Source organism: Streptomyces sp. NPDC058221 (genome assembly GCF_042882365.1).
Taxonomy (GTDB): Bacteria; Actinomycetota; Actinomycetes; order Streptomycetales; family Streptomycetaceae; genus Streptomyces.
This window is the reverse complement of record NZ_JBHVWF010000044.1, coordinates 1-48,532: the sequence shown is the minus strand read 5'-3', so window position 1 is coordinate 48,532 and position 48,532 is coordinate 1. Positions and strand designations below refer to the sequence as shown.

General features: G+C 70.9%; 28 protein-coding genes and 1 pseudogene. 10 read left to right on the top strand and 19 right to left on the bottom strand.

Annotation, left to right across the window (positions count from 1 at the left end; all coding sequences use genetic code 11):
* Nucleotides 1-183 precede the first annotated feature (183 nt).
* From ACFVW8_RS16655 to ligD, 3 genes are all read left to right on the top strand, one after another.
* On the top strand, nucleotides 184-1,089 hold the full coding sequence (locus ACFVW8_RS16655; protein WP_389690484.1) for an NAD-dependent protein deacetylase: 906 nt from the start codon (nucleotides 184-186) through the stop codon (nucleotides 1,087-1,089).
* A gap of 67 nt (nucleotides 1,090-1,156) precedes the next feature.
* Nucleotides 1,157-1,540 carry a hypothetical protein gene (locus ACFVW8_RS16650; protein WP_389690482.1) on the top strand — a complete coding sequence of 128 codons (384 nt, stop codon included), beginning with the start codon at nucleotides 1,157-1,159 and terminating at the stop codon, nucleotides 1,538-1,540.
* Nucleotides 1,541-1,702: 162 nt separating this feature from the next.
* Nucleotides 1,703-2,680: a non-homologous end-joining DNA ligase gene (ligD, locus tag ACFVW8_RS16645; RefSeq protein WP_389690480.1), complete on the top strand. Its 978-nt coding sequence runs from the start codon at nucleotides 1,703-1,705 to the stop codon at nucleotides 2,678-2,680.
* Nucleotides 2,681-2,827: 147 nt separating this feature from the next.
* On the opposite strand, the gene ACFVW8_RS16640 is transcribed toward ligD, so the two are convergent.
* From ACFVW8_RS16640 to ACFVW8_RS16610, 7 genes are all read right to left on the bottom strand, one after another.
* Complete coding sequence (locus tag ACFVW8_RS16640; RefSeq protein ID WP_389690478.1) at nucleotides 2,828-3,832, bottom strand: HEAT repeat domain-containing protein; 1,005 nt, start codon at nucleotides 3,830-3,832, stop codon at nucleotides 2,828-2,830.
* A 6-nt stretch (nucleotides 3,833-3,838) separates the two neighbouring features.
* Nucleotides 3,839-4,507, bottom strand: coding sequence for a HEAT repeat domain-containing protein (locus tag ACFVW8_RS16635; protein ID WP_389690476.1), 669 nt, complete (start codon nucleotides 4,505-4,507; stop codon nucleotides 3,839-3,841).
* A 117-nt stretch (nucleotides 4,508-4,624) separates the two neighbouring features.
* Nucleotides 4,625-5,758, bottom strand: a complete 1,134-nt coding sequence (locus ACFVW8_RS16630) for an FAD-dependent oxidoreductase (RefSeq protein ID WP_389690474.1) — start codon at nucleotides 5,756-5,758, stop codon at nucleotides 4,625-4,627.
* A gap of 248 nt (nucleotides 5,759-6,006) precedes the next feature.
* A complete protein-coding gene (locus tag ACFVW8_RS16625; protein WP_389690472.1) occupies nucleotides 6,007-7,155 on the bottom strand; it encodes a serine hydrolase domain-containing protein in 1,149 nt (382 codons plus the stop codon).
* Nucleotides 7,156-7,708: 553 nt separating this feature from the next.
* Entirely contained in the window at nucleotides 7,709-8,884 is a 1,176-nt protein-coding gene (locus tag ACFVW8_RS16620) for an epoxide hydrolase family protein (protein WP_389690470.1), read from the bottom strand.
* A 191-nt stretch (nucleotides 8,885-9,075) separates the two neighbouring features.
* Entirely contained in the window at nucleotides 9,076-10,101 is a 1,026-nt protein-coding gene (locus ACFVW8_RS16615; RefSeq protein ID WP_389690468.1) for a hypothetical protein, read from the bottom strand.
* Between the two features lie 554 nt (nucleotides 10,102-10,655).
* Nucleotides 10,656-11,300, bottom strand: a complete 645-nt coding sequence (locus tag ACFVW8_RS16610) for a dihydrofolate reductase family protein (protein WP_389690465.1) — start codon at nucleotides 11,298-11,300, stop codon at nucleotides 10,656-10,658.
* Nucleotides 11,301-11,456: 156 nt separating this feature from the next.
* Between ACFVW8_RS16610 and ACFVW8_RS16605 the strand changes: the two genes are divergently transcribed.
* Together ACFVW8_RS16605 and ACFVW8_RS16600 are read left to right on the top strand one after the other, a co-directional pair.
* Nucleotides 11,457-12,113, top strand: coding sequence for a helix-turn-helix transcriptional regulator (locus ACFVW8_RS16605; protein WP_389690463.1), 657 nt, complete (start codon nucleotides 11,457-11,459; stop codon nucleotides 12,111-12,113).
* Between the two features lie 48 nt (nucleotides 12,114-12,161).
* Nucleotides 12,162-12,632, top strand: coding sequence for a DUF3291 domain-containing protein (locus ACFVW8_RS16600; RefSeq protein ID WP_389690461.1), 471 nt, complete (start codon nucleotides 12,162-12,164; stop codon nucleotides 12,630-12,632).
* Nucleotides 12,633-12,870: 238 nt separating this feature from the next.
* On the opposite strand, the gene ACFVW8_RS16595 is transcribed toward ACFVW8_RS16600, so the two are convergent.
* Both ACFVW8_RS16595 and ACFVW8_RS16590 read right to left on the bottom strand, forming a co-directional pair.
* A complete protein-coding gene (locus ACFVW8_RS16595; RefSeq protein WP_389690459.1) occupies nucleotides 12,871-13,320 on the bottom strand; it encodes a spore-associated protein in 450 nt (149 codons plus the stop codon).
* A gap of 309 nt (nucleotides 13,321-13,629) precedes the next feature.
* Complete coding sequence (locus ACFVW8_RS16590; protein ID WP_389690457.1) at nucleotides 13,630-15,153, bottom strand: catalase; 1,524 nt, start codon at nucleotides 15,151-15,153, stop codon at nucleotides 13,630-13,632.
* Between the two features lie 508 nt (nucleotides 15,154-15,661).
* On the opposite strand from ACFVW8_RS16590, the gene ACFVW8_RS16585 reads away from it, so the two are divergent.
* Together ACFVW8_RS16585 and ACFVW8_RS16580 are read left to right on the top strand one after the other, a co-directional pair.
* Entirely contained in the window at nucleotides 15,662-16,150 is a 489-nt protein-coding gene (locus ACFVW8_RS16585; protein ID WP_389690455.1) for a flavin reductase family protein, read from the top strand.
* 256 nt (nucleotides 16,151-16,406) lie between these two features.
* Nucleotides 16,407-18,281 carry a transketolase gene (locus ACFVW8_RS16580; RefSeq protein WP_389690453.1) on the top strand — a complete coding sequence of 625 codons (1,875 nt, stop codon included), beginning with the start codon at nucleotides 16,407-16,409 and terminating at the stop codon, nucleotides 18,279-18,281.
* Nucleotides 18,282-18,377: 96 nt separating this feature from the next.
* Here the strand turns inward: ACFVW8_RS16580 and ACFVW8_RS16575 are convergent, their stop codons facing one another.
* From ACFVW8_RS16575 to ACFVW8_RS16550, 6 genes are all read right to left on the bottom strand, one after another.
* Complete coding sequence (locus ACFVW8_RS16575) at nucleotides 18,378-25,955, bottom strand: amino acid adenylation domain-containing protein (RefSeq protein WP_389690451.1); 7,578 nt, start codon at nucleotides 25,953-25,955, stop codon at nucleotides 18,378-18,380.
* Complete coding sequence (locus ACFVW8_RS16570) at nucleotides 25,952-40,534, bottom strand: amino acid adenylation domain-containing protein (protein ID WP_389690449.1); 14,583 nt, start codon at nucleotides 40,532-40,534, stop codon at nucleotides 25,952-25,954. Before ACFVW8_RS16570 ends, ACFVW8_RS16575 begins: the two co-directional genes overlap by 4 nt.
* A gap of 399 nt (nucleotides 40,535-40,933) precedes the next feature.
* Nucleotides 40,934-41,152, bottom strand: a complete 219-nt coding sequence (locus tag ACFVW8_RS16565; RefSeq protein WP_389690494.1) for an MbtH family protein — start codon at nucleotides 41,150-41,152, stop codon at nucleotides 40,934-40,936.
* A gap of 725 nt (nucleotides 41,153-41,877) precedes the next feature.
* Nucleotides 41,878-42,042, bottom strand: a complete 165-nt coding sequence (locus ACFVW8_RS16560; protein ID WP_389690492.1) for a DUF1737 domain-containing protein — start codon at nucleotides 42,040-42,042, stop codon at nucleotides 41,878-41,880.
* Nucleotides 42,043-42,561: 519 nt separating this feature from the next.
* Complete coding sequence (locus ACFVW8_RS16555; RefSeq protein WP_389690447.1) at nucleotides 42,562-43,011, bottom strand: hypothetical protein; 450 nt, start codon at nucleotides 43,009-43,011, stop codon at nucleotides 42,562-42,564.
* A 361-nt stretch (nucleotides 43,012-43,372) separates the two neighbouring features.
* Nucleotides 43,373-43,951 carry a hypothetical protein gene (locus ACFVW8_RS16550; protein WP_389690445.1) on the bottom strand — a complete coding sequence of 193 codons (579 nt, stop codon included), beginning with the start codon at nucleotides 43,949-43,951 and terminating at the stop codon, nucleotides 43,373-43,375.
* A gap of 154 nt (nucleotides 43,952-44,105) precedes the next feature.
* Here ACFVW8_RS16550 and ACFVW8_RS16545 point away from each other — a divergent pair.
* Nucleotides 44,106-44,407 (top strand): annotated as a pseudogene (locus ACFVW8_RS16545) (hypothetical protein); the annotation flags it as partial.
* A gap of 21 nt (nucleotides 44,408-44,428) precedes the next feature.
* Here ACFVW8_RS16545 and ACFVW8_RS16540 read toward each other — a convergent pair.
* From ACFVW8_RS16540 to ACFVW8_RS16530, 3 genes are read right to left on the bottom strand one after another with little or no spacing between them, the layout of a single operon-like run.
* Nucleotides 44,429-44,827, bottom strand: coding sequence for a VOC family protein (locus ACFVW8_RS16540; RefSeq protein ID WP_389690443.1), 399 nt, complete (start codon nucleotides 44,825-44,827; stop codon nucleotides 44,429-44,431).
* Between the two features lie 51 nt (nucleotides 44,828-44,878).
* Nucleotides 44,879-45,382, bottom strand: coding sequence for a GNAT family N-acetyltransferase (locus ACFVW8_RS16535; RefSeq protein ID WP_389690441.1), 504 nt, complete (start codon nucleotides 45,380-45,382; stop codon nucleotides 44,879-44,881).
* A 10-nt stretch (nucleotides 45,383-45,392) separates the two neighbouring features.
* On the bottom strand, nucleotides 45,393-45,929 hold the full coding sequence (locus ACFVW8_RS16530; RefSeq protein ID WP_389690439.1) for a DUF5709 domain-containing protein: 537 nt from the start codon (nucleotides 45,927-45,929) through the stop codon (nucleotides 45,393-45,395).
* Between the two features lie 315 nt (nucleotides 45,930-46,244).
* On the opposite strand from ACFVW8_RS16530, the gene ACFVW8_RS16525 reads away from it, so the two are divergent.
* Complete coding sequence (locus tag ACFVW8_RS16525) at nucleotides 46,245-46,613, top strand: VOC family protein (RefSeq protein ID WP_389690437.1); 369 nt, start codon at nucleotides 46,245-46,247, stop codon at nucleotides 46,611-46,613.
* Between the two features lie 33 nt (nucleotides 46,614-46,646).
* Here ACFVW8_RS16525 and ACFVW8_RS16520 read toward each other — a convergent pair whose 3' ends face one another.
* Nucleotides 46,647-47,228 carry a TetR/AcrR family transcriptional regulator gene (locus ACFVW8_RS16520; RefSeq protein ID WP_389690435.1) on the bottom strand — a complete coding sequence of 194 codons (582 nt, stop codon included), beginning with the start codon at nucleotides 47,226-47,228 and terminating at the stop codon, nucleotides 46,647-46,649.
* 150 nt (nucleotides 47,229-47,378) lie between these two features.
* On the opposite strand from ACFVW8_RS16520, the gene ACFVW8_RS16515 reads away from it, so the two are divergent.
* A complete protein-coding gene (locus ACFVW8_RS16515) occupies nucleotides 47,379-48,449 on the top strand; it encodes a saccharopine dehydrogenase NADP-binding domain-containing protein (protein WP_389690433.1) in 1,071 nt (356 codons plus the stop codon).
* Nucleotides 48,450-48,532: the final 83 nt, after the last annotated feature.

Below are 48,532 nucleotides of genomic sequence, written 5' to 3'. Positions count from 1 at the left end.
CCGGGAGCGCTGTCGTCGGGGAGTGCCGGCTGGGACGGGCGCGCCAGACCAGGTGAAGGGACCGGTGACCCCTGCATGACGGCAACCGGCCGAGGCGACCGTTGCCCGGCGCACCCCTGCCCGCAGAGCGGCACTGTCAACTCCGCAGGCGGGTCGGAGCACCCAGTTCCGTACTCTGGACCCATGCGTATGCGTCCTACTCTGAGCTGGGCCCCCACCGAGGACCTGCCGTCGGCCACCACGGATCCGGAGCCGATCGCCGGTGCTCTGAGGGCCGGCGGTGTGCTGGTGCTCAGCGGGGCGGGTATCTCCACCGAGTCCGGCATCCCCGACTACCGGGGCGAGGGCGGGAGCCTGAGCCGGCACACCCCGATGACGTATCAGGACTTCACCGCGAGCGCCCGGGCCCGGCGCCGGTACTGGGCACGCAGCCACCTCGGCTGGCGCACCTTCGGCCGCGCCCGCCCCAACGCCGGGCACCGGGCCGTGGCCTCGTTCGAACGGCATGGCCTGCTCTCAGGTGTGATCACCCAGAACGTCGACGGCCTGCACCAGGCTGCCGGCAGCGACGGCGTCGTGGAACTTCACGGAGGTCTGGACCGGGTCATCTGTCTTTCCTGCGGCGACCTCACCTTGCGCCGCGAGCTCGCCCGGCGGCTGGAGGAGGCCAATCCGAGATTCCGGCCGGTGGCCGCCGCGATCAATCCTGACGGCGACGCCGATCTCACAGACGAGCAGGTCGGGGACTTCCACGTGGTGCCCTGCACGGTCTGCGGCGGCGTCCTCAAGCCGGACGTGGTGTTCTTCGGCGAATCCGTTCCCCCGCAGCGGGTCGAGCAGTGCCGTGAACTGGTCCGTGAGGCGACCTCGCTCCTGGTGCTGGGCTCTTCGCTGACGGTGATGTCCGGACTCCGGTTCGTCCGTCAGGCGGCCGACGGCGGAAAGCCGGTACTGATCGTCAACCGGGACGCGACCCGGGGCGACCGGCACGCCGTCACCCGCATCGCGCTCCCACTGGGAACGGCCCTGTCCACCGTGGCCGGTCAACTGGGCATCCCCGTCAGGGACGAGACAGCGGGTTCCGCATAACCCCGCGCACGGCTCCCGCCGGCACCGACAATGGCAGCCTGCCGCGAACCCGCCTCGAAGGAGATCCATGTCCCGGGCCACGTACTCCCCCTTCCTCCTCGCCGGGCTGATGGCCGGAGCCGGGGTTCTCCACTTCACGGTTCCCAAGGCCTTCGACGGGACCGTACCGAGGGTGCTGCCCGGCGCCCCGCGTGCGTGGACGTACGCGAGCGGCGTGGCCGAATGCGCGCTTGCCGCCGGGCTCGCCCACCCTCGCACTCGGCGCACCGCAGCCCGCGCGACGGCCTGCTTCTTCGTCGGTGTCTTTCCCGCCAATGTCCAGATGGCAATCGACTGGCGACGCCGCCCCGCCCTGCCGAGGGCTGCGGCCTTCGGCAGGCTCCCCCTGCAGATTCCCTTGGTTCTGTGGGCCCGCAAGGTCGCCCGCGCCGAGGGCGCATCGCGCACGTGATGCGCCGGAGAGTCTCCGACAGCCCGCGATTCGCGAACCACTGACCAGACACCGACGCGGTGACGCGATGACGCGGTGACGCGGTGACGCGGTGACGCGGCCGAACGGTGGAAGCCCTGCCTCGGACTGCGCTCATCCGCCGGCTGTTCGATCATCGAGGTTATGGCCCAGCATCCACCCGCCACCCCTTGGGCGCTTCCGTCGATCACCCCCATGCTGGCCGTGCCGGGCCCGCTGCCCGTGCCCGACACCGACTGGGCATTCGAGACCAAGTGGGACGGGGCGCGCTGCATCGTGAGCACGTCGGGCGACGGGACGGTGCGATTGACCTCGCGTGCGGGCAACGACGTCACCGCGACCTACCCGGAGCTGAAGGCGTTGGGCGGGGTCCTGCGCGGACACGGTGCGGTCCTGGATGCCGAGGTCGTGGTCCTGGACGCGTCCGGGCGGTCCGACTTCGGCCGGCTCCAGAACCGGATGGGCGTGGCCGACCCACGCCGCGCGTCTCGCCTGTCACTGGACTTCCCCGCCCGTCTGATGATCTTCGATGTGATGTTCCTCGACGGACGCACACTGCTCGGCTCGCCCTACACCGAGCGTCGCGAGGCCCTCTCCGCGCTGCGGCTGGACGGTTCGCACTGGTCGGCCCCGGCGTACGTGCAGGGAAACGGGGCTCGGGTATGGGCCGCGGTGGTGCGTGAGGGGCTGGAGGGTGTGGTCGCCAAGAGGCTCTCCTCCGCCTACACGCCGGGGGCCCGGTCGGCGCACTGGCGCAAGACCAAACGGGTGGACACCTTGGACGTGGTGATCGGCGGCTGGACACAGAGACGGGGCGCCGCCACGGGGGTGCCTGGGGCGGTTCTGGCCGGCGTGGACGGGCCGGCAGGGCTGCGGTACGCGGGATCGGTGGGATCGGGAATGTCCGAGCGTGAACTCGGCGAGCTCGCCGGCTATCTGGCGGTCCTCGCGCGCTCGACATCGCCGTTCGCCGACCGCGTCGACGTGGCTGACGTGCACTGGGTCGAGCCCCGGCTGGTGGCGGAGGTCACCGCGTCGGAGTGGACCAGGTCCGGCCGGCTGCGTCACCCGGTCTGGCAGCGGCTACGGCCGGATCTCACCCGGCTGGACCGACTCCCGTGAGCCCGGCCCTCCGGGACCGCACCGCTCCTGCGAGTGTCGCCCGCCCCGGGCCCAACCCTCGACATGCAGTTCAGGTTGAGGTCCGGGCCGGCTCGACGTCCGGTTCAACTTGACCGTGGCTCCGAGGCCGCACCCCGGGGAGACCCGTCACTCCGCGTCACGGATCCCGAGAATGTACGTCGCGGTAAGCACGACGGCACGGTCTTCGTCACGCGACAGATCCTCGAGGGCGCGTGATGCTGTGGTTCCCGGGATATCGGCGAGCGCCTGTGCCAGCCGTCGGCGTGCGGACGGTTCGGCCGCGCCCCGGGTGAGGCGCTCGACGAGTCCGGTGGCGATCCGGTCCGCGAGTGCCGGACGGTTCGCCAGCGCACTCAGCACATCGGCCGCATCGACGTCGTTCGTCTCCTCGGCGACCATGTCGATGAGCGTCGGGACCGCGTCGGCTCCCCCACGTGTCCCGAGCCCCAGAGCCGCATACCTGCGGACCACGATGTCGGAATGCGTGAGGGCAGACTGCAGCAGTGCGGTCGCCTCACCGTTCGGGATCTCGGCGATGGACTGGACAGCACGTCTCCGTACCTCGGTCTCGGGTGATCCGAGGCCCTCCGCCAGGAGTGCCGGCCCCCTGCCCCCCGATTGCGCCAGAGCCCATCGCAGGGCTCCGGCGACATTCGGATCGCTCTCGCTCAGTACCGCCTCGACGAGTGCTTCGACCGGCACGGGAACCTCTTCGACCGAGGACATGGCCGCCCGCTGCCGCGTTCCGGCGTTCTTTGACCCCAGCGCCTGCAGGAGCTCGACAATCTGGAGGACACCCTCCCAGGCGGCGGGTTCCGCGGCACCGATCCGACGCAGCCGCGTGAGCAGCGCCGCCTCGTCCGCCAGACGTTCCCGTGTCTGGCGGACGAGGTCGTCGACGAGCTCCGAGGGCTTGAAGCCGGGGTCCTCCAGCGCGCGTCCCACTTCGCGTAGCGACAGCCCCAGCGACCGCAGGCTCTCGATGTGGAAGATCCGCCGGATGTCCGCACCGGAATACTCTCGGTAGCCGCCCTCGGTACGCTCCGTGGGCCGCACCAGGCCCAGCGACTCGTAGTGCCTGAGCATCCGGGCGCTGACCCCGGACCGTCGCGCCACATCGCCGATCAACACTGTCTGTCACTCCTCCTGGCCGGTCCTGCCGAGGACCACGATGCGCTTCGCCTCCTCGACCGCGAACTCGAATCCGGCATCCGGGTCGCGGAACAGCCGTTCCGTGGCAATCGCGTGCCGGCGCACACGGGGTTCGAGAGCCGTCATGGCAGTGTGCAGAAGTGGCAGCATCCCCTCACCGAGGGCGATCAGTGCCCGGCTGAGGCTCAGCTGCGTCTCGCGTTCGCCGCGCCCCAGCTGTGTCGACAGCACTGCGGCCAGCTCGGGCTCCGCGTCTTCGGGCACAAGCACGACCGCTGCCCGCCAGGCGCTCCGCGCCACCTCGTCGTCGGCGTCGGTCAGCAGCTCCGGCGTGATGACGGGCCATGCCTGCCGATCTCCGATCTTGGACAGCGTGTGCAGCGCCTGACTTCGCGCCTGCGCACGTCCGGAACGGACTTGATCGAGAAGCTGCGGAACGGTCAGCGACGAAGCGTGGCGGGTGATGGCCCACGTGAGCATTTCACGCACGGAGAACTCGGGCTCGATCGCACATCGTTCGATGAGCTTGTCGACGAACTGCGGGCCAGGGGTCGTGCCGAGTGCCAGGGCCGCCCGGAGCCGTGCCGAAGAGCTGCTGCTCTCCAGCCCCTGAAGAGCTCGCATCGTGTCCGCGTCCTGCTTTCTCATGGTCATCGGGATCACCTCCAAGGCCACAGTCAAGACCCTGCCACTGTGACAAGGTCAAGCGTGCATCCCGGACGACCACCAGGTTCCCTCCTCTGTCCGACGAGGACGCCACCGGGCGACGGGTCACGGCGTCCGGTCGTCGTCGACGAACGCAGTGATCAGGCTGCGGGGTGCGCTGTCGCTGAAGAGCAACTCGTTGAGCCGGATTCCTTCGGCGGCGGCTTCGGCACCTCGGGGGAACATGTGCTGCTCGTACTCCGTGAGGGCGGTCTCGACGTCGTCGGGGTGCGCAGCGATGGCCTTGCCGAGTTCGGAGCCGTCGTACATGGCAAGGTTGGCGCCTTCGCCGTTCGGGACCGAGAGGTGGGCTGCATCTCCGAGCAGGGTCACTCCCGGCACCCGGTCCCACCGGTGCCCGGTCGGCAGAGCGTTGAGGGGGCGCAGGACCGGCGCCGTGTCGGAGTCGGTGATCAACACAAGGAGCTCCGGCGCCCAGCCGTCGAACTCGTGCGCAATTCGTGCGGTGGCGGTGGCGGCATGGCCGAAATCAATGGTGTTGAACCACTCCTGCGGCGCGGTGAGCGCCACATAGGTGTGCAGGGTGCCGCCCTTCTCCCGGTGAGCCTGAATCCCCTTGCCCGGCGCCAGAGCGAGCATCGAGCCGCCACCGACGACCTTCGCAGCGACGGGATGCCGGTTGTCGCCGTCGACCAGATACGTCTCCACGAACGACCGGCCCGAGTACTCGGGTGTGGCGGTGGAGAGCAGCGGCCGGACCCGCGACCACGCGCCGTCCGCGCCGACCAACAGGTTGGTGACAACGGTGCTGCCGTCGTCGAACGTCACCTCGTGGCGGCCCCCACCGAGGGTCCGGGTACTGCCCGCCTTCCGGCCCCACCGGACAGTGCCTGCCGGAAGCGAGTCGAGCAGGATCTGCCGCAGCTCACCGCGCTGCACCTCAGGGCGTCCGCCCGTCCCGTCGTCGGACTGCTCGAACAGGACAACCCCGTCCTGGTCGAGTATCCGCATCGCCTGGCGGCCCTCCAGGACGAGGCTGCGGAACTCGTCGGTCAGACCTGCCGCCTCAAGCGCCAACTGGCCGTTGTGGGCGTGGATGTCGAGCATCCCGCCCTGCGCGCGGGCCCCGGATGACGCCTCCGCCTCGTAGACCGCGGCCCGGATGCCGTGGACGTGCAGAACACGGGCGAGTGTGAGCCCGCCGAGGCCGGCACCGATGATCGTGACTTCAGTGGTCATGCTGGTTCCTCACGTGTCGCTCGGCCGCCGGACGGGCGCCGGCAGCGTCTCTCGAAGGTCCCAGACCCCGCCGATATCGGACCGACAGCGCCGACAGGTGACCGATACCGCAGCTCCCTCCCTCGATCACCGCAGGCCAAAGCCCTGCCGCACTGGGGACCGGCCGCTCCGCCCCCCTGCGCGGCGCCTCGCGCCGCCACGACCTCAGGTGGCCCATCGCCACATCGCTGCACCGCCACGGCCGGGGATCAGGGACGGTCTCGGCACAGTTCCTGGTCCACGAGTGCGGTCATGGCCTCCTGGGTGCGCTTCCCGCCGTCGCCCGTGGCGTACACCACGGCGGTCCGGCTCCCCTCCCGGGTGACGCCGCCCCAGGCGCGGTAGCCGAGCAGTTCGCCCGGGTGACCGAAGTAGCTGCCGCCACAGGACAGCGGGATCTCCCCCAGGCCCAGTCCGTACCTCACCCCCAGCTCGGGCGCGGGCACGGTGGTCGTCATCTCGTCGAGTTGCTCCGGAGCGAGCAGCCGGCCGCCGAGCAGGGCGGCGTAGAACCGGTTCAGATCGTGCGCGGTACTGATGATCGAACCGGAGCCGATGGCCATACTCGGATTGAGCTTTGTGACATCGGTGCTGGTGGCGGAGCCGAAGGTGGCGTAGCCCTGGGCATGCGGGCCCGGGATGAGCGGGAAGGTTCTGGGTGTGCTGGTGTCGCTCAGTCCGAGTGGGCGGATGATCCGGTCCCGCACGCCTGTTTCCCAGCTCCGGCCGGTGACCTTGTGGATGATCATCGCTGCGAGTACGTAGTTGGTGTTGGAGTACGACCAGTCGGTGCCGGGGGCGAACTCCGGAGAGTGACGCATCGCCAGCCCGACCACCTCCTCGGGGGTGTAGGTGCGCAACCGCTCGGCCTCATAGCCGGTCGCACCGTTCAGTGCGGGTATCGCGGGCAACACCTCAGGCACACCGCTGGTGTGCTGCAGCAACTGCCGCACCGTGATCCGGCTGCCGTCGTTGCCGTTGCCCTGAACCACTCCTGGCAACCAGTGCTCGACGCTGTCCTCCAGGGAAAGGCGTCCCTCACCGACGAGTTGCAGCACGACCGCGGCTGTGAAGGTCTTGGTGGCGCTGCCGATTCGGAACCTGCCGTTCCAGGGCATGGGCATCCCGGTCCCCGACTTCGCCGTCCCGGCTCGAGCGACATCATGTGTGTCCGGTGAACTCACCTCTGCGAGCGCTCCGACGACCCCGGTGTCGTGGATCGCGTCCACTTGCTGCTGGAGCGGATCGGTGGGCTGTGGCTTCGCTGCGGCCGTCAGCCCGGTCGACGTCGCGAGCAGGGCCGCGATCAGGCTGGTCAGAACGAGCAGCCGTGGCGGGCGCGTTCCGGACGTATGCATGATGGTCCCCCTCTGTTCCGGTGGCCCGTGCGCACAGGGCCGCCCGACCCGCGACCTATTGGCCCGGATCCCTGGTGGTGGCGACCATCCCACCAACAAGGAAGGGAACGGCCCATCCGGCTGTCCCCCTGACGTTCCGAGGCACTGTCTGCAGTGCGGGACATGGGGTTACCCCCCGCCCCGCAGGGACGCTCGGACCACCGCTGCCGAGCACTTGGACAGACGTCGGCGGCTGCCCCGCTTCATCGGCGGCTCGTCGCCCACCGGGATGCCGACGTGTTCGGAACGGACGGCGTACCGACCGGTCAGGACCCGCGGCCTGTGCCAGGAGGAGGTGGACCGACTTGCGGCCATTTCCGCCACGTACTACACCTGGGCCCCGCAACCTTCTCCGGTGGACGTTCGCCGATCCCGCCGCCCGTCACGTGATGGCCGACTGGCCGGCCGAAGCATCCGCGCCCGGCCACCGAGCAGGTCGATGAGCGGGCCTTGTCCTACCCGCGCAGCACCATCGCCGCCGACGAGACAAGTCCCGCTCTGCGCAGTCGCGTTCTCAGCCCGTCGTCGCCGCACGGTACGGACGGAAGAAGGCGCGCAGTTCCTCCGCGTAGAGCTCGGGCTCCTCGAACGGTGCGAAGTGCCCACCGTGCTCCGGTTCGTTCATGCTCACGAGATTCGCCGTGCGTTCGAGCCAGGCCCGTGGCGGGCGGACGATGTCGCCGCGGAAGAGAGAGAAGCCGGACGGCACCTCGACCCGGCGCTGAAGCTGCTCGGGAGGGATCGCGGCGTTGGCGTGGTACATGCGCATCGACGAGCCGATCGTCCGCGTCAGCCAGTAGAGCATGACGTTCGTCAGGATCTCGTCCTTCGTGAAACTCCGCTCGATGTCGCCGTCACAGTCGCTCCATCCGCGGAGCTTCTCGACGATCCACGCGGCGAGACCGGCCGGCGAGTCGGTGAGCCCGACAGCGGCGGTCTGGGGCTTCGTTCGATGGATGGCGCCGTAGGCACCCTCGCTCGCGCCCCAGGCCGCGGTCTCATCGAACCAGGCGCACTCCTCGGGAGTGAGGTCCGCAGGATCGCCGGTGAAGACGGGCAGTCCCCCGTCCATACGGTGAACAGCCACGATCCGCCCCGGGTGGTCCAGCGCAAGGTATCGGCTCACGTGGCTGCCGACGTCCCCGCCGGCCGCACCGAATCGCGAATAGCCCAGGACATCCATGAGCTCGGCCCACAGGCCTGCTACCGCGATGGAGTCGAGCGGCGCACCTGTGGGGCGATCGGAGTACCCGAAGCCGGGCATGTCCGGCACGACCACGTCGAACGCGTCGGCCGGATCCGCGCCGTGGGCGCCCGGGTCGGTCAGGAGCGGGATCACTTTGGAATACCGCCAGAACGAGTCCGGCCAGCCGTGGCTGAGGACGAGCGGCAGAACAGGGCCGGCCGGGGCGACAGCCCGGGCATGTACGAAATGGATACCCAGGCCCTGGAGCCGAACGCGGAACCGCGGCAGCCGGGCAAGCGCCGCCTCCTGCGCCGGCCAGTCGAACCCGTCCGCCCAGTAGGCGACGAGTTCACGCAGGTACTCGATGTCGGTCCCGAGCGACCATCCGGCCTCGTCGGGCGCATCCGGCCAGCGTGTCGCGCGCAGCCGCGCACGGAGATCCTCAAGCGCAGCCGGATCGGTCTGTGAGGTGAACGGTTCCAGGTCAAGCGGTGCTTCCGGCATGGTCCGCATGCTAGCGCGACGCAGTGCCGAACGCCGGAGCGCGAACCGCGCGCCGGGCAGTCCGAGCCACTGCCGGCGGGCGGGAACACGCCGTCGTGAACAGCGATGCCGCCCGGCCCGGGCGCAGAAGCGGTGCCGCGGACAGCAGCTGTGCCCGAGCTGGGGAAGCGGCCGCGCCACGGCCCGACAGGCTACTGAATGCTCCAGCGGTGCGGATGCTCCGGATCGGTGGGGCAGGCAAAGATGTTGAGCTCGCCCCAGCGGCCCACGGTGACCTGGGTGGGATCGGCGGACCGGTACCGGCTCCGGTCCTCCAGCGGTTTCCAACTGCCGCTGCCGCCGTCCCACTCCGAACTGTCGACCGTCAGCAAGAGGTGCATCGGCGTCGTGCAGGTCAGGCAGTCCATGGGGGACGGGTCGGTCGAGTGCCAGGAGGCGAAGCCGCCCACACGCCAGCCCGGCGGTATGGACAAGTCGTACTGGTAGCAGAGCGGCTCTGCGGTGTCCGCGTCCGCCGACTGCTCGGCTTCCTCCTCAAGGGCTTCCTCCCAGGCGTCGATGCGAGTGCACAGCTCTTCGGGCAGAAGGCCGGCGAACGGGTAGGTGACCACTTGCTCCGGGTGCAGCACGCAGGGCTCCGGCACATATCCGTCGGACCCGACGACCGGAGGCTGCGGCGGCGCGGTCAACGCCTCGCCGGTTTCCCACGAGCGCCGCCAGCGAAGGTGCAGTGCCATGCCGTACCCGCCGTGCCCGTGCGCATCGAAGGGGCACCAGAACACCTGGAGCAGGTCGTGGTCGCCCGGCCCCCGTGAAAGGTCGGGGACATCCCGCCGGTAGAGCTGCGCGAGGCCGATCATCGGCACCGGATCGGTCTCGGACGCCCCGGGAATCCGGTGTTTCCTGCCCAGCTCCTGCAGGAGCTCACGTTCCTCGTCCGTAGGACCGGAATCCGGATCACGGGCCCATGCGGCTTCCAGAACCTGCCGATAGCGGCGAATGTCGGCAGGCCGCCGCCCGTGCCCACGTCCATGGGCCTCACGGCACACCGGCCACGGCTCGTCCGTCGGCCACAGCATGGGGCCGCCCACAGAACTGGCCGACGGGTCCGGGCTTCCAGGCCTCGGATGGAGCCGTGTGGTTGTGCCTCGGAAGGCGGCCAATTCCGGGAAGAGCGCCTCGACATCGAGAGGGCGCGGGGGCGTGGTCCTCGTCATGGACGCGACCTTAGACGCCTGACAGCCCCGGTCATCGAGCACCCCGGCAGCAACTGCCCGGCCGGTGCGGTCGTCACACACCCTGGTTCAGCCGGCCTCCGTGCCGCCCGAAGCGGCCGGAAGCCTGAAGCTTCCGATGTCGGCCACCTGCGCAAGCCCGCGGACCAGGGGTTCATCGAGCCGTACCTGCCGGCAGGCTGCGCGCAGCAGGTCACGGTCCCTTACGGCAAGCCCGTCGGGACCGAGGCCGGCACCGACCACACCGGCAGCCTGCCCACTGTCACCGACCCCGCCTCGGGAAGTTGCCTCAGCAGCACTTCGGCCGAGACGAGTACCGGCCGGAGGGTCACCGTCACGGGCGACCAGTACCAGCCGGCGGGCTGAGGACCCGGGCGCGGCCCCACCCGGTTCCAGGTGTGACCGGGGCGGCTTCGCGATGGGCACGGGTAGCGGTGGAGTCCACGCCGACCGGGATCGCTCCCCCCGAACTGCACCGCAGCCGCTCGGGGTACGGGCCGTATTCGCCGATCGGCGGGTCTGGCCCGATTCACGCCCTATCCCTCGCTGAGCCGATTCCAGAAGTGGTGGGTGAGGCCGCTTGCCGAGGTCGCCGACTCGACAGTGAACCGGTCCTGGACTTCGGCAAGCCCGTCCCACATCGATACCCCGGTGCCGAGGGTGATGGGCACGGTGACCAGGTGCATGAAGTCGACGAGGTCGGCCGCCAGAAACTGCCGGACGGTGGAAGGCCCACCCCCGATCCGAACGTCCCCGCCGTCGGCTAGGTCCTGGGCGTATGCGAGGGCGTCCTCGGGTGCGGCGTCGAGAAAGTGGAAGCTCGTGCCGTTGTCGAACGAGATGGGGTCACGTCGGTGGTGGGTGAGCACCACCACGGGCGTACGAAAGGGGGGTGCATCGCCCCACCAGCCTCGCCAGTCGTCGTCGGTCCACTCCCCGGTCTGCGGACCGAACTTGCCCCGGCCCATGATCTCGGCCCCGATGCCCTGTCCCCAGGTGCTCGTGAGAGCGCGATCAAGGGTGATCGGGTCATCCACGGCGTCGACGCCGTGGATGAAGCGCCCGTCGAAGCGCGCGAACAGCCTCTCGGCACCCCCGATGGGCGCGTCGAGCGTGATCGTCTCACCTGCGCTGTAGCCGTCTAGGGAGACGGAGAAGTTGTGCACCCGGACTCTGGCCATGCGCTCCGCCTTCGTAACTGAATGCGATCTGCAACTGGATGAGGGGAGCCTACGATGCAGCAGTTGCCTGTCGCAATCACCCGGCGGGCCGCGTTGCACCGGGAACCGCGTTCGGTTGCATCCTGCACCAATGGCCGCTGGTTATAGAATTGCGCCGTGATCAGTGAGGATGCCGCCCTGGAGGCGTTGGCCGTACTGGGCGACCCGGTGCGTCGTGGACTGTATCGACATGTCACCGGAACACCGGGCGAGGTGGGACGCGATGCCGCGGCCGCGGCGGTCGGGGTATCCCGCTCGCTGGCGGCGTTCCACCTCGACAAGCTGGTCGAGGCCGGACTGTTGGAAGTGTGCTTCCGGCGGCTTTCGGGGCGAAGCGGCCCCGGGGCCGGGCGGCCGTCGAAGCTGTACCGGCGAGCAGAGGGCGAGCGCGCGGTGTCCGTGCCACCCCGCTCCTACGACACAGCGAGCCGGCTGCTCGCCGAGGTGGTGGAACGGGCCGGCCTCGACGGGGAGTTGCAGGCGGCGGCAAGACAGGCCGGGGAGGCCGAGGGCGGCACGGGCGAGGAGGCCGATCCGGTCGAGGTGTTGCGGTCGCGCGGTTACGAGCCGTTCTGGGACGGCGAGCGGCTGCGGCTCAACAACTGCCCATTCCATGCGTTGGCCGACCAGTTCCCCGCCCTGGTCTGCGGGATGAACCTGGCCGGCATCGAAGGTCTGCTTGCCGGAATGCCGGACGGACAGGCGTGGAGCGCAGAGATGGATCCGCTCCCGCGAGGGTGCTGCGTGGCTCTTGCGGTCACCAAGGAAGTCTAAAAACAGCGTTCGTTGACTTTAGAAGGTTCACCCGGGCATGCTTACCCCGTGAACGCCTTCCACCTTGCCCAGGTCAACATCGGGCGCATCCTCGCCCCGCTCGACAGCCCCCAGCTGGCCGACTTCGTCGCCCAGCTCCCGGAGATCAACGCTGTCGCCGATCAAGCCCCTGGATTCATATGGCGCATGGTCGACGACGGCGGAGCCGACTCGACGAGCCTGCGCCCCAGAGATGACGACGCCCTGCTCCTGATCAACTGCTCGGTCTGGGAATCGGTCGAAGCGCTGAAGAACTACACCTACCGCAGTGAGCACCTCAAGGTGCTGGCTCGCCGCCGGGAATGGTTCGAGCGTCTCGTAGACTTCCACCACGCACTGTGGTGGGTCCCCGCAGGCCACCGCCCGGGCCTCGACGAGGCAATGGACCGCATCACCCTGATCCAGAAGGCCGGTGAAGGCCCGGAGGCCTTCACCTTCCGGGCGCCGCACCCACCACCGGTCGGCTCGTCCGCAACGTGAGCGGCACAGACCGATTGCCGGGCGCCGAGTGCCGAGTGCCGCTTCGAGCGTCCCCGACGACGAAGGCTGGGGCATCGAGCGCGGCACCCCGGACCCACACCGCCCACGCTTGCGGTGCCGCCGGGCCGAGCACCGCGAGGCCCCGTGCCGCCTGCGGCTCATGCATACCCGGCAACCGTCAACGGCAGGACTCCGGGTACCGGCGGCACAGGGCCTCGCGGCCGAACAGCGCTCCGGATCAGCGGACCTCGGTGACCCGGTGTTCCTTCAGCGCCGCACAGTTGGAGTTCTCCACCGACACGTACACATTGTCGATGTTGCCGCCCCAACTCACGCAGTGGCCCTTGCCGTAGACGTAGGCCGGCCCCGCGTACGACGTGTAGTTGCCGTCGTCACCGGCCCACTCGTCGGTGTCGGGGACATAGACGTACGTGGACACGCTCTTGGCCGTACCCGGGTTGGCACGGATGGTCGCGACGCAGTTCTTGCCGTTCGCGGAGTTGTACGTCAGGTACACGGTGCCCAGTGAGCCGACGGGCGCCGAGTTCACGGTCTTGTAGGCGCCGCCGCAGACGCCCTGCGGTGTGACATTGGGTGCGGCGGACGCGGTCGTGGCCAGCACGGCCGTAGCACCCAGCGCCAGCGTGGTCAGCGCCCCGACAGTAGCGACATTGCGCATGCTTCGCATATATCCCCCTTGTGTCCCTGAGAGCGGATTACTCCCACTTGATGTGACCCACGAAGGGCAGGGATGGTTGTGCGGGGTGTACCCGGAGATGTCGGGCGAAGCCGTCCGTCCAGCGATCCGCCTGGACGTAGCACGACGCGGACATCACTGAACGACGCCCGCGCTGCTGCGGTGCCACTTCACGTGGTGAAGACCGCGCACCCACGCCTGACGCGGCAGGGTGCGGTCCCGCCGCCCTGGCCGGCCGACTGCGCATCGGCCTGCCAGGGCGGCGGCAACGGCAGGCGCTGCGTCCCGCCGCGCCCGTCGTCAGGCCTTCGCCTGCATGTCCCGTCGCGCGGGGTTGCCCTGACCCGCCGCCTTGGGGTCCTTTTCGCCGGCCTTGGCGCGGACACCCTGCTGGATGCGCTCGCCGATCGACTTGTCGATGTTGGACCAGTACTCGAAGGCCCGTAGCAGTACAGGCTCTGTCACACCGTTGAGGAGATGGCCGACGACGTTGTCCACCAGGCGCTCACGGCCGGCGTCGTCGAGGACCTCACGCACCATGGTGCCCGCCTGGCCCCAGTCGTCGTCCTCGGCATGAGAGACGTAGGCGGTCCGGGTGATGTCCCCGTCGGCGTACCAGCTGGGCGGGGTGCCGTAGCGTTCGGTGTCCGCCGCGGGCCCGCCCTTGGAGTTCGGCGCGTAGACGGGGTCCGCAGTCTTGCGGTACGCCATAGCCCCGTCCTTCGAGTACGTGTTCACGGGAGCGACGGGCGCGTTGACGGGAAGTTGCTGGTAGTTGCCCCCGATGCGGTGGCGGTGCGCGTCCGCGTACGAGAACAGCCGGGCCAGCAGCATCCGGTCCGGGCTGGGGCCGATCCCGGGAACCAGGTTGTTCGGCTGGAAGGCCGCCTGCTCGATCTCGGCGTGGTTGTCAGTGGGGTTGCGGTCCAGCGTCATGCGGCCGACCTCGATCAGCGGGTAGTCGCCGTGCGGCCACACCTTGGTCAGGTCGAACGGGTTGAACCGGTATCCCGCGGCGTCCTCGTACGGCATGACCTGCACGTGCAGCGTCCAGCTCGGGAATTCACCGTCGCGGATGTGCTCGAAGAGATCGCGGGTGTGGTAATCGGTGTCGGCCGAGGCCATCTGGTCCGCCTCGTCCTGGGTGAAGAACTCGACGCCCTGGTCGGTCTTGAAGTGGTACTTCACCCAGAAGCGCTCGCCCTGCGCGTTGATCCACATGTAGGTGTGCGAGGTGTAGCCGTTCATGTGGCGCCAGGTACGCGGGATGCCGCGGTCGCCCATCAGCCAGGTGACCTGGTGGGCCGACTCGGGAGACAGGGTCCAGAAGTCCCACTGCATGTCGTGGTCGCGCAGGTTGTTGTCCGCGCGGCGCTTCTGGGACCGGATGAAGTGCTGGAACTTCATCGGGTCCTTCATGAAGAACACGGGGGTGTTGTTCCCCACCATGTCGTAGTTGCCCTGACTGGTGTAGAACTTCAGCGCGAATCCACGCGGGTCGCGCCAGGTGTCCGGGCTGCCGCGCTCACCGGCGACGGTGGAGAAGCGGGCCACCATCTCGGTCCTGGTCCCGGGCTGGAACAGCGCGGCCTTGGTGAAGGCGCTGACGTCCCCGGTCACCTCGAAGTGGCCGAAGGCTCCGCTGCCCTTGGCATGAGGCTGCCGTTCGGGGATCCTCTCCCGGTTGAACTGCGCCATCTGCTCGATCAGGTACGCGTCCTGCAGCAGGATCGGGCCGCCCGGTCCAACGGTGAGCGAGTGCTCGTCGCTCTCCACCGGGGCACCGGAATCAGTGGTGGTCGGCTCACGTGAGGTGTCGGTCATCGGGCTGCCCTCCATCATGTTGCCTTGAGTCAAAGCTGGTCACTCGGTCACACCGGAACAGCGAAACGAAGTCGCGCCACTCCGACTAGCCCGGATCAATGGGTGTCAAACCTGAATGAAGCATCACATCCCTTTACTCATGCTGCCCCTCCTGTCACCTTCCGTCACCTCGGCGTCAGCCCCGCCACCCACGTGCGCACCGCGCCTCCAGTCGCGCGGCGACCGGTCTCACACAGCGTGTCCGGCAGCTGGGTCAGTCTGGTGATCCACGGCGCGAGGCAGACGCCGGGGAAGCCGAGCCGTCCCAGCACCCCGGAGGTCACGCTCGGCCGAAGGAGTGCATCCCGCCGGCCGGGCCGGGCCGTCGCGCGCCGTTGCCATCCGTCCCGGGTGCCCAGCCCCGCGCAGAGCATGCCGCCGAGGTGGCCGCGAGGCCGTACCGGTGGCATTTCTCCCCCGTGACGTACCAAGATGGAGCTCCCCGCCTCCGGGCCAGGAGCCACGCATCATGACCGACCTTGATCCGTTCACCGATGTGCTCGACTATCCGCTGTATGTCGTGACTGCCGCGGCGGCCGGTGAACGGGCCGGATGTCTGGTCGGCTTCGGTTCGCAGTGTTCGATCCGGCCGCCACGGTTCATGGTGTGGCTCTCGCGGGCCAACAGGACGTACCGGGTCGCCGCTCGTGCCGAGCGGCTAGCGGTCCATCTGCTCCGCCATGACCAGGTCCACCTGGCCCGACTCTTCGGCGGCGAGACCGGGGACCGCACCGACAAGTTCGCCCGCACCGCATGGCGCCCTGGTCCAGGAGGGACTCCCGTGCTCGACGAGGCCCCGGCCTGGTTCGTCGGCCGTATCGAGAACAGCCTCGACGGCGGTGACCATGTCGGGTTCCTGCTCGCCCCGGAGGCGGCAGAGCGCCGCGCGGGCGACGGCCTCCGGCTGCTCTCCCTGGCCGACGGGCACGGCATCGCACCCGGTCACCCGGCGGACTGACGGGGTCGGCCGGTCCCCTCTGCGGTTTCCGGCGGCGCCGATCCCGCTCTCTTCCTCTTCCCCCTCCCGTCGCGGTGGGCAGCCCCCGGGCTCGCCGTCACATCGATACGGGCCGTCGCGCACCGTGTGATCGTCACCATCGCCTCGCCTTTCGGCCCACGGCCGAACGAGGTCAAGCGGCCCCGGGGTGTGATGGACCGCCCGAATCCGGGAACTCGTTCCCCATCGCATCGCCACCCATACGAAAGGCCCGGCCATGTCCACCCGACCGACCACGCTCGATTCCAGCACCGACCTGCTCCAGATCTTCGAGCTTGCCCAGCAACTCCGCGTGGACTCGGTGCGCTCCAGCACGTCCGCAGGATCCGGGCACCCCACCTCCAGCCTCTCGGCGGCCGACCTGATGGCCGTACTGCTCGCTCGCCATCTCCACTACGACTGGTCCGCGCCGGACAATCCCGCCGGCGATCACCTGATCTTCTCCAAGGGGCACGCCTCGCCTCTCCTCTACGCCATGTTCAAGGCCGCCGGAGTCATCAGTGACGAGGAACTGATGACCACCTACCGTCGATTCGGCCACCGCCTCCAGGGCCACCCCACTCCGGTTCTGCCCTGGGTGGACGTAGCCACCGGCTCCCTGGGCCAGGGCATCGCCTACGGCGTCGGCATCGCGCTGGCGGGCCGCGACCTGGAGAAGCAGCCCTACCGGGTGTGGGTGCTCTGCGGAGACAGCGAGATGAGTGAAGGCTCCGTCTGGGAGGCACTCGACAAGGCGGGCCGGCACCAGCTGGCCAACTTCACCGCGATCGTCGACGTCAACAGGCTCGGTCAGAGCGGACCCACCGAGCTCCAGTGGGACACGGCCGCGTACGCGCGGCGTGCCGAGGCCTTCGGCTGCCGGGCCCTCGTGGTCGACGGCCATGACCTCGAAGAGGTCGACCGGGCCCTGACCACCGCCGCCGATGGGCAGGCACCCACCGTCATCGTCGCCAGGACCGTCAAGGGCCGGGGCGTCAGCGAGGTCGCCGACCAGGAGAACTGGCACGGCAAACCGCTGCCCGAGGATCTGGCCGAGCGCGCCGTCGCGGAACTCGGCGGAGTGCGCGACCTGCGGGTGCGCGGCCCCCGGCCGGCCGAGGCCACCGCAGTCGCGGCCCCCGCAGCGGGCCCGGTGGAGCTGCCTCGCTTCGACGTCGGGGACGAGGTCGCCACCCGGGTCGCCTTCGGCAAGGCGCTGGCCGCTCTGGGCGCCCGCCCGGAAGTGGTGGCCCTGGACGCCGAGGTCGGCAACTCGACGCACGCCGAGGACTTCCAGAAGGCCCATCCGGAGCGGTACTTCCAGGTCTACATCGCCGAACAGCAGATGATCGCCACCGCCGTCGGTATGGCCGTCCGCGGCTACCGCCCCTACGCCACCACGTTCGCGGCTTTCCTCACCCGGGCGCACGACTTCATCCGGATGGCCGCCGTCTCAGGGATCACCATGGCCCTGTGCGGAACCCACAGCGGCGTGGAGATCGGCGCCGACGGCCCCTCCCAGATGGGCGTCGAGGACCTGGCGATGATGCGCGCGATCCTCGGGTCCACCGTCCTGTACCCGTCCGACGCGACCTCGGCCGCCGCTCTGACGGCCGCCATGGCGGACATCGACGGCATCTCGTACCTGCGCACCACGCGAGGCGCCTACCCGGTGCTGTACGCGCAGGACGAGACCTTCGCGCCTGGAGGGTCGAAGACGCCGCGCGGGGGCGGTGACGACGACCAGGTCACCCTGATCGGCGCCGGTGTCACCCTGCACGAGTGTCTGGCCGCCGCCGAGGCGCTCGCTGCCGACGGGATCCAGGCCCGCGTCATCGACCTGTACTCGGTCAAGCCCCTCGACGCCGACGCCCTGGTCCGCGCCGCCTCGGACACCGGTGCTCTGGTCGTCGCCGAGGACCACCATCCCGAAGGAGGCATCGGCGAAGCGGTCCTCTCGGCCCTCGCGGCATCCGGCAGTCACCCTGCCTTCGCCCATCTTGCCGTCACAGACCTGCCGGGATCGGGCACGACCGGCGAACTCCTCGATGCGGCCGGCATCTCCCGCTCCCACATCGCCGAGGCCGCCCGCGCCCTGGTCAAGCGTCGCTGAAAAGCCCGCCGGGCACTGCCCTGCTGTGGCCCCGGCCGCACAGGGGTTCCTCCGGCTGACCCGCGACGGGATGAGTTCGTCATGCCACAACCGTCGCTACGCCGTGGCCGTCGGCCCCGGTGCGGGCAGGAACCCTGTTGCGTGAAAGTACCTCAGATAGCGGATCAGGATCTCATCGGTCAGGGCCGGCTGATGGACGCCCACCGCCGCTGCGGCCCCGGCCGTCCGGCGGGAGTCGAAGCGGCGCAGGTCCGTCGCCTCGTGCCCGGTCTGCTCCTCGTCCCCGAGGAACAGCTGTGCCGCGTTGTCGGGTTGCGCTGTCACACGGGCCTGCCACTGCGCGGCCGGAACGGTCCGCAGTTCGTGCCCGAGACGGGCAGCCACTTCGAAGACACGGTCCAGGCCAGGCGCGTCCGGGTTGGTGAGGTGATACGTCTGCGCATCCGTGCGGCCGGACAGGGCGAGCGCCACGACCGCTGCGCTGACGTAGTCGACGGGGACCCAGTCGGTCGACCCGTGCGGCAGGTCCGGCACCGCTCCCGCCTGGAGGCATCCCTTGACGAGCTGCCACAGCAGGTCGCGGTCCTGGCAGGCGCCGGTGGCGGTGTCGCCGCTGATACGGCCGGGCCGGTGGATGGTCACCGGCAGGCCGCGTTCGCGGGCCAGGCCGACGAGCCCCTCCGCGACCCACTTGCTCTGCGCATAGCCATCGGGCAGATCGGAGGCCGGGCCCGTCGGGCTCGACTCGGTGACGGTGACGGGACCGGGGCCGGGGCCGGGGCCGGTCGCGGGAGCGTACACGCCGGTCGTCGAGATGTAGTGCATGCCGGGTGAGGCGGAGTCGGCGAGCAGACGCAGGAGCTCCTGGGTGCCCGCCACGTTGGGGGCGCGCAGATCGCCGTACGCGGCGGCGAAGTTGACGCGTGCCCCGTTGTGCAGGACCGGGCCGAGCCGGCGGACGAGCGCCGTCCGTTCCCCGGATGACAGGCCGAGGCCGGGAGCGGCGAGGTCGCCCGGGACGGCGTGGACCAGGTCCGCGTACCTGGGTTGCCACAGGCCGTACCGCTCCAGGTTGGTCCGCAGCCGGTGCCCCGCGCGGTGCTCGTCCTCGGCCCGTACGAGGCAGTCGACGGGGCCGTCGGTGGTCTCGATGAGGTCGCGCAGAAGGAAGGCGCCGAGAAAGCCGGATGCGCCGGTCAGGAGGGGCCGGGGGGACGGGCGCAGCCTGCGCGCGGGTGCGGACCCGGTAGCCGCGGCGTCCCGGCCCGTTGCCGAGATGTCCGGGGCCAGCCTCACTTCCGCGTCGAGGTCCGGTGCGGCCGTGTCCGCCCGGTTCTCCTCTCCCGCCGCACTTCCCAGGAGGCGGTCGACGCCCTCTACGGTGGGTGCCGCGAACAGGGCCCGCAGGGAGGGACGCCGGCCGCACTGTTCCCCGATCCGCCGGGCCAGGGTCACCGCGAGCAGCGAGTGGCCGCCCAGGGCGAAGAAGTCGTCCGTGACGCCTACTTCGGGCACACCCAGCGTCTCCGCGAACACGTCGCACAGGGCGCGTTCGCGCGCGGTGCGCGGGGCACGGCCTACGGCCGGTCCCGCATGACGGGGCGCGGGCAGGGCGCGTCGGTCGGTCTTGCCGTTGGGGGTGACGGGGAGGGCGTCGAGACTCACGTGGGCCGAGGGGATCATATGGGCCGGCAGGCTCACGGCAAGGTGTGCGCGCACCTCGGCCTCGTCCGGGCCCGGCGTGCCGTCCGCGGGCACGGTGTACGCGACGAGCCGCCGGTCGCCCGGCCGGTCCTCACGGACGGCGGCGCAGGCCGCGGCCACTGTGGGCAGGGAGGAGAGCACCGTCTCGATCTCGCCGAGTTCGATGCGGAAGCCGCGGAGTTTGACCTGGTCGTCGACTCGGGAGACGTAGACGAGTTCGCCGGCCCGTGTCCAGCGCACCAGATCGCCGGTGCGGTACATGCGGCCGCCCGCGCGGTCGGACGGATCGGCCACGAAGCGGGACGCGGTCAGGGCGGCACGGCCGTGGTAGCCGCGTGCGACGCCGGCACCGCAGACGTACAACTCACCGGCCACACCCGGCGGTACGGGGGCCAGCCGGTTGTCCAGGACAAGGACCCGGGTGCCGTCGACGGGCACGCCGATGGACACCGTCCGCTCGGGTGACAGGGGTCCGTCCGCGTACTGCCGGCCGCTCATGGTGGCACAGACGGTGGTCTCCGTCGGGCCGTACGCGTTGACCAGGAACCGCTCCCCCGCCCAGGCGTGCACCAGCGCGGGTGGGCACGCCTCACCGGCGAGGACCATCGTGGTGCCGGTGGGCAGCGAGCCGGCCGGCATCACCGCGAGGGCGGCGGGCGGCACGGTGAGGTGGGTGACTCCCCGGTCGCGGACCAGTGCGGCGAGATGGGGGCCGGGCAACAGCGCGTCGCGTTCGTCGATCTCCAGGCAGGCGCCGGAGAGCAGTCCCATGCACAGTTCCCAGAACGCGGCGTCGAAGCTGACGGACGCCATGTGCAGCACCCGGCTGCCCGGGCCGACGCTCAGCCGGTGGCTCTGGGTCCTGGCCATGGCGCCGACGCCCTGGTGGGTGACCACGACGCCCTTGGGGCGGCCGGTGGAGCCTGATGTGTAGATGACGTACGCGGGGTGTGCCGGGTGCGGACCGGTGCCGGTGGGCGCGGGCGGCCGGACGCTGTCACCGAGACCGTCGGCGTACAGATGCGGAACGGCTGTGTCCGGAAGCCGGTGGTGGATGGCGGGGGTGGTGAGGAGCAGACGCGGAGCGGCGTCGTCGAGCATGTAGGACAGCCGCTGGGCCGGGTATTCGGGGTCGATCGGCACATAGGCCGCCCCGGCCCTGAGGACGGCGAGCAGGGCCACGACGAGGTGGTGGGTACGTGGCAGGGCGACGGCCACCCGGTCCTCGGGGCCGATGCCCTGCGCGGTCAGGTGGCGGGCGAGTGCGTCGGCACGGGCGTCGAGTTCGCCGTAGGTGAGGGTGGTTCCCGCGTCACGGACGGCCGGAGCGTCGGGGGTGCGCCGGACCCATTGGCCGAAGAGTGCGGGAACCGTCGACTCGGGCAGCTGCTCGACGGGCCCGGTTCCCCAGGCGGCGAGCCGGGTGTGCTCGGCGGCCGTGAGCACGTCGTAGGTGTGCAGCGGGCGATCCGGGTCCGTGGTGACTGCGCCGAGCAGCAGCACGAGCCGGTCGGCGAGTTCATGGACCGTTGACGCGTCGAAGAGTTCCGTCGCGTAGTCGACGGTGGCCCGCATGCCGGTGAGGGCGCCGCTCTCGTCGTACGTCTCGGTGAAGGTGAACGACAGGTCGAACTTGCTGGCCCCGGCGTCGACCGGTACGCCGCTGACGGTCAGGTCCGCGAGGTCGATTCCGGCGGAGGGTGCGTAGTTCTGAAGGACGAGCATGGTCTGGAAGAGCGGATGGTGACTCTGCGAGCGTGCGGGGTTGAGCAGTTCCACCAGACGCTCGAAGGGGACGTCCTGATGGGCGTATGCAGAGAGGTCGAACTCCTTCACCCGGTCGAGAAGTTCGAGGAACGTCGGGTCACCCGTCAGGTCCGTGCGCAGCACGAGGGTGTTCACGAAGAGCCCGACGAGGTCCGATGCGGCCTCGTCGGTGCGTCCGGCGACGGCCGTTCCGAGCGGGATGTCGTCGCCGGCACCGTGCCGGGAGAGCACGGTCGACAGGGCGGCCTGGAGCACCATGAAGACGCTGCATCCGCTGGTTCGTGCGAGCTCCGCCACCCGCCGGGCGGTGGCGCGGTCGACGGCGAAGTCGTGAGTGGCGCCGGTGTGCCGGAGCACGGCCGGGCGCGACCGGTCCCACGGGAGCTCGACCATCTCCGGGAGGCCGGCCAGTGCCCCCTTCCAGAAGTCGAGTTGGCGCGCGACGACACTCTCGGGGTCCCGCTCGTCGCCGAGCAGCCGGTGCTGCCAGAGGGTGTGATCGGCGTAGTCGACGGGCAGCGGCGTCAGTGCGGGTTCCTCGCCACGGGCACGGGCCCGGTAGGCGACGCCCAGGTCGCGGGCCAGGGGTGCGAGGGACGAGCCGTCGGCGGCGATGTGATGGATCACGAGCACCAGGACGTGTGCGTCGTCGGCGAGTCGCAACAGGGTCACCCGGAGCGGAGGCCGGTTCTCGATGTCGATCGGTTCGGCCGCGGCGGCTCTGACCCGGTGGTGGAGCTTGTCCTCGTCCACGGCTTCCAGGGCGAACGGGAGGCTGACGTCGTCCGGGTCGGTGATGTGCTGGCGCGGCCCGCTGTCGCCCTCGGGATAGACGGTGCGCAGGGCTGCGTGCCGGGCGACGACGTCGTGCAGGGCCCGGCGCAGGGCATCCGCGTCGAGCGCCCCGTCGATGCGTACGGCGAAGGGGATGTTGTACGTGGCCGATGGCCCTTCGAGCCGGTGCAGGAACCACAGGCGCTGCTGGGCGTACGACAGCGGGATCGTGGTGGGGCGTTCCTGCGCGACGAGGGCGGGGCGGGGCAGCCGGCCGTCCTCTTCCAGGGCGGTGGCGAGCTCCGCGACGGTGGGGTTCTCGAAGAGGGTGCGGATCTCGGTCTCGGTGTCGAGCGCGGTGCGGACTCTGCCCACGAGACGGGTGGCGAGCAGGGATTGACCGCCCAGGGCGAAGAAGCTGTCGTCGATGCCGACGCGTGGCACGCCGAGCACGTCGGCGAACAGTCCGGCGAGGATCTCCTGCAGGGCGTTGCGCGGCGACCGGCCCTGTCTGGCGGGCGGTCCTGCGGGTTTGGGCAGGGCGGCCCGGTCGACCTTGCCGTTCGAGGTCAGCGGCAGCGCGTCGACCTGCTGGATGACGGCCGGCACCATGTAGGCGGGCAGGTGGTCTCCGACGTGCGCCGCGAGCAGTGCCGGGTCCGGAGTGTGTCCGGGTGCGGGGACGACGTAGGCGGTGAGGGTGCGGTCGCCGGGCAGGTCCTCGCGGACCAGGACGCAGGCGGCGCGCACGGACGGGTCGGCGCGGAGCACCGTCTCGATCTCGGCGGGTTCGATGCGGTGGCCGCGCAGTTTGATCTGCTGGTCGGCGCGGGCCACGTAGTGCAGGGCGCCGTCGGCGCGGCGGCGCACCAGGTCGCCGGTGCGGTACATGCGCTCCCCGGTGTCCGTGAACGGGTCGGCGACGAACCGGGTGGCGGTGAGGCCGGGCCGCCCCAGGTAGCCTCGCGCGACACCGGCGCCCGCCACGTACAACTCGCCCTCGGCGCCTGATGGCACGGGCCGCAGCGCCGCGTCCAGGACGTAGGTGCGCACGCCGTCGAGGGAACGGCCGATGGGGGCGGCGGCGCCCGGTGCGTCGTCGGCGTGGACCCGGTGGGCGGTGGCGAAGGTGGTCGTCTCGGTGGGTCCGTACACGTGGAGGACCGCGGTGCCCGGGTGGGCGGATGCGAGGCGTTGCAGTACGCCGGGCGCGGCGGCCTCGCCGCCGCTGGCGACCAGACGGAGCAGCCCGAGGGCGCCCGCGTCCAATTCCGCGAGGACGTTGAACAGGGCCGTCGTGAGGAACGCCGCTGTCAGGCCGTACCGGGTGACGAGGTCCCGGAGCACGGCGGGCTGGAGCGTGCCTTCGGGCGCCACGACGACGCGGCCGCCGTTGAGGAGCGGTGCCCAGATCTCGAAGGTGGAGGCGTCGAAGACGTACGCCGAGTGGAACAGGACGGCCTCGGCCGCGCCGCCGGCCCAGGCGCGGTGCGCAGCCAGGGCGGTCACGTCGGCGTGGGTGACGCCGACGCCCTTGGGCAGACCGGTGGACCCGGAGGTGAACATCACGTACGCGAGGCGGGACCCGCCCATGACTGCGGGGAGGGCGCCGGGGGTGGCCGGTGCTCCCTGCCGGATGCGGCCTGCGGCGTCGACGGTCAGCACGGGTACGTCCGGGCCCAGTTGGCGTACCCAGGGGTGCGCTCGGGTGGACGCGTCGACGATCAGGACACGCAGTGCGGACACCTCGGCGACCCGGCCGAGCCGTTCGTCCGGCCACCCGGGGTCGAGAGGCACATAGGCGGCGCCCGCACGCAGGGCGGCGAGGGAGGCGGTGACCGTTGCGGCCGAGCGGGCCACGAGGATGCCGACCCCGTTCTCGGCACCGGCCCCGTGCCCCGCCAGGGCAGCGGCCAGCTCGTCCGAGAGGCCGCCGAGCTGTCGGTACGTCAGCTGCTCGCCCGCGCCGCACACGGCGACCGCGTCCGGGTGCCGGCCGGCGTGGCCGGCGACGGCCTGCGGGATGCTCATGTCCAGCTCGTCGCCGCGCAGTTCGGCGCCACTCCCCTGGGCCAGCAGGGTTTCGGCCTCACCGTCCAGGAGAACGGACACGGAGTCGGCGCGGGCATCGAGTCCGTGCGCCATCACCGTCAGCAGACGCCGCATGCGGGCGACCGTCCGGGCCACGTCGTCACGGTTCAGGGCGGCGGCCCGATAGCCGAAGGTGATCCTGAGGGAATCGCCGGGAGCGATGGTGAGGGTGAGTGGGTAGTGGGCCGCGTCCGTGCCGCTGAACCCGGTGACGGCGAGACCTGGCAGCCCCTGCTGCGCGGTGCGCAGGGCCTCGTCGTCCATCGGGTAGTTCTCGAACACGGTCAGGGTGTCGAAGAGTTCGTCGAGGCCGGTGACGGCCCGGATGTCACTCAAGCCCACGTGCTGGCTGCCGAGGAGACGGCTCTGTTCCTCCTGGAGCCGCGTCAGGAGCCCGGCCAGGGTCTCACCGGGCTCCGGGCGGAGCCGTACGGGCACGGTGTTGATGAACAGGCCGACCATCGACTCTATGCCGGGGATCTCCGGCGGGCGGCCGGACACGGTGGCGCCGAACACGACATCGGGGCGTCCGGTGAGGTGCCCGAGCAGCAGGCCCCAGGCGCCCTGGACCAGGGTGTTGAGGGTGAGGCGATGGGCTCGCGCCGTCTCGCGCAGCCGCAGTGTCGTCGCCGCGTCCAGATCGAGGACCAGCGTCCGGGGCAGTTCGGTGGAGGCCGGTCCACCCATGCGGCCGGGCCCTGCGAGCAGGGTCGGCGCCTCGATCCCGGCCAGGGCGGCGGCCCAGGCATCCAGTGCGGCTGTGCGGTCCTGTCGCGCGAGCCAGCCGAGATAGTTCCGGTAGGGGATGACGCGCGTCAGGGAACCGTCGTCGCCGCCGGTGGCGTACAGCTCGAAGAGTTCCCGTACGAGGAGGGGCATCGACCAGCCGTCGAAGAGAAGGTGATGGCTCGTCATGACCAGGCGGTGGTGCTGCGGCGCGGTGCGTACCAGGGTGAACCGCATCAGCGGAGGGGTGGTCAGGTCGAAGCGGCGGGTGCGGTCCGCGGCGAGGAACGCGGTGAGCCGTTCCTGAGTCGTACCGTTGCCGTCCCCGCCTGTCAGGTCCAGTTCCTCCAGTGGCACCGGGACCTCGGCTGCCACCGCCTGTACGGGCTCGTCCAGATCCTCGTGGAGGAAGCCGGCCCGCAGATTGGCGTGCCGTCGCAGCAGGGTGCCGATGGCGGCGTGCAGTGCGGGCACACCGACGGGGCCTTCGAGGTCGAAGACGAACTGCGCGGTGTAGACGTCCACGGCCTGTGAGTCGTACAGGGCATGGAAGTGCATGCCTGCCTGCAACGGCGTCAGCGGAAGTACGTCCTCCAACTGGAAACCGGTCACTTGCGTCCACCCCACTTGTTCTGCAGTCGGTCGATCTGGGCCTGGCTGAGCGAGACCAGGGGAAGGTCGGAGGGCGTGTAGCCGCCCGCGTCGGGTCGTTCGGCGTGGTCGGCGACGGCGCGCAGAGCGCGCATGAACGCATCGGACAGGGCCCCCACGTCCTCCTCCTTGAGAAGGTCGGTGGGCCAGGTCCAGCGCGTCACCAGCCGGGGGCCGTCCGGCAGGTCCTCGGTGTGCGCGTTGATGTCGAGGACGTGGTGGACGGGCATGTCCGGGTCCTGACTGCGCGGTCCGCCGCCGTCGAGCAGTACCTCCCAGTCGGCGCCCGCAGCGCCGTCCGCCGGATCGTGCGCAGCGGCGTACCGGCCGAGGTAGTTGAAGCCGATCTGGGGCTCGGTCGCGGTGGCGAGCCGGGTGCGGGTCGCCGGGTTGAGACGGCGCAGCATTCCGTGGCCGACGCCGTGGTCGGGCACGGTCCGCAGCTGTTCCTTGACGCGTTTGACCGCTTGTTCGACCAGTGCGGCGTCGAAGCCGGCGGGGCCGCGGGCATCGAAGGGTCCTGGGTCGAGCCGGACGGGATAGAGGCTGGTGAACCAGCCGACCGTCCGGGACAGGTCGATGTGGTCGGCAATCTGTTCGCGGCCGTGGCTCTCCAGATCGAGAAGGACGCCGGTGCCGGCCGGCCGGGATCCGGCGGGGCCCGCGGCGCGTTCCGTCCGCCAGGTGCGGACGGCGAGCGCGAGGGCCGTGAGCAGGATGTCGTCCACGCCGGCGTGGAACGCGCCGGGGGCGGTGGTGAGCAGTGACCGCGTCCAGGTGGCGGGCAGGTGGGTGACCAGGGTGCGCGTCCCGTCGGCGGTGTCCAGGCGGGGGTCGAGCGGCCGGTATCCCAGCTGCGGGTCCGGAGTGCTCAGGATGTCCTGCCACAGGGGCAGTTCGGCTTCCCGCTCGGCGCTGCGCGCCTGGGCTGCGAGAAGGTGTGCCCAGCCTCGGTAGGACGTGGTGGCGGCGGGCAGCACCGCGGCCGTGACGGGGCCGTCCCCGGCGGCGCCGGCTTCGGTGACGGCCTGCCAGGCGTGGGCCAGGTCGGCGGCGAGGATGCGCCAGGAGACCGCGTCGACGGCCAGGTGGTGGACGACGAGCAGCAGACGCCCGCGCACGTGTGGTCCGGCGTCGCACCAGACGGCTTCGACCACGTCCCCGTCCGCGGGCCGCAGCCGGCTCCGCGCCTGTTCGCCCGCCTCGGTGGCCGCGGCACGGGCGGCGTCCGCGTCGAGACCCGCGATGTCGATGCGGGTGAAACGGCTGCGGGCGGGGACGGAGCCGGGGGGCAGGGCTTCGAGAACGGGCCGGCCTCCGGCCGCGCCGGTGACCCGCAGACGGAGCATGTCGTGCTGGTCGATGAGGAGTTGGAGGACCGCGACGAGTGCGTCCTGCCCGGCGCCCGCGGGAGTGCTGAGCATTCCGGACTGGTTGTAGCCGTCCGTGGTGCCTGGCCGTTCCAGCAGCCAGGCGGCGATGGGGGTCGGCGGCATCTCGCCGGTGCCCTGGTCGGCCGGTGCGGCGGCGGTCTCGTCGAGCGCGGTGGCGACGGCCGCGATGGCCTCGGGTGTGCGGTGGACGAAGACATCACGGGGTGTGACTCCGAGGCCGGCCTCCCGAACCCGGCTGACGAGCTGGATCGAGAGGATGCTGTCGCCGCCGAGCGCGAAGAAGTCGTCGTCCGTGCGGACGGCGGGGGCGTGCAGGACGGAGCCGAACACGTCGCACAGGACGCGCTCCTGCGCGGTGCGCGGCCGGCCGCCCTGCCGGGTGACGGCGGGACGTACCGGGGCGGGCAGGCCCTTGCGGTCGCTCTTGCCGTTCGGCAGCAGCGGCAGCGCGTCCAGGGTGACGAAGACGGCGGGCACCATGTACGGCGGCAGGGCCACCGCCAGCAGGCTGCGCAGTTCGCTGTCGGCGGGGTGGGCGGCACCGCTGTGTCCGTCAGCGACGGTGTAGGCGACCAGCCGCCGCTCGCCCGGCCGGTCCTCGCGGACGACGGCGCAGGCGGCGGCGATGCCGTCGAGCGCGGTGAGAGCGGTCTCGATCTCGCCGAGTTCGATCCGGAACCCGTGCAGCTTGACCTGGTCGTCGGCGCGCGAGACGTAGGTGAGCAGCCCATCGGCGTCCCGCTTCACGAGGTCGCCCGTGCGGTACATGCGACTGCCGGCGGGGCCGTACGGATCGGCGACGAACCGGGTGGCGGTCAGGCCGGGACGTCCCAGGTAGCCGCGGGCGAGGCCCTCGCCCGCGATGTGGAGCTCGCCGGTGACGCCCGGCGGGACCGGCCGGAGCGCCGTGTCCAGGACGTAGGCGCGGGTGTTGTCGACGGGGTGACCGAGCGGCACACCGCCCTCCCCCGCCGCGTTGTCCTTCTCCCCGCGCCTGTGGTGGTGGGCGGCGGCGTCGATGGTGGTCTCGGTGGGCCCGTACAGGTTGTGCACGTCCACCTGCCAGGCCCGTCCCACGCGCTCGGCGAGTGACCTGGGCAGGGGCTCGCCTCCGCACAGGACGGTCCGCAGGGTCGCGGGAGCCTCGTCGGGACCGGTCTCGGTGAGGACGAGAGAGAGGTGCGAGGGCACGAACTGCGCGAGGGTCGCCCCTGTGTCGCGCATGCGGGCGAGCAGGCCGGAGGGGTCGTGGTTGAGGGCGGGCGGCACGGGGCAGGTGGAACCGCCGTGCAGCAGCGGCAGCCAGGTCTCCCAGACCGAGGCGTCGAAGCTCGGCGAGGTCCGCGCGAGGACCCGGTCTCCGGCGGTGAGGCCGAGGTGGCCGGCCATCCAGGCCATGTGGTTGGTCAGGGACGCATGGGTGACGACAACGCCTTTGGGGCGGCCGGTGGAGCCCGAGGTGTAGATGACGTACGCCGCGTCGAGGGGGTCCGGTGCGGTGCCGGGCGGTGCGCCGCGCCCCGTGGACCACGCTCCCCTGTCGTCGAGCGCGAGGCAGGGTACGGACGCGGCGTACCGGGCGGCGCGGGCCGTGCCGTGGGTGAGGAGCAGCGCGGGGCGGGCGTCGTCCAGCATGTAGGTGATGCGTGCCTCGGGGTACTCCAGGTCGACCGCGAGACAGGCGGCCCCGGCCTTGGCCACCGCCAGCATCGCGACGACCTGGTCGGCGGTGCCTTCCAGGGCGAGGGCGACGAGGTCGCCGCGGCCGATGCCTCGGTCGTGCAGATGGTGAGCCAAGTCGTCGGACAGTGCGTCCAGTTCACCGAAGGCGAGGCGGTGGGCGCCGGTCCGTACGGCGATGGCAGACGGGGTCGCGGCGGACTGTCTGCGAAACGCCTCGGGCGCCGTGCGCGCCGCCACGGCCCGCACCGGCCCCTGCGCGGCCCGCTCCAGGCTCTGCCGCTCGGCCGGGTCCAGCACGTCGACGGCGTGGACACGCCGGCCGGGGTCGGCGGCGAGCGACGCGAGCAGACGGGTCAGGCGCCCGGCCAGGGTGTGGGCGGTGGCATGGGCGAAGAGTTCCGTGGAGAACTCCAGGGTGCCGTCGATGCCGGCGGGCCGGCCCGCGCCGTCGCGGGTCTCGGTGAAGGTGAAGGTCAGGTCGAATTTGCTGATACCGGTGTGCACGGGCTGTCCGGTGACCGTGAGCCCCGTGAGGTCGACGGTGGTGTCCGCCTGGTTCTGGAGGACGAGCATGGTCTGGAACAGCGGGTGGTGGTTCTGGGCCCGGACCGGGCCGATGGCATCGACCAGCCGCTCGAACGGCACGTCCTGGTGGGCGTAGGCGGCGAGGTCGAATTCCCTTACCCGGTCGATCACTTCGGCGAAGGTGGGGTCTCCGGCCAGGTCGGTGCGCAGGACGAGGGTGTTGACGAAGAAGCCCACCAGATCGTCGAGTGCTTCGTCGGTGCGTCCGGCGACGGCGGTTCCGAGCACGATGTCCTCACCGGCGCCGTGCCGGGAGAGGAGGACCGAGAGCGCGGCCTGGAGCACCATGAACAGGCTGCACCCGCGGGAGCGGGCGAGGTCGGCCAGTGCCCGGTGGGTCCCGGCGTCGACGGGGAAGGAGAACGCGTCGCCGCGGTACGCCGTGACGGCGGGGCGCGGCCGGTCGCACGGCAGGTCGAGCAGGTCGGGGGCGCCGGCGAGTGCGGTGCGCCAGAAGTCCAGCTGGCGGGCGGCCTGGCTGTTCGGATCGTCTTCGGAGCCGAGCAGCGCTCGCTGCCACAGGGTGTAGTCGGCGTATTGGACGCCGAGTTCCGTCCAGGGTGGTTCCGTACCCTCGGCACGTGCCCGGTAGGCGTCCGAGAGGTCGCGGGCGAGCGGGGCGAGGGACCAGCCGTCGCCCGCGATGTGGTGGACGGTCAGCACCAGGACGTGCGACTCGGCGCCGAGCCGCAGCAGCCGGGCCCGTACGGGCAGTTCGGAGCTGACGTCGAAGGCGTGTGCCACTTCGGCGGTCAGGGTCGCGTCGAGACGGGCGGGGTCGGTGTCGCGGGGGTCCAGGTCGAGGTCGGCGTCCGTGGCGTCGAGGACGAGCTGACGGGCCACGCCGTCCGTCTCGGGAAAGACGGTGCGCAGGCTCTCGTGGCGTTCGACGACGTCCGCGAGGGCACTCTGCAGGGCGTCCGTGTCGAGCGGGCCGTCCAGCCGGAGAACCAGCGGCACGTTGTAGGTTGCGCTGGGCCCCTCAAGCCGGTTGAGGAACCACAGGCGCTGCTGGGCGAAGGACAGCGGCAGCGGATCGGGGCGGCGCGGAGCACGCTCCAGGGGACTTCTGGCCTGCTCGGCGCCGTCCAGAGTGGCCGCGAGTGCGGCAGGCGTGGGGTGCTCGAAGACGGACTTGACCTGGACCTCGACGGTGAGCGCGGTACGGATGCGCGCGGCGAGCCTGGTGGCGAGCAGGGAGTGGCCGCCCAGGGCGAAGAAGTCGTCGTCGGCACCCGTGGCGTCGAGGCCGAGCACATCGGCGAAGAGTCCGCAGAGGATCTCCTCGCGCGCGGTGCGGGCGGCGCGGCCGCGGACCGGTGCGTGGTGTGCGGGCTCCGGCAGGGCGCTCCGGTCCACCTTGCCGTTGAGAGTCAGCGGCAGCGCGTCGATCAGGACGAATGCGGAGGGGACCATATAGGCGGGCAGAGACCGGCCGACGGCCCGCGCCAGGTCGGTGGGTTCGGGGCGTTCCCCGTGGGCGGGGACCACGTACGCGACGAGCCGCCGGTCGCCGGGGGTGTCCTCGCGGACGACGGCGAAGGAGTCGGCGACGCCCTCGCAGCAGGCCAGCACACCCTCGATCTCGCCGGGTTCGATGCGGTAGCCGCGCAGTTTCACCTGGCTGTCGGCGCGGCTGACGTAGGCGATCTGCCCCTCGTGGGTCCACCGGACGAGGTCGCCGGTGCGGTACATACGGCCGCCGGCCGCGTCGAACGGGTCGGCCACGAAGCGGGTGGCGGTGAGCCCGGGAAGGCCCGCGTAACCGCGTGCCACGCCGCGTCCGGCGAGGTACAGCTCGCCCGTGACGCCCGGCGGGACCGGTCCGAGTGAGCCGTCGAGGACGTACAGCCGCATGCCGTCCAGGGCGCGCCCGATGGGCGGCGGACCGGACGGCAGTCCGGCGGCCACGTCGTAGCGGGTGGCGAAGGTGGTGGTCTCGGTGGGGCCGTACACATGGAGGACGCGCGCTCCGGGCGCGACGGCGGCGACGCGCTGCATCGCGTCGGGTGAGGCCAGTTCTCCCCCGGCGCAGACGAGTCCGAGGCCGGTGAAGGCGCCCGGATCGGTCTCGGCGATCACGTTGAACAGGGCCGTCGTCAGGAAGACCGCGGTCACTCCGTGCTCCTGGACCGCATCCCCGAGGACGCGGGCCTCCAGGACGCTGCCCGGTGCGACGACGATCCTGCCGCCGTGCAGGAGCGGGGCCCAGATCTCGAACGTGGAGGCGTCGAAGACGTACGCGGAGTGCATCAGGACCGCGTCGGCCGCGCCGCTCTGCCAGGTGGAGTCGGCCGTCAGCGCCACCACGTCGGCATGCGTGACTCCGACCCCCTTGGGCAGACCGGTCGAGCCGGAGGTGAACATCACATAGGCGAGGGCGGCGGAGCCGGCCACGGCGGCGGGCCGGCCCGGCTGTTCGGGCGCGCCGCGGACGATCCGGCCGTACCGGTCCACGACCACGACCGGTACGCGGCGGGCCATCGAGGTCACCCAGGTGGAGGAGAACGCCTCCTCGTCGACGACAAGCACCCGCACCCCGGCCACCCCGGCCGCCTGGTCCAGCCGCTCCCTGGGCCAGCGCGCGTCCAGCGGGACGTAAGCACCGGCCGCACGGACCGCGCCGAGGGACACCGCGACGACCGCCGGCGACCGGGAGAGCAGTACGCCGATCCCGGTCTCCGGGGCGACGCCCAGTCCCGCCAGCGCACGGGCGAGGTCGGCGGAGATCCGGTCGAGTTCGGCGTAGGTGAGGCCGGTGTCCTCGTCGGTGACGGCCTCGGCGTCCGGTGTGCGGTGTGCCTGGGCCGCGAAAAGCGCGGGCAGGGTGGCGTTCTCGGTGTGTGCGGGCAGCGCGCCGCCGGAGCCCCAGCGGGTCACACGGGTGTGCTCGCCCGGCGTCATCAGGTCGTAGCCCGTCAGCGGCAGGGCCGGGTCGTCGGCCACCTGCTCCAGGAGGCGGACCAGGCGGTCCGCGAGGGATTCGACGGTGGACCGGTCGAACAGCGCGGTGGCGTACTCGATGCCGGCGGTGAGGCCGCCCTCGCCCCGTTCCTCGCCGAAGGCGAAGGTGAGGTCGAATTTGCTCAGGCCGTTGTGGACGAGCCGGCTCTCGACGGTGAGGCCCGGCAGTTCGGGGCGGGCGGTCTCCTGGTTCTGCAGGACCAGCATGGTCTGGAACAGCGGATGGTGGTTGCGCGCCCTGACCGGGTTGACGCTCTCGACGAGACGCTCGAAGGGCACGTCCTGGTTCGCGTAGGCGGCCAGGTCGAACTCCCGTACACGCATGAGCAGTTCGCGGAAGGTCGGATTGCCGGACAGGTCGGTGCGCAGGACCAGGGTGTTGACGAAGAACCCGACCAGATCCTCCAGTGCCTCGTCCGTCCGGCCGGCGACGGGCGAACCGAGCGGGATGTCGTCGCCCGCGCCGTGCCGGTGCAGCAGGGTGGCCACCGCGGCCTGGAGCACCATGAACAGGCTGCTGCCCGACTCCCGGGCCAGCCGCTGGAGCCGGGCGTTCAGTGCGGGCGGAACCTCGAAGGTGTGGACGGCTCCCCTCGGGTCGTTGGTGACCGGGCGCGGCCGGTCCAGCGGGAGGTCGATGAGCCCGGGCAGGCCCGCGAGGGCGGTGTGCCAGTGGTCGAGCTGCTGCCGCAGGACGCTGCCGGGTGTGGTCCCGTCGCCCAGGGCAGCGTGCTGCCAGAGGGTGTAGTCGGCGTACTGCAGCGGAGTGCAGGCCGCTGGTCCGGGCTCCCCGCCCGTGAGGCGGGCTCCGTAGGCCTCGCCGAGGTGACGGGCGAGCGGGGCGAGGGACCAGCCGTCGCCCGCGATGTGGTGCAGGACGAGCACCAGGACGTGATGGCCGGGGGCGGGGCGCAGGAGCAGGGCGCGCAGGGGCGGGTCCGTGATGACGTCGAACGGCTCGCGGACGGCGGCGAGGACGGCCGCCTCCAGATCCGCCGGTGCGGTACTCACGACCGGCACCCGGGGTGTCGCGGCGTCGACGGGAAGGACCAGCTGATGCGGTACGCCGTCCCGTTCGGGGAACAGTGTGCGCAGGCTCTCGTGCCGCTCCACCACGTCGCGCAGGGCACTGCGCAGGGCGTCCGTGTCCAGGGCGCCGTGGAGTTCGAGGACGAGCGGGATGTTGTAGGCGGAGCCGGGGCCTTCGAGCCGGTTGAGGAACCACAGCCGCTGCTGCGCGGACGACAGCGGCAGCGGGTCGGGCCGCTGTGCCACGGGCACCACCGGCGGATGGGTCCGGCCCCGCGTGTCCAGGACGCGGGCCAGGCCCGCGACGGTCGGGTGTTCGAAGAGGGTGCGTACGGCGATCTCGGCGCCCAGAACGGCGCGGACCCGGCTGACGACGCGCATGGCGAGGAGCGAGTGTCCGCCGAGGTCGAAGAAGCTTTCCTGCGGGGCGACTCGGGGCCGTCGCAGAACGTCGGCGAAGATCCCGGCGAGCAGATCCTCCCGGAGGGTGCGCCGGCCCGCTCCGTCGGTGGTGGCGTCGGGAGCGTGCGCGGGTTCCGGCAGGGCGCGTCGGTCCACCTTTCCGTTGGGGAGGAGCGGAAGTTCGTCCAGGACGACGACGGCACCGGGCACCATGTAGTGCGGCAGGCTCTCGGCGAGGGCGTCGCGCAGGATGACGGGGCGCAGGGCCGGGTCGCCGGTGACGGCGTAGGCGACGAGGCGGCGCCCGCCGGAGCTGTCGTCACGGATCACGGCGCAGGCTGCCGTGACACCGGGGCGTGCCAGCAGCGCGGCCTCGACCTCACCCGGTTCGACGCGGAATCCCCGTAGTTTGACCTGGTCGTCGGCGCGGGCCACGTAGTCGAGCAGTCCCTGGCGGCTCCACCGGACGAGGTCGCCCGTGCGGTACATGCGCCCGCCCGCGTCGTCGAACGGGTCGGCGACGAACCGGTCGGCGGTCAGACCCGGGCGGTGCAGGTAGCCACGGGCGAGGTTGGGACCCGCCAGGTACAGCTCACCCGTGACACCGGTCGGGACGGGCCGCAGCCGGCCGTCGAGAACGTAGGTACGCATGGTGTCGACAGGGCGGCCGATCGGCACGGTCTCGTACGGTGTGTCCGATCCCGCGTGTGCGCCGTTCGCCGGGACGTCGATGCGGTGGGCGGTCACGTCGATGGTTGCCTCGGTCGGCCCGTAGAGGTTGTGCACCTCAGCCTGCCACAGCTCGGCGACGTCATCGGCGAGGGCGCGCGGCAGCGGTTCGCCGCCGCACAGCACGGCGCGCAGGGCGGGCAGCGGCGCCGCGTGTGCCGCCTCGGTGAGGACGAGGGCCAGGTGGGACGGGACGAACTGGGCGACGGTGACGTCGAATCGGCTCATCCAGGAGACCAGGGTGCGGGGTTCCGTATTGGCCCCGTCCGGCAGCACACAGACTTCGGCGCCGTTCATCAGCGGAAGCCAGAGCTCCCACACGGAGGCGTCGAAACTGGAGGAGGTACGGGCGAGCACCCGGTCCTCCGGGGTGATCGCCAGGTGCCGCGCCATCCAGTCCATGTGGTTGGCCAGGGCGGCGTGAGACACGACCACGCCCTTGGGCCGGCCGGTGGATCCGGAGGTGTAGATGACATACGCGGGGTCCGCCGGGCGGGGCGTGTCCGGGCCGCTCCCGGGGTGACCCGCGGACAGGGCGGCTGCCGGGTCGTCGAGGGCGAGCCACGGTACGCCGCCGTCGGGCAGTTCCGCGTGGACGTCCGAGGTGGTGAGCAACAGGACGGGGCGGGCGTCGTCCAGCATGTGGCGGATGCGTGCGGCCGGGTACTGCGGATCGATCGGCAGGTAGGCGGCACCGGCACGCAGGACGGCCAGCATGGCGACGACGGTGTGCACGGACGCGGGCGCCGCGATGGCCACCCTGTCCTCACGGCCCGCGCCGCGTTCCCCGAGGACGTGGGCGAGGGCGTCGGCCCGGGCGTCGAGTTCGGCGTAGGTGAGGCTTGTGTGCGCGTCACGCACGGCGATGGCGTGGGGGGTGGTCGCGGCCCGGTCCCGGACCGCTTCCGGGACTGTGCGGGAGGGCAGAGGCCGTTCCGCGCCGCGTCCCTGGGCCAGCAACCGGTCGCGCTCGCCGGGCGCGACCGGGTCCAGGTCGCTGATGGGCCGGCCGGGGTCGGACACCGCCAGGGCGAGGATGCGGGCGAACCGGGTGCACAGGGTGTGGGCGGTGCCGGCGTCGAAGAGGTCGGTCGCGTATTCCAGGTACCCGCGGATGCCTCCGGCGCCGATCGGGGTGTCGGCCGTGGTCCGCGCCGGATCGGTCCGGCTGCTGGGCCCGGCCGCTCCGGTGGGTCCGGTGGGTCTGGGGCCCCCGGCGAGTCCGGTGTCTCTTGCGAGTCCCGCGGTCCGGCTCGCTCCGGAGATCTCGGTGACTTCGGTGACTTCCATCGTTTCGGTCAGCGAGAACGTCAGGTCGAACTTGCTGCCGCCGCGGTGCCGGGACCGGTCGTTGACCCGGACGCCCGGCAGATCGAGCCCCGCCGGCTCCTGGTTCTGAAGAACCAGCATGGTCTGGAAGAGCGGGTGGTGGTCGCCGGACCGCTCCGGGTTGAGAGCCTCCACGATGCGTTCGAACGGGATGTCGCCGTGACTCAGGGCGGCAATGTCGAACTCCTTGACCCTGTCGAGCAGTTCCCGGAACGTCGGGTCACCGGACAGGTCGGCTCGCAGGACGACGGTGTTGACGAAGAACCCGACCAGATCGTCGAGGGCCTCGTCGGTCCGTCCGGCCACCGCGGTGCCCAATGGGATGTCGGATCCGGCGCCATGGGCCTGGAGCGTCACGGCGAGGGCCGCCTGAAGCACCATGAAGGGGGTGCAGCCGGCTGCACGGGCGAGCCGGACGAGGTCGGTGTGCGTATGAGCGGGCAGCTCGAAGGGGACGGAGTCGCCCCGGTGGCTGGGTACGGCCGGGCGGGGCCGGTCGAGGGGCAGGTCCAGCAGGTCGGGGGTGTCGCGAAGCGCCTCTTTCCAGAAAGCGAGCTGCCGAGCGCCCAGGCCGTCAGGGTCGCTGTCGTCACCGAGCAGCCGCCGCTGCCAGAGGGTGTAGTCGGCGTACTGCACCCGCAGCGGGGGCCAGTCGGGGGCATCCGTGCCCTCACTCCTGGCACGGTAGGCGGCACCGAGATCGCGGCCGAGCGGGGCGAGGGACCAGCCGTCCGCGACGACATGGTGCAGGACGAGGACCAGGATGTGGCGGCCGGGGCCGAGGACGAGCAGATGAGCGCGGACCGCGATGTCACCCGCGAGATCGAAGGGCGCCGTGGTCAGGCGACGTACCGTCTCCTCGGCCCAGGTGTCCGCCGTTGCCTCGGCCGGCGCCTGCTCGACCACCAGAGGGACGAGCGATGCGGCGGCGTCCGCTTCGAGGACTTCTTGGCGGGCCATGCCGTCGTGCTCGGCGAAGACCGTGCGCAGGCTCTCGTGCCGGGCAATCACGTCGGTGAGGGCGTCGCGCAGGGCCACCGCGTCCAGAGAGCCGTCGAGTTCGAGGACGAGCGGAACGTTGTAGGCGTTGCCGGGGCCCTCCAGCCGGTTGAGATACCAGAGGCGCTGCTGCGCGAAGGACAGCGGTACCACTTCGGGTCGCGGCTGCGGGGAGAGGGCGGGACGGGCCGCATCGGTGTCGTCCAGGACCGCGGCCAGGGAGGCGACCGTGGGATGGTCGAAGAGGGTGGAGAGGCCGAGTTCGGCGCCCAGCGCCGTTCGCACCCGGCCGGTGAGCCGGGTGGCGAGCAGCGAGTGGCCGCCCAGGGAGAAGAAGTTGTCGTCGATGCCGACCGCGCTCACGCCGAGGACATCGGCGAACAGACCGGCCAGGACCGCCTCGTAGGCGGTGCGCGGGGCGCGGCCCTCGGTGGTGACGGCCCGGGGCGCCGGAAGCGCGCGGCGGTCGACTTTGCCGTTGGGGTTCAGCGGCAGCGCGTCGAGGGTGACGAACGCGGAGGGCACCATGTACGCGGGCAGCGCGCGTTCGACCCGGCGTGTCAGGGCGGCCACGTCCGGCCGGGCTCCGGGGGCGGGTACGAGGTAGGCGACGAGCCGACGGTCGCCGGGTACGTCCTCACGGACCACGACGCAGGCGCCACGTACCTCCGGGTCGGTCAGCAGAAGGTTCTCGGTCTCGGCCGGTTCGATGCGCAGTCCGCGGAGTTTGATCTGGCTGTCCGCCCGCCCGACGTACTCGATGTCACCCTGCGCGGTCCAGCGCACGAGGTCACCCGTGCGGTACATCCGCCGGCCGGACGCGCCGTACGGATCGGCGGTGAACCGGGTGGCGGTCAGTGCGGCGCTGCCCTGGTAGCCGCGGGCGACGCCGTGGCCGCTCACGTACAGCTCCCCCACGACGCCGGGCGGCACCATGCGCAGGGCGTCGTCGAGCACGTACAGCCCCATCCCGTCGAGGGCCCGGCCGATGGGCGGCACGCCCGCGGCGCCGGGGGTGACCGGGTGACGGGCGGCGAAGGTCGTGGTCTCGGTGGGCCCGTAGACATGGAGGACGAGCGTGCCGGGCGTCGCGGCGGCCACCCGCTGCATCAGGTCCGGGGTAGCGGCCTCGCCGCCTGTGGCGACCATGCGCAGACCGGTGAACACGGCCGGATCCGCCTCGGCCATCACGTTGAACAGGGCCGTCGTCAGGAAGAGGCCGGTGACGCCGAGCCGCTCCACCATCGCGTGGAGGACCGGTGCCTCGAGCACGCCGCCGGGCGCGACGACCACCCGCCCGCCGTTCAGCAGCGGCGCCCAGATCTCGAAGGTGGAGGCGTCGAACACGTATGCCGAGTGCATCAGCACCGCGTCGGACACCCCGTCCGTCCAGGTGGTGTCGGCGGCCAGGGCGAGGACGTCGGCGTGGGTGACACCGACGCCCTTGGGCAGGCCGGTGGAGCCGGAGGTGAACATCACGTAGGCGAGCCGGTCGCCGCGGGTGAGGCGCGGCAGCGGTCCCGGCCTGGGCGGAGCGCCGCGTAAAACACTGCCGCGGGTGTCGAGGACGATCAGTGGCAGACCGGCCGCCGATTCCTGGAGCCAGGGCAGACCGGCGGTTGCCTCGTCGACCACCAGGGCGCGGACGCGGGCCGCTTCGACGACTCGGTCGAGCCGTTCGGGCGGCCAGGCGGCGTCCATCGGTACGTACGCCGCGCCCGCACCGACGGCGCCGAGCGTGGCGGGCAGCACGGCTGCCGAGCGGCCCACGAGGATGCCGACGCCGTCCTCGGCGGCGACGCCCCGGCCGGTCAGGGCACCCGCGAGGTCCGTGGCCGCCCGCTCCAGCTCCTGGTAGGTGAGTGTGACGGCGCCGTCGACCACAGCCGGGGCGTCCGGTGTCCGGCGCGCCTGTGCGCCGAACGCCTCCGGCAGGCTTGTTGCCACGGCTTCCGACGGCAGGGCGGTGCCGCTGCCCTGAGCGTGCAGGGCAGCGGCGGTGTCCTCGCCGAGGAAGGGCAGCTCACCCAGCGGGAGGCCGGCGTCCGCGTCGGCGAGGGCGGACAGGAAGGAGACGACTGCCTCCTGGTGCAGCCGCACGTCCTCTGGGCGGTAGAGCTCCGGGTTGGCGTCGAAGCCGATCAACGGGCCTTTTCCCGCGGCTCGTTCGGAGACGAAGAGGGACACGTCGTCAACCGGTCCGATGGACAGCACGCGGGAGGCGCCGGGGCTGCCGGCGAAGTCCAGGTCGTAGTCGTAGCCCATGATGTTGACGACGACACCGGTGAGGCGGGCCGCGCCGTCGGCCCTGTTCAGTTCGCGCGCGAGCTCCTCGCGGGAGAACCGGCGGTGTCGCAGGGCGCCGCGCATCTCGGCGGCGACGGCACGGACGAGAGCACCCACCGTCATGTCGGCGGTAACGGTCAGGCGCAGCGGCAGGATGTTGGCGGTCATGCCGACGATGTGCCGGAATCCGCCGTGCCGGCCGTTGGAGGCGAGGCCGATGGTGACGTCGTGCGTTCCGGTGGCGCGGGCGACGTAGGCGGCGACCGCGGTCACGACGACGGCGCTCCAGCTGGTGCGGTTGGCCGAGGCCAGCCGGCGCAGGCTGTCGAGTACGGCTTCGGGCAGTGACTCGCCGGTGTGCAGCCGGATGTCCGGCCCGTCGTGGCCGGCCGCTGCGGGGGCATCGGTGCGCCGGCGGATGAGTGCTCTGCCGCCGTGTGCCTCGGCCCCCTCGTCGGCACCGGGTGTATCACCGCGGCCGCCCGCCAGGTCCGCGAACCGGCCGGTCCAGTAGGCGCGGTCGGCCTCGTAGCGGTCCGAGCGCCGGTAGGCCGCCTCGTCGGCCACGAGTTCGCGCAGCGGCGCGACGGGCAGCTCGACCCCGGCGAGGTCCTCGCCCTGCACGGCGCGCCCGTACAGGTCGGCCACGGCACGGGCGAAGACGGCGCCGCCGAGGCCGTCCACGGCTATGTGGTGGAAGCGCACGTACCAGTAGTGCAACCGGCCCCCTAGCCGGAGCAGGGCGAAGTGGTGGTGCGGGGCGTCGAGCCTGTCGACGGCGGCCATGTCGGAGCGGAGGTAGCGCTCGGCCGCGCCGGCGGGATCGGCGTCCTGCGACAGATCGACGAAGCGGAGCCGGCCGGTCTCCGCCGGGAGGCGGCGGATGACACGCTGACGCACGGCGTCGTCCCTGGTGACGAACTCGATGTTGAGGCTGTCGCACAGTGCGACAGCCCGGTCGAGCGCCGCGGCGAACAGCGCCTCGTCCAGGTCTCCCCGAATCTCGAAGCACTCCCCGATGTTGTATTTGGGACTCTTCGGATCGACGAGTTGCCCGTACCAGACACCCTGTTGAGCCGCAGTCATTTCGAAGAGCTCTTCGGCTACCGGAACCGAGGAGACGGAGCTGTTTTCGCGCATGCCGAATCACACCTTTGGGGAGAGTTTCACGGGAGGGACGAAGAAGGCACGACGAAACCGGCCGCGCCGGTGCGGCATTCATATCCGACCGCGGGCTGCTGAAAGTGATAAGGAACGTCGCCGCACCCGGGACATCAGGCATCGGCGGGGCGTTCGCCGGTTCAGATAACCGGCGAGAACTCCGCTGCCTTCGCTTATACGAGGACGATCGTGAGACAGTCCGTCGAGGTTCATGAATGCCAAATCAAGGCAACATGAGACTTATTGGCGAGGCATGACTGTTCGACACCTCCACCTGATCGATTCCGCCCAATTGAGAGCAGAATCGATCAGGCAGGGGTGACGACACCTACCCGCCCGGGTGGCGGTACACGGCACCCACGACGGCCCTGACGCCTCCTATCCGGCGTCGACCTCCATCAACTGCACCAGGCTGGTGGGCCGCATATCGGTCCACACAGCCTCGATCGCATCCAGACACTCCTGACGCGAACCTTCCGCGCCATCGACGCGCCATCCGCCCGGGATATCGATGTGCGCCGGCCACAGCGAGTACTGACCCTCGCCATTCACCAGCGTCACGAACCGCCCCGACTCGTCATCGAAAGGATTGGTCACGACCGTCCCCCCACCTGTTCTCGCACTTTCCACGGCATGTTCATCAGCCTTTTCCAGGTGTACTGCGTCGATCATTCTCTGCAGTCACCCGCCGAACCGCCCGCCCCCTACAGTGCGATCTCGACCACACAGGGCGGAGATACGTCACGCCTGGGGATACCGACGTTACATCGACGGCGAAGCCGGACTTCCCCGGCTTCGCCCGCTCACGCCAATCACAATAGAGGACCCTTGACGACCCAAGACGCCAATTCGGCCTATTAGTTGCACCTATCCAATGACCCCACAAGGGCGGAGCCCCGCCTGGCACCTGCGACAACCAGGCATGAACGGAAACATTCAGCCACACCATGTCCTGATTGTGTGAATATCTCCGAATACGACCCGATCAAAACCGGATAGCCGCTGGCGCACGCCCGCTTACTTTCTGACACGCCGAGATCACAGCGCGCTCCCGTGCGCCGGGTACGCGCCCCGCCCGCACCGCGCTCCGCAAGGCCGGGCGGCGGCGGGATCCGTCGCCGGGGTCGTCGGGCGTGCGACCGGCCGCACCGGGCGCGCAAGCAGTCAACGGCTCCGGGAGGTCCGAGGACACGGCGCTGCGCCCATGCCAGCCGTGCACCGCGTGGCGAGACCGGAACGGGACAGGAGGCCGCACGACCCACCTGAACCGTGCGGGCTCCTCCCGTCACGCGCCGGGCACCACCGCATCCGGCAAGGGACTCCTACGGCATCGTTCGCCGGACCGGCGTCTGGGCGACGATGACGTTCTCACCGTTGAAGGTGATGGCCGGACCTTCGTGCAGTTCGTAGCCGAGCCCGATCGCTTCGCTGACGCGTCGACAGAACGCGGCGTCGTCCGGGCCGGTCACGACTCGGTAGACGGGCAGTCCGTGGGGTGGTGTGCTCTTTCCGAAAGGAGCTCAGCCCATGTGCGGGCCGAGCTTCTGGTGTGCGGGGCTCCGGCCCGGCAGGATCCTGGCGCCGCCAGGTCGCCGTCGGGGCGGCAACCGACGGACGGAGCATGCCCCGGGCCGCCCCTCGGTGAGTCCGGTCTCCCTCATGGAGGCATGGATCGTCCCGCCCTCCATGACCGCCGGCCGCTCCATGGAGCACGGCAGGTCGCCGGCGCGCATGAGCTGGAGTGCCGCAAGAGGTGTCGTCCGGGCTGCCCCACGACATCGTCCATGGCCCGCGCACTTGGCCACGAAGAAGTGCCAGCGCGTCGGCACCTGGGCAGCGGCGTTACAACGTGGAGATGGCCTGCACCCCGACCAACAGCTCCTGGCTCAACAGACAGCTGGCCAACCTGGTCATCTGCATGCATAGGCACGTTCGACTGATACGGCGGCGTTGTCGACTGTTGATGCTGGAGGCAGTTCCGGGACTGACCTGAGCATGAGTGTGCGCTATTCGGATCGGCTGCGGATCGAGGACAGGAGCCGGTGCATACCGACCGCATGTCCACCCGTTCCTATGACGAGCCGTCGGTAGAAGCCACCGGCCAGGCCGGGGAAGGTCGCCCGGCTCTCGGCCCTCAACCGTGACCGACCCAGGCCAACGTGCTCAAGGCGGAAGACCAAGGCATAGGTCGAGAAGCGATGGGTTCCCTGCAGGACCAGCTCACGTCCCGGAACTGCGGCGACCACTCGAAACCCGGGCAAGGTCGAGCCTGCGGCAAGGGGCCGCGGCCCGGACGCCGTACGGTCAGCGGACCCGACCAGCCTTGCGTAACCGGCGATGCCGGGGCGTGAGAAGGACTCGTCCAAGACTTCACCCAGATGACGCCAGATATCCTCGGCCTCTGCCGCGATGACCTCGGCGTGCTCATCCACGAACGGCAGCGAAGCAATGTCCATCAAAGCTCTCCCCTCAGAGGTTGCCACTCCGTGCTCCTGCGCCCGGGCGATCGACAGCCCGTCACCGCCTCCACCGGCAGCCCGGGCGGTTGGTGGGCACCAGATTGTCAGTGCAGCACCTTTGCCGCCCTGCCTGTGCCCACGAGGAACTGCTGCATCACTCAACCGTGTACGAGCGGCACAGGCACTGGTCGGCGGCCGGAGCATGGGACAGCCCGCATCCGCCGGGGGTACGGACCGTACTCACCTATCGGCAGATGCGGACAGATAAACTGCCGCCACTCGTAGGACAGTTGGCTGAGTGTCTCGCCCGACGTTCCACCAGGTTCCGTTCCCGCACGCTGACGTACCCCGAGTTTGATCACAACTTCAGGCCGGCCTGGTGCCGTTGGTGGTATGACCAGGTCACCGCCGCCAGGAGCGGGCCCCACAGCAGGAGGGGCGCGTAGGCGGCGACAAAGAGGACTTCACCGGCTGAGACGCCGGGGTCCGGGCTGGGGGCGGTCAGCAGTCCACCGAAGAAGAGAACCCACCAAAGGACGGTGACTGTGAGGGCTCCCAGCGAAGCGGCGAGGACCGCGAGCCTGCGGTTGACGGGACGCCCTCCGCAAAGCGGAATCCACCGCGGCACCACCTCCCCCCAGGGCCGTATCAGGCCGAGCGTCAAGTACGAGGCGGTCTCAGCGACCGCACCGATCAGCAGTACGTAGGCCAGGCCGATCAGCGGGGAGCGGTTGGGGAATGCGGCGAGGAACTCCTCGCGCTCCATCACGCCGACCGGTACCCCGAGCACGAGCGCGATGCGCCACACCCCGGAGGGGACGGTCGACCAGGCCGCGACATGGGCGGCGCGGACCGCCCAGCGTGAGGGTGGCGGGACCGGCGGCCGGGACGGTGGCGGCAGGCGGGGTTCAGGCGGGGCGGGATCCGTCGGCGTCATGACCCCGAATCTCGCCCACCGCCCGGCCCGGCACGTCATCCCGCATGATGATTCATCTCCGCCGCGCGGGGGAGTACGGCGCACGCCGCCTCCGCTCGCCAAGGTGCGATACGGAAGTAGGCACTCCTCGGCGCCTCATCAGCGCAAGCTGCAAACCAGCTACCAGGCGCCCCTGACGGCAGCCTGCGAACTGCTGGAGGAGGAGTTCAACGACGCCGCCGGCCTGCGCGGCGACATCGTGATGATCACCGACGACGAGTGCGGAGTGCCCGAGGAGTGGATGCGCGGCTGGAACGACGCCAAGCATCGACTGGGCTCCGTGTCTTCGGCGTGGCCGTCGGCGCTCCGCTCGCAGCCGAGGCCGGCTCGGTCCTGGACACCCTGGGCGACAACCTCCGCTCCATCGAGGATCTCACCGACGTCCACGCTGGCGCCGACCTCTTCCGCGTGATCTGACGGGTGTCCGGCCCGGCGGAGTCAGTGCGCCGGGCGGTCACCACCGCTGGGTGCGTTGCTCAGGTCCACGATGCAGAAGAGATTGCCGTCGGGGTCGGCCAGGACAACGAAGTCGGGTTCGGCCGGGTAGAGCTCCCAGTCGACGGCCTTAGCGCCGAGTCCGGTCAGCCGGCGCACCTCCGTCTGTTGCTCCTGTGCCGTGTCCACGTACAGATCCAGGTGAAGACGGGGTCGCGTCTCGGGCGGGGACGTACTGACCTGCAGTCCGAGGGCCCGGCCGGAACCGTCGGCGAAGTTGAGCGTCTGCCACTTCCCGCTCCGCCATTCCGGAGTGGCGACCAGGTCCAGGGCCGCGGTCCAGAAGGCCGTGGCGCGGGGAAGGTCGGTGACGCCGATGACGGGGATTCCGAGTCGCAGCACGGGGGCGAGCCTAGTAGGCCTGCCGGGGAACTGATCGGGAGCAATGCCGTCTCAGGGCAACGAGCGCGTGAGCCAGACCACTTCGCCGTTGTCCTCCATGGATACGTGGTCCCGCTGGAACCCGAGCTTCTCAAGAACACGCAACGAGGGCGTGTTCCACGCGCCGACGGTCGACCAGAGACGTTGCCGTCCGGTCGCAACGGCGGCATCGACCACCGCGCCGGCCGCCTCGGTGGCGTAGCCACGCCCGTGCGCGCGCTGGAACAACTCGTACGCGATTTCGGGCTCCTCCAGCGTGGAGCGGCCGATGATCAACCCGCAATAGCCGATGAAGTCGCCTTCGCCACGACGCTCGATGGGCAGCAGCGCGATCCCCGTGTTCGCCGTCGCGGTGAGCAGTTCCTCGATGGCCGTCCTGATGTGCTCGACCGTGGGCATCCCCTTGCCGCGTTCGGAGAGGAGGGCGCAGAACTCGGCGGCGTCCGACTCCGCCCACGGCCGCAGTGTCAGCCGCTCGGTCTCGAGGTGGAACGGCATCGTCCCGTAACTGGACATGTACCTGCCCTTACGTCGTCGGCCGATGAATGTGTGCCGTCGGGTGAGGCAGCGCCCTGCTTTGGTGCAGTCGCCGTTCCTCGGCGCCGTCCTCCTTGATGTGTACAGCGGCCTCCTCCGCGGACGCGGCACCGCCGTCGATGCCCACGTCCCGGCCCAGGACCCTGTTGTGGAGGTCACCGCTGTCGTCCTCGTTCGCTTCCGCGATGCGCCCGGCGCGTTCGGAGCCGGCTTCGCCCTCCTGCGGACCGTTGTCCTCCGGCTGCCCATCGGTCTCGCCGGCCGTGCCGTCCGCGAGAGGGCCCCGGTCAGGTTCTTCCTGGGCCAGCCGCTGATCGAGGGATTCTCCGGCTTCCTGCTCCAGGGCGGTGGTCCCGTACTTCGTCACGCCCAGCGGCCGTTCGGGTGGCGAGTATCCGGTGTCCAGCATGTCGTCGAGATCGGGTTCGCCGATGACGTTCTCCGGATCAGGACCGTCCGTCGGCTGGTCGTCCACATCCGAATCGGTCGGCTGGTACACATCGTCTCCGCGTCCTTCCCCGGACATGGGCCGCTCCTCTCGTTGACGCCCGCAGGGCTCCCTGCCCGCACTGCCAGGGTGCACCCTCGTCGCCGAATGCGCGGAAGGAAAACGCGTGGCGTGGGTCGGGTGCACACACTGTGTACGAGGTGTCGCCCAGCGCGGTCCTCACCCGCGCGCCCGGCCGTGCCGCCGTAATCCGGGGCCGAGCTGTCAGGACCCGATGCGGCTGGGCTGACGTCCTGTTTCCGTATGCGTCAGACGGGCACCCATCCCGGGTGGACCGCACGCCGAGCAGGCGCGTGCATCCGATGTCGGCGAACCGTCCTTCGAGGAGCAAACATGGCCCTGGCAAAGATTCGAACGATCGTACTGGACTGCCCCGCCCCCCACGCGCTGGCCGGTTTCTACGCCCAGGTGCTGGGCGGCGAGGTGAAAGGCGCCCCGGACGCAGACTGGGTCGACCTGTTCGTGGACGGACTGCGGCTCGCGTTCCAGCGGGCCCCCGGTTTCGTGGCACCGAGGTGGCCGGGCGGGGAGCATTCGCAGCAGATCCACCTCGACCTGGATGTCGAGGACATGGAAGCCCGGGAGAAGGACGTGCTGGCCCTCGGGGCAACGGCCCTCGATCTGGCGGACAACGGCGGCAGGAGGGGATTTCGCGTGTACGCCGACCCGGCCGGCCACCCCTTCTGTTTCATCCGCGCCTGACAACGCGCACGGCTTGCTCGGCCGGCCCTCGCGTCAGTGCCCGCCTTCGAGATCCGACGTCAGTGTTTCCCGGAGCGCCGTGGCGGCCGTCCGCAGGCAGGACGGGAAGTCCTCCCGCCCCTGCGTGTCGACCCACTCAAGGAACGCCCTCTGGAAGGCGACCGCGGCTATCTGGGCCACGAGCCCCGCCTTGGCCGCGTCCACGTTGCGCCGCTTGAGCGCGTCCTCGACCGCTGTGGTGACCGCGGCCATCTTGGTGCGCTCGCGTTCCTGGAGTTCCGCGCTGCTGTCGATCACGGCGCGGCGGTCCGCGGCGCGATCGATGAACGCGACGAGCTGCGCGCCGACCCGGGCGAGGCCGTCGAGGGCAGCGGACAGCGGGGAAGCGGCCTCGTCCGCACCGAGCACCGCCTCGGCCACCGCGACGGGTAGCCGTTCGGAGCCCGCGAACAGGACTTCACGTTTGTCGGGGAAGTAGCGGAAGTACGAGCGTCGGGTGATGCCGGCGCGTTCGGCGATCTGCGTCACGGTCACGCTGTCGTATCCGTGCTCCCTGTAGAGCTCCAGTGCGGCCTTCGTCAGCCGCTCTTCCGTTCCGGGATCCCATCTCGCCATGACCCGACTCTACCAAGTGATGTCTCAGTGTGCCGTCGGTGCTAATCTGAGCACCACACGATGACACAGTGAGACATCACCATGGACCCGGACCGCCGGCGGGCGCGTTCGCCGGAGGGAGTCCGGAAGAGGACTGAGGAGCGAGCGCCGATGACACCGAACACGCGAACCGACGAGGTGTGGATTCTGGGTGCCACGGGCCGGATCGGCCGTGCGGTCGCCGCGCGCCTCACGGCGCAGGGGGTCACACCCGTGCTGGTCGGACGTGATCAGGAGCGACTTCACGCAGCCGGCGCGGCCCTCGGCAAGGGCGACGACGTGAAGCTCGTCGTGGCCGACACGGCAGAACGGATCGCGGCCGAGATCACCCGGGAGCGGCCGGCCGTGGTGGTCAACACCCTCGGCGAATACGCACGGACAGGCGCACTGATCGCCCGTGCCTGCATGCCGGGCGGCCATTACGTGGACATGGCTGCCGACATGGTCGCCATCCCCCGGTTGCTGTCCCTGCATCGCGAGGCGGGCGATGCGGGCAGCACGCTCGTGACCGGCGCGGGATTCGGCGTCCTGGCGACGGAAGCCGTCGTGGCGAAACTGTGCGAGGGCAGGCCCACCCCACAAGAGGTACGTGTCGACGCCCTGGGTTCGGTGGCGACCGAGGCCGGAGTCATGGGCGCCGCCTTCGCCACCAGCAGCGTCGACGTGCTGGCCACCGGCGGACGTCGCTACCGCGGTGGACGTCTGGTCAGAGCCCGGCTCGGCGCGGACCCGCAGCACATCGCCCTCCCGGACGGAGAGGCCGTCAAGTCCGCCGGCGCACCGTCGGGCGAGCTCCTGGCCGCCCAGCGGGCGAGCGGAGCACCATCGGTCACCGTCACCTCGGCGTTGGTTCCGGCCTCGTTCGCCGCGCGGACCGCACTGCCGGTGCTCGGGATGCTGGTGTCCGTCCCGGCCCTGCGGCGGCTCGCAATCCGCCAGATGGCCGGGATGACGGCCGAGGCCGCCCCCCCGGCCCCGACAGCACTCCTGGGGACACGCCGTCATCACCTGGCCCGACGGCACCGTCCGCGAGGGCTGGCTGCGGGCAGGCGACGGCATGGACTACACCGCCGATGTCGCCACAGAGACCGCCCTGCGACTGGCGCGGGGCGAGGCCAAGCCCGGCGCCTATACGCCGGCAGCCGCCCTCGGCCCCGAGCTGGCCACCGCGGCCGGAGGTGAGTTCATCCTCGGCTGAGGACGAAGTCACCCGGTACCCACCGGCCGGACTGCGCCGTCCTCGGCACCACGGGCGAGGCTTGCTG

Bases quoted from the DNA above. Each gene is read 5' to 3' on its own strand.
- ACFVW8_RS16555 (WP_389690447.1), bottom strand. From the start codon at position 43,011: ATGGACATTGCTTCGCTGCCGTTCGTGGATGAGCACGCCGAGGTCATC.
- ACFVW8_RS16535 (WP_389690441.1), bottom strand. From the start codon at position 45,382: ATGTCCAGTTACGGGACGATGCCGTTCCACCTCGAGACCGAGCGGCTG.
- ACFVW8_RS16520 (WP_389690435.1), bottom strand. From the start codon at position 47,228: ATGGCGAGATGGGATCCCGGAACGGAAGAGCGGCTGACGAAGGCCGCA.
- ACFVW8_RS16615 (WP_389690468.1), bottom strand. From the start codon at position 10,101: ATGACGAGGACCACGCCCCCGCGCCCTCTCGATGTCGAGGCGCTCTTC.
- ACFVW8_RS16610 (WP_389690465.1), bottom strand. From the start codon at position 11,300: ATGGCCAGAGTCCGGGTGCACAACTTCTCCGTCTCCCTAGACGGCTAC.
- ACFVW8_RS16635 (WP_389690476.1), bottom strand. From the start codon at position 4,507: ATGACCATGAGAAAGCAGGACGCGGACACGATGCGAGCTCTTCAGGGG.
- ACFVW8_RS16630 (WP_389690474.1), bottom strand. From the start codon at position 5,758: ATGACCACTGAAGTCACGATCATCGGTGCCGGCCTCGGCGGGCTCACA.
- ACFVW8_RS16595 (WP_389690459.1), bottom strand. From the start codon at position 13,320: ATGCGAAGCATGCGCAATGTCGCTACTGTCGGGGCGCTGACCACGCTG.
- ACFVW8_RS16515 (WP_389690433.1), top strand. From the start codon at position 47,379: ATGACACCGAACACGCGAACCGACGAGGTGTGGATTCTGGGTGCCACG.
- ligD (WP_389690480.1), top strand. From the start codon at position 1,703: ATGGCCCAGCATCCACCCGCCACCCCTTGGGCGCTTCCGTCGATCACC.
- ACFVW8_RS16620 (WP_389690470.1), bottom strand. From the start codon at position 8,884: ATGCCGGAAGCACCGCTTGACCTGGAACCGTTCACCTCACAGACCGAT.
- ACFVW8_RS16590 (WP_389690457.1), bottom strand. From the start codon at position 15,153: ATGACCGACACCTCACGTGAGCCGACCACCACTGATTCCGGTGCCCCG.
- ACFVW8_RS16530 (WP_389690439.1), bottom strand. From the start codon at position 45,929: ATGTCCGGGGAAGGACGCGGAGACGATGTGTACCAGCCGACCGATTCG.
- ACFVW8_RS16570 (WP_389690449.1), bottom strand. From the start codon at position 40,534: ATGCGCGAAAACAGCTCCGTCTCCTCGGTTCCGGTAGCCGAAGAGCTC.
- ACFVW8_RS16585 (WP_389690455.1), top strand. From the start codon at position 15,662: ATGACCGACCTTGATCCGTTCACCGATGTGCTCGACTATCCGCTGTAT.
- ACFVW8_RS16650 (WP_389690482.1), top strand. From the start codon at position 1,157: ATGTCCCGGGCCACGTACTCCCCCTTCCTCCTCGCCGGGCTGATGGCC.
- ACFVW8_RS16655 (WP_389690484.1), top strand. From the start codon at position 184: ATGCGTATGCGTCCTACTCTGAGCTGGGCCCCCACCGAGGACCTGCCG.
- ACFVW8_RS16580 (WP_389690453.1), top strand. From the start codon at position 16,407: ATGTCCACCCGACCGACCACGCTCGATTCCAGCACCGACCTGCTCCAG.
- ACFVW8_RS16625 (WP_389690472.1), bottom strand. From the start codon at position 7,155: ATGCATACGTCCGGAACGCGCCCGCCACGGCTGCTCGTTCTGACCAGC.
- ACFVW8_RS16550 (WP_389690445.1), bottom strand. From the start codon at position 43,951: ATGACGCCGACGGATCCCGCCCCGCCTGAACCCCGCCTGCCGCCACCG.
- ACFVW8_RS16525 (WP_389690437.1), top strand. From the start codon at position 46,245: ATGGCCCTGGCAAAGATTCGAACGATCGTACTGGACTGCCCCGCCCCC.